Here is a 56,478-nt window from a genome sequence, read left to right on the forward strand (position 1 = left end):
TCGGCAGAGCCAGCATGGCTGCCTGCCGTCGCAGGAGCCTTGGTGATAGTCGCTGCACTGCTGATCGGAGTACTTGTGGCAGATGCACCGTCATGGTTACGCGACCTGACGGCAACAGAAACAGAGGAATCATGAAGTCCCTGATGTGCGTAGAACACGCTTTCGGAAGCAATGTCATCTTCACCAGCACGAGTATCGAGTTGCCGGAAAGAGGCGTTGTAGCCCTCCGTGGGAGCAACGGAAGCGGCAAGACGACTCTACTGAAACTACTCGGCGGCGTGATCCATTCCTCCTGCGGAACTTTCCGCGACTGGAGGAACAAGTTCACCGCGGTCTATCTCGACACGGAATACCTGACCCTCGACTACCTCACGGCGAGGGAATTACTTGGCATGATCGGGCCCCTCACAACACCTATCCCCGACAACGGCCTCATCACCGATGCGATTCTTGCTACGAGGGTCAGTGACCTTTCACTTGGCCAGCGTCAACGCCTCGTCCTAACAGCGGCATTGGCCCTCCGCAACATCGATGTTGTCTTGCTGGATGAACCCCTCAATGGGCTGGACCGTGAGGCCTCCAAAGCTGCCAGGGACGCCCTTATGGCCGCAAGCCAAGATCGTCTCATCATCCTGGCCACCCATGAAGACGACCGATGGGCGGACTACGATCTCACCATCGGCCGGGACCGCAAAGTGAATTTATCCAAAGCTGGAGTCGCAGCTTGAACGCTTCCCAACTGCCTGCGCGGACCTTGCGTTTCCGCTCTTTCTGCACTTCGATATGCGGACTTTTTCCGTCGTTTGCCAAGGATCTGATCCCGCCAGTCATAGCGGCGGTAGCGGGCGGGCTATTTGCATCGCTGTTTACGTGGAAGCCAATCACGGATGGAACCGCCCTTACGGCCTTCGAAATCTTCGCCCACAACTTTTTCTTGGCATTGGTCGCGCTCCTCCTGACTCATTACGGTGCCAGGATCATCGTGCTTGCCAACGGCTTCTACCTGGGAATGGGTTGGGTGGGCAGTGTCGCCTCAGCGGGCCTGGGACAGACCCTTGCACTCACGCTGGTCCATGTCCCTCTCGAGATCCTTGCGTGGGTGACGACAATTCAGGGTGCCCGCATATTTTGGCCCGTGATCATAACGGTCTTCAGGAAAGAACAGACCCGGAGGAAGTTCCTTCCTGAGTTGCTGAGCACCATCGCTGTCTCCACCGTGTTTTACGTTCTGGCTGCCCTGTCTGAATGGGCTGAGTACGCACTACTGAAAAGGTAATCGATGACCCCGAGCTACCCCTCCCCGTCCCACGAATCTCTCCAGGATCCTGGAGCCCGCCGTATCAACGCCGTTTGGATAGCTTGTCTGGTTCTCGCCTACACCGCTGCCGCCCAGTACGCGGCTGGTCCCAAGCTCGAACAACTGGTCAACGAGAATGCCGAGTACAACCAGTTCTCCAGTCAGGAAGTACTGCTCACCTTCATGCGGGTCGGCGTACTTCTGTGGAGCGTCGTGGCTTCTTTCCTCCAAGCCCTTGCACTGCGGCTCATTTACAAGTTCATTGTCGGTCGACAGGTGCCAACGCTTCGCACCAGTTGGTTCTGGGTGCTCCTGGGCCAGATACCCTTCATGCTGACAGTGCTCTTTGTGGGCCTGTTTCTTGAACCGGAAGCAACGCTGGTGCTTGGACAAGCTTGGCTAAGAATTCTGTTCGGGGCCATAGCCGCTGCACTCTACGCAGTACTTGCGCGGAGACTATTCGGGGCTCCAAGCGGCCGTCTCGCCGTACTCTTCGCCATCTCCGCAATCATCAATTCTGTCCTCCTCGTAGCGGGGACTTCATAGGGGCGTCCTGCAATGCAAAGAGCAATTTGAAGAAAGAGCGCTACAGGATCACACTGCCTTGGATACAGGTGGCCGATGCTCCGCCGATCCAGATATCACCATCCCTGGCCATGACGTGGATACGCCCGGCCCTGCCCAGCACGGTGCCTTGAGCGGCAACATACTCCTCGGGCGCCCTGCCCGATCCAATCAGCCACTGGGCTGCTCCGGCGTTGAAACTCCCCGTCACCGGGTCCTCCACCATGGCATCACCAGGAATGAAGGTGCGGACTTCAAAGTCGACGGCGGAACCTGACTCGTGCGGGCCAATCACCCCGACTTTGAGGTCACCCATGGCCACGAAATCCGCTTCCAAGGCCAGTACCTGGTCCGCTGACCCAAGAAGGACGCCAATCCACTGCGGGCCGTTGACCAGCCACGATGCGTCGACTATCTCAGCCTCCGAGATACCCAGGCCCGCCGCGAGTTGGGATCGTTCGGCGTCGCTCACCGGACCAAAACGCGTCAATGGCGGAGCAGCGAAAGCCAGCCGGCCGGCGTCGTGCTTCACCCGAACCAAGCCCGCACCGCACTCCTGAACCAGGACGCCCTCGGTCTTGGGCACTCCCCCGGACTGCAGCCATGTATGCGCCGATCCGAGCGTCGGGTGCCCCGCGAAGGGGAACTCCTCGCTGGCGGTGAAAATCCTCACTTTGTAGTCGGCCGCAGGGTCGGTGGGAGGGAGGAGGAACGTGGTCTCCGAAAGATTGGTCCAATTGGCGAAGTGCTGCATGGCCTCGGTGCTGAGACCTTCGGCCTCCACCACCACGGCCAAGGGGTTCCCTCGGTACGGCTGGTCGGAAAAGACGTCGACTTGGTGGAACGGGCGGAGGCGGAGGGCTTCTGGAGTCACCGGTGAAGGCTACCATCCGGTGCTGGCAGGCGAGGTGCCGGTCTGCGAGACTACGTGCATGGCAGAGAACAAGACCCAACCGACGGATGCATCTGTCCTCGGTTTCCTTAGTGCCGTGGAGCACCCTGTCCGGCGGGCCGACGGCTTGGAATTGCTGGACATGATGCGGGACGCCACCGGCCAGGAGCCTGTCATGTGGGGCCCGACCATTGTTGGCTTCGGCAGCTACCACTACAAGTACGCCAGCGGGCGCGAGGGCGATGCTGCAGCCGTCGGATTCTCGCCACGAAAGGCCAACCTGGCCCTTTACGGGCTCACTTACGGCCCCGATGCAGACCGGCTCCTCCCCGAGCTTGGCAAACACAAGACCGGGGCGGCCTGCTTGTACATCAATAAGTTGGACGACGTGGACCGGAGCGTGTTGGCGGAGATGATCCGCTCCGGCTACAACCACGTGATGTCCGAGCTCCACACCTCTTGAGCCCGCGGCGATAAAAAAGAACCCCGCCACCGGAATCCGGCAACGGGGTTCTTTGGATGCAGTCAGAGACTACTTGCGCTGCGTAACGCTCCCTAAAACCTCGCAAGCTCGGTCTCAGGGAACCCTGCGCTACTTGCTGGCAACGACCTCGAGGTCGATAACAGCAGAAACATCCTCGTGCAGGCGAACGTTGGCCTGGTACGAACCGACAGACTTGATGTGGTTCGGCAGTTCAACGTTGCGCTTGTCGATGGCGCCAAGGCCAGCGGCCTCAACAGCAGCAGCGACATCGGCCGGCTTGACGGTACCGAAGAGACGACCGGACTCGCCGGCCTTCACCTCGAGCTTGACCTTCTTGGAGGACAGAGCCTGGGCCTGTGCCTGTGCAGCTTCAACAGAAGCGTGGGCACGAGCAGCGCGGGCAGCCTTGATGGACTCAACCTGCTTCTCGCCACCCTTCGACCAGGTCAGGGCGAAGCCGCGGGGCAGCAGGAAGTTACGTGCGTAACCGTCCTTGACCTCGACAACGTCGCCAGCAGCACCGAGACCGGTTACTTCGTGGGTCAGAATGAGCTTTGCCATGTTAGTTAATCCCTTCCTTAGCCGCGGCCAGCGCCGGAGTAAGGCAGCAGAGCAACTTCGCGGGCGTTCTTGATTGCCTGGGCGATCTTGCGCTGTTCCTGAACGGTAACGCCAGTAACGCGACGAGCACGGATCTTTCCGCGGTCGGAGATGAACTTGCGCAGCAATGCTACGTCCTTGTAGTCGATGACAGTGATGTCAGCGGCCTTCAAGGGGTTGGACTTTGGTTTGGGCTTACGGAGTTCAGCCTTAGCCATCGTGGAGCTCCTTTTCTATGGAGCCCGTGGATATTGATCCACGGGATGGTGGTGTTCGACGGCGGTGATCACCAAGGTGCCTTTCGGCAGTCCCGGTGAGCGTCCGGCGTCGGACTTTTGTTAGGTGTTTAGAAGGGAGGTTCGGAATCAGGGCCGTTGCCCCAGCCGCCAGCGTTGCTGACACCGGGCGTAGCCCAAGGGTCATCCTGCTGCTGTGCGGACTGGTTGCCGCCCCAACCTCCACCGGAGTTGCCGCCGCCCTGGTTTCCACCGGGAGCGCCACCTCCAAAGCCCCCGGAGTTGCCTCCGCCGAAGCCACCCTGTCCACCGCCGGAGCGCTGGGTACGGTTGACCTTGGCGTTTGCGTAACGCAAGCTGGGGCCGATTTCGTCGACCTCAAGCTCGATAACGGTGCGCTTTTCGCCTTCTTTGGTTTCGTAGGAACGGCTCTTCAAACGGCCGGAAACGATGACGCGCATGCCCTTGGTGAGGGATTCGGCCACGTTTTCAGCTGCTTCGCGCCATACCGATGCGCGAAGGAACAGGGTTTCCCCGTCCTTCCATTCATTGGACTGGCGGTCAAAGGTCCGGGGAGTAGAAGCGATGGTGAAGTTCGCTACTGCCGAGCCAGACGGGGTGAACCGCAGCTCCGGGTCGTTGGTGAGGTTACCAATGACCGTAATAGTGGTTTCGCCTGCCATCTACTGCCTCCTTGTTCGTTCCTGCGGGGTAAAGATCTGGAAGGGGCTGATTACTCAGCAACAACCTTCTGGTCTTCGGGGCGGATGATCTTGGTGCGCATGATCGTCTCGTTCAGAGACAGCTGGCGATCAAGTTCCTTGGCGGTAGCCGGAGCAGCGGTGAAGTTCACCACGGCGTAGATACCTTCGGACTTCTTCTTGATGTCGTATGCCAGGCGGCGACGGCCCCAGATGTCAACCTTCTCGATGGTTCCACCATCGGTGGTGATGACATTAAGGAACTTCTGAAGCGACGACTCTACGGTACGCTCTTCGACCTCGGGGTCGATGATTACCATCAATTCGTAAGGACGCATATGTGAACCCACCTCCTTTGGGCTAAGCGGTTACGGTATTTCCGTAACAGGAGGTTCATTTGCGATGCTGTGCAGCGCTCCCCCGCCGAAGATTCGGAAGGAGGGCGTAACACAGACTTCAATATCTTAGTGCATCTCCTGCACTCAAAGCTATTCGAGGGGATCCCCGGCGGAAACGGGCTTGTTGCCGTATGTGGATAACCGCTTGGGCGGGCTTGGTGGCAGGGAATACTGGAGCAATGACCATCCTGAAGTCCATCGTCCTCTTCGCCCTGGCCGCAGTGGCCGAGATCGGCGGAGCTTGGCTGATCTGGCAGGCCGTCCGCGAAGGCAAGGCCTGGTGGTGGGCCGGACTTGGCGTTGTGGCCTTGGGAATCTACGGTTTCTTCGCCGCCTTCCAGCCGGAGGCGCACTTTGGCCGGGTGCTTGCTGCGTACGGCGGGGTCTTCATCGCCGGGTCGCTGGCCTGGGGAATGCTGATGGACGGCTTCCGGCCGGACCGCTGGGATGTCATCGGAGCAGCGATCTGCATCGTGGGCGTCGGCGTCATCATGTTCGCGCCGCGGACGGGAGCGTGACGCCGGTCGCCCCAGGAAACGACAGAAGCCCTGGAAGATCAACGACCTTCCAGGGCTTCCCTTGGTGCGCGGAGGGGGACTTGAACCCCCACCCCCTTTCGAGGACTAGCACCTCAAGCTAGCGCGTCTGCCATTCCGCCACCCGCGCAAGGTGATCAGGAGAAGCGCTTTCGTTTTTCTCCTTGACAGCGACAAAGACAGTAACACGAACAGGGCCGATTCGCAGATTCCTGTCCAAAGGAAGGCACCCCGTTAGAGTGGCTGGATGGACGCCACCCCGTTGAATAACCTGGTCCTGACCATTGTTTTCGCCGCGATTGCCCTCTACGCCCTGTACTTCGTGGTTCGTGCCGGGGTGCGGGATGGCATCCTCCAGGCATCGAAACTCACCGACAAGGCAGGCTCGCCCGGGAACCCCAATGACTAAGGCTGTGGAGAACACCAGGGTCCGGCGCAGCAGGCTGCGCTTTGTCGCCATGCTGGTGGCCGGCACCGCAACATTCCTCTACACCGGGATGACGGGGAGCTGGGTGGATGCCCCGGCAGTCGGATGGGCGACGGCGGCACTGATTTACGTGGCCTGGGTCTGGTTGGTGATTGCCCGGATGGATCCCGCCGAAACAGAGCAACATGCCACCTCCGAGGACCCATCGCGCGGGGTAACGGACCTCCTGATCCTTATCGCGAACCTGGCCAGTATTGCCGCAGCGGCGGCAGTGATCGTCAACTCCCACACTGAAGACAACGGGTCCCGGCTTTCGTCGGGAGCGCTGGCGCTTGTGTGCGTTGCACTGTCCTGGATGCTGGTGCAGACCCTCTTCACCCTCCGCTACGCCGAGCTCTACTACAGCCCTGCAAAAGACGCAGGAGGACAAGTGGGCGGCATCAGCTTCAACCAGGAACGACGCCCCCAGTACACGGATTTCGCCTACCTGGCCACGAGCCTTGGCATGACCTACCAGGTATCCGACACCAACCTGGAAAACCACCGGATCCGCGCCGAGGCACTGAAGCACAGCCTGCTTTCATACCTGTTCGGCACTGTCGTTCTGGCAGTCACGATCAACCTGGTGATTGGGCTGGCCCAGTAACAAGGAAGGCCAAGCGGGCCGAAATGCACAGCGGGGCAGCCGCCGTCGTACGTTGACGGCAGCTGCCCCGCAGCAGAAGAGCGCTTACGACGCCGGTCCGGAACCGATCTCCTCGCGCTCGGCTTCCGCGTTGGTCGCCACAGCAGGGCTGCCGCCATTTCGGCGATACCGGAACACTCCGATGGCAACCACAACAGCGGCCAGGGCCAGCGACAGGAAAAGCGACTCGCGCGTGGATTCAATGATGACCATGCCGATGACGAGCGCCACGATCGCCCCGATGGCGATCCACGTGAGGTACGGGAAGAACCACATTTTGAGCTCCATGTCCTTTGCGGCTGCCCCCATGCGCTTGCGAAGGATGAGCTGGGAGGTCGCGATGACAAGCCACACGAACAGGGCTATGGCACCGGAGGTGTTCACGAGGAACAGGAAGACAGTGTCCGGGGCAATGTAGTTCAAACCGACCGTAATGAACCCCACCACGGTGGAAGCAAGCACCGCTGCGGCCGGAACACCACGCTTGGAGATCTTCATCCAGGACCTGGGAGCGTCTCCGCGCTGGGAGAGCGAGAACAACATGCGGCTTGCGGTGTAAAGCCCCGAGTTGAGGCAGGAAAGCACCGAGGTAAGCACCACGATGTCCATGATGGTGCCGGCGCCCGGGATGCCATACAGCTCGATGACCGCGACGTACGGGCTCTTGGCAACCGAAGCATCGTTCCACGGCAGGAGGGTCACCACGATGGCGATGGATCCGATGTAGAAGATGAGGATGCGCCAGACAGTGGACTTCACGGCCTTCTTGACGGCATCTACCGGGTTCTCGGATTCGCCCGCGGCAATGGTGGCAATTTCAGCTCCGAAGAAGGAGAAGACCACCACGAGAATGCCCGCGAGCACGGCACCCGGGCCGTTGGGCATGAAGCCGCCCTGGTCCAGGAGGTTGGCAACTCCCGGTGCGGATACGCCCGGCATCAGCCCCAGGATCGCAACGATTCCCGCGAGGAGGAAGATGACGATCGCGGCGACTTTGATGGAGGCGAACCAGAATTCGAACTCACCGTAGGACTTCACGGATCCGAGGTTGGTCAGGGTCAAGAGCACCATGAGAACCAAGGCCCAGACCCACTGATCAACGCCGGGAACCCAGCGGTGCATGATGGCGGCTCCCGCCGTTGCCTCAATACCGAGGACGATGATCCAAAACCAGGCATAGAGCCAGCCAATACTGAACCCCGCCCAGCGGCCAAGGGCCTTATCGGCGTATGTGGAAAAAGATCCCGTTTCGGGGTTGGCAGCAGCCATCTCCCCCAACATGCGCATGACAAGGATGACTACCAAGCCTGCAGCCAAGTAAGCGAGCAGGATGCCGGGGCCGGCCTGTTGGATAGCCGCGCCGGAGCCCACGAACAGTCCGGCTCCAATGACGCCGGCAATCGCGATCATGGAGAGGTGGCGGGGCTTCAGGGATTTTGAAAGCTGTTGGTCAGCGTGCATCGAACGTCGCCGTCCTTAGTGTTCTTGGAAAGGCCCCCGTTGGATGTGCGGTGGACCACTTGGCTTACCCACAGTAGCCAGCACCCATCGTCAGCATCCTGTGCAAACTTACATTTTTCGCCACCGCAAAACGGCGCGATGCACAAAAAGTATGATTTTAGGCATCAGACGTTTACCCGGGAGCACAATCGAAACGAGCCTGAAACGACCCCTTGAGGCTTGCGGCCGTGGCTCGGATCACACAGCCGTAGCGAAGAAGCCCTCCACCACCCGCGCCAAGGAGTACGGATCCTGCACGCCACACAGCTCCCGGGCCGAGTGCATGGACAGCAGCGGGATACCCACGTCGACGGTCCGGATGCCCAGCCGCGTCGCGGTCAGCGGCCCAATGGTCGAACCACACGGGATGTCGTTGTTGGACACGAACTCCTGGTAGGCGACACCCGACTCATCGCAGAGGCGCGCCCAGAAGGCAGCGCCCGTGGCATCCGTGGCGTAGCGCTGGTTGGCGTTGATCTTCAACAAGGGTCCGCCGTTGAGCAGTGGACGGTTTGCGGGATCGTGCCGCTCTGCATAGTTCGGGTGGACTGCGTGGCCGGCGTCCGCGGAAACACAGAACGACGCCGAGAGGGCCTGCCGCCGTTGGCTCACCGAAGCGCCGAGACCGTCGGAAATCCTGGTCAGGATGTCCTCCAGAATCGGCCCGCAGGCGCCGGAACGGGAGTTCGAGCCGATCTCCTCATGATCAAAGGCGGCAAGAACAGCGATGGGACCGTCGGCGGGGGCGGAAGCAGCATGGCCCAGCAGTGCCGCCAACCCAGCGTGCGTCGACGAAAGGTTGTCCAGGCGACCCGAGGCGAAGAACTCACTGTTGGCCCCGAAAACTGCCGGTGCCTGCGTGTCTGCCACCACGACGTCGTACCCGCCAATTTCCGAAGCATCCACGGAGGCGCCTTGGACGCGCGAGGCAAGCAGGCCGAGCAGGTCTTCCCCGGCGGGGTCGCCCAAGCCAAAGATCGGGTTCATGTGCTGCTGCTTTGAAAGGGTGAGGCCGTCGTTAACCGCACGGTCCAAATGAATGGCCAACTGGGGAAAGCGCAGGAGGGGCCCGGTGGATGTGAGGTGCTGGGTTCCATCGCGCATCACCAATCGGCCGGCGAGCTGCAGTTCACGGTCCAGCCATGAATTCAGGAGAGGCCCGCCGTAAACCTCCACCCCTGCCTGGAGCCAGCCGAATTTGCCCGTGGTGGGCTTCGGCTTCAATTTGAACGACGGCGAGTCTGTGTGCGCGCCAAGGATGTTGAAAGCCGTGGTCGGACCGGCATTTTCCGGCGTCACCCAGGCAATGAGGGCGCCGTCGCGGATCACGTAGAAGCTGCCGGAACCACCTTCCCAGGCCTGTGCTTCATCAAGGCCGACAAAGCCGGCAGCGTCGAGGCGACGCGCGGCCTCGTGTACTGCGTGAAAACTCGACGGCGAGGCCGACACATACGCGGCGAGATCCTGGACATGGTCAACTGCTGCGGAAGCGTTTGAAGGCATGCTCCCGAGTCTAGCCCGACGGGTTCGCCGCCCGGCCCTGGCCGAGGTACCCGCCGTGGCAGGAGCGGGTTTCGTCCAACCCATGACCACCCCGGGAAGCCAGTGGTCTTAAGGAAACCTGCCCGTGACATGTTTCCGGATCACCCTTGACCGTTGGTCGGGCGTCGTGGCAAGGTCAGGGCATGAACAACCTGTTGGACAGCTGGACAGCTGGTCAGGGTCCCGTGGTGCGGGTTGGTGCGGCTGAAGGCGTTCTGGCCGCGCTGCGGGAGGCAATCCAAAACGGACAAATTCCAGTCGGAACCAAACTGGAGTCGGAATCGATGCTGGCCCAGCGCTTCGGAGTGTCCCGGACCATGGTCCGTGAAGCCCTGCGGTCGCTGGCTTCGCTTGGACTCACGTCAACAAAAACCGGCAAGGGCACCTTTGTGGTGTCAGACCAAGTGATCAATGACTTGCGCCTCGGCAAATACTCGGCCCGCCAGCTGCTGGAAGCCCGGCCCCATATTGAAATCCCGGCTGCGGGCCTGGCCGCACAGCGACGCACCGAAGAAGATCTGCAAGGCCTGCGGGAAATTCTGGACGCCATGGCCGTCGAGGACGAACTCCAGCAGTGGGTGGCCTTGAATTCCGAATTCCACGCCAGGATCGCCAGAGCCAGCGGCAACGGCGTGTTTGCGACCATGCAGGCGGACATCGAGGACGCGATGGCCAAGCAGTCCCAAACCCTGAACCAGGTGATAGACCGCCGCGAGGAATCCGGCGTCGAGCACGCGGCGATCCTTGCGGCCATTGAGCGCGGCTCAGCAGATGAAGCAACTCTGGCCATGATGCTGCACCTCCAGGGCGTGGAACACACCCTGGAATCAGTCACCGCCCCACAAAGCGCCCCGACCAGGGCCTGAGATATGAAAGCCAGCACCATGCCACAAAGCGGCCCGCCAGCAGAACCCGAACCTCAATCGACGGGCCCGTCTGCAGCTGTCCGCGACCGACGTACCCGCCTTCACGCCCAGATCATCAGCTACCTGGCCCGCAACGGAGCCAGCAGGTTGAAGGACATCCTGGCTGAGGTCGACGTCTGCAGGGATACCCTCATCGTCAACCTCGGGATTCTCGAAGAGTCCAGCATTATCCAGTGCGACCTTCCCAAAGGTGCGCGCTACAGGGCCACGCCCTTCTACTCACTCTGCAGGCCCACGACCCTGCGTCAAAGGCAAAAGAACCAGGTGCAGCTGACGGCACGGATCCAGGAAGCGGCCGACGGGAAAATCGTGGTGTCCATCGACGAGGTTCCAGGCTCCGTGGTTCACGTCCCTGCCTTTGACCAGATTCCCCGTGCAGCTGCCGCAGCCGCCGCATCAAGCCTGCAGGAAGACGAAGACGCTTTCGCCGTCCAAGTGGTCTACTAGTTCCGGCTGCCGCCCGCTAAACGGTGACGTTCAGGGCCGCCGTGTATCCACCCTGCACGGAGCATGAAATAGTCGCCAGCTGGTATATGCCTCCGTCGTCACCAAAGACGTTGTCGGAGGTCAGTGTGGTTTTCGGGAAACTGCGGGCGCTGTTCTCGTAGCCGTCAGTCGCATACACGGCTTTGCAGGCGCTCTCCGTCAGTGCGATCTGCGAGACGGCAAGTACCTGGCCTGCGGCGCTGGTGTTGCTCATGGACTCAAATACCTCGAAGTGAATATGGGGCCAGCGCCCCATGTACGCTCCCGGGAAGATTGTGCTGAAAGTGAGCTGTCCGTTGGCATCGGCCTCCTGCACGCCCCGGAGGTAGTTTTCGTTTTCCAGTCCGGAATCATAGAGCGAATATTTGCCGTTCTGGTCGCAATGCCAGACGTACACTGCGGCGCCCGCCAGCGGAGAGCACCCGTTCGCATTGTCCAGCAGCGTCAAAGTGACAGTCAGGGGCACACCTGCCGCCTTGGTACTGGACGTTCCGAAGCTGGATCTGATGTCGCGCCGGACAACCCCGGAAGCCTCCAGCACGTTGGGCCCGTTCGATCCGTCCCCCGGGTAGGGACCCAGCGTTTCCTCGGGGATCTCCACCCCGCATTCGGCGAACGCACGCGTTACGGTGCTGCTCGCCTGCGACGACGGTGAGGCGGCCGCCGTCGTACTTTCCGATGGGGTGACGGTAGCGCTGGAGGTGCCCGACGGCGATGCGCTGCCACCTTCCGTGCCCGGCGTGCAGGCCGCAAGTGCGGCAGCGGCTCCGCTGCCGAGAAGGACGCCCAGAGTGCGGCGACGACTCAGCAACGTGGAGAGGTCGAACTCCAATCCTTTGTCGTGGTAGGGATGGGGCTTGGTCATGCTTCCATCAAACCCGCAGCCCCTGTGCCTTGTACATGGTCAGACTGTGGCCGGGCTGTGAAAGGTCAGTAGTCCGGGTTGCTCGGAACAACCAGTCCGGTCTCGTAGGCATACACCACCACTTGCACGCGGTCCCGCAACTGCAGCTTGCTCAGGATCCGGCGGACATGCGTCTTCACGGTGGCCTCGGAAAGGAAAAACTTGTGTGCGATCTCCGCGTTGGACAGGCCCTCAGCGATGGTCGTCAGGATTTCGGTTTCCCGGGGGGTGAGTTCGTCCAGCAACGGGTCCCGATGCGGGGAGGGTGCGTTACCAGGAACGGCACCGCCGCGGACATACGTTTCCAGGAGTCGTTGGGTCACCCGCGGAGCAACGACGGCGTCACCGCTGGCCACCAGCCGTACGGCGTGCACGAGCTCCGCCGGGGCAACATCCTTGAGCAGGAAGGCAGAGGCACCGGCCTGCAGACCTGTGAAGGCGTACTCATCCAGATCGAACGTCGTAAGGATAATGACCCGCGCGTCGGAACCGGACTCGGAGATGCGGCGCGTTGCCTCGATCCCGTCCATGGAGAGCATGCGCACGTCCATGAGCACCACATCGGGCTGCAGGGCTTCGACTTGGCGGACGGCGTCAGCACCGTCGGATGCCTCGCCCACGACGTGGAAGTCTTCTTCGCCTTCCAGGATGAGCCGGAAGCCCATCCTGAGCAGCGGCTGGTCATCGACGAGCAGCACTTTAATGTCATCGGTCATGATTCCCCCTTTTCGCCGTTCCAGTGGAGATCGGCGTGCACCGCCCAACCCCCTCTTTTTCCTGGACCGGCGGTAACAATTCCAGCATAGATTCCCGCGCGTTCGTTCATCCCCGCGATGCCCAGGCCCGCGCCCAGGCTGCCTATCGATTCGCTGCCCCCATCCCGGGTTCCGCGGCCGTCGTCGAGCACGTCAATGGTGACCACATCGCCGTCGCGGGCCACCAGCACGTCCACCCGGCTGAGCGATCGGCCGTATCGCAAAACGTTCGTCAGCGACTCCTGCACGATTCTGTAGACCGTGAGCTCGAAGGCGGGATCGGCCGGCAAGGCCGGGCCGGTGTGGGCATAGTGCAGCGGGAGGCCGGCCGTGCGGAACCCCTCAAGAAGCTTCGCGAGGTTGTAGCCGGACTCAAGCGGCGTAAGTGGCGCAGGACGCCCGGAATCATCGCGCAGTACACCGAGAACGCGGCGCATGTCCGCCAAGGCGGTGCGTCCGGTGCGCGAAAGCTCGCTGAGGACTTCGCCGGCGCGTTCCGGATCCTTCTTGACCACAACTGCCGCACCGTCCGAGAGACTGATCATCACCGTCAAAGAGTGGGCCACGACGTCGTGCATTTCGCGGGCGATGCGGTTGCGCTCGGTGACTTTGCCGAGCCGTGTGGTCCGGGCAGCCCACTCCGCTATTTCCGCTTCGTGTTCGCGACGCTGTCGGACGGAGATGCCGATGCCGGTTGCCAGGAGGTTCGACAACATGATGGTCACCGCTGTGGCGATGTTGTTGATGAGGTGGAAATTCTCCGGGAGGTCCTGCAGCGTGTCAGTCTGGGCAGGACTTGTCCACATAAACAGGTAGAGAAGGCTCAAGGGCAGGCTGGCCGCCACAAAAACAACGAAAGTGATGCCACGCTTACGGAGGGACGCCACGGCGTAGAGCGCGAACCAAAGGCCCGCGGAAACATTGGACCCCCACGGGTTCAGGATGGTGGCAGAAACTTCCAAAAGCGCGACGGCGAGCACCACCTGGAGCGGGAACTGTCGCCGGAAGACCAACGCCAGGGCAATCAGAAGGAGTATGGCCACGACGAGCCACTTGCCCTCCCCGATCGAGGAAATGATGGTGGGCAACGCCAGGAGTACGTAGCAGAGCACCACTACCGCGTCCATGGCACGGGGACGCCTGAAGAAGAAGCGCCGGATCCTGCCCCTGCGGCGCTGGGCGATTTCGGCAAAGGACGCGTCGGCCACGGTGGCCGGCGCGTCCTTCACCTGTGGAGCTTCAGTCATGGATTGAGCCTAGACGGCTGGGCGTCTTAGACGTCCCGCTTCTTGATGGCGAACACCGCCGGAATCAGGAACAGCAGCACGTAGCCCAGGAAGATCAAGCCACCCTGCCACGGGTCAATGACGCCGTCTGTGTGTCCGATGGCGAGGAACCTGCCCCCTGCCTCACTGGGGATGTACTGGGGTACGTACTTCCAGAAGTCGCCCGGCACCAGTGACAGGAATCCGGAAGCAATCGACAGGACGAAGAACAGTGCCACCAGCACGGTGACGCCACCGGCGGAGTTACGCAGAAGGGTTCCCAACGACAGTCCAATGAGCGCGACGCCGGCGACATACAGGCCGCCGGTGAAGATGCTGTAGATGACGCCGTCAGTGGACCAGGTGAGATCAATGTCCAAGCCCTGGAAAACAGGCATGGCGATCAGGAAGGTGAGCACCGCCGCGATCGTGGTGATGACGTAGGAGATGACCACAAGGAGCAGTGCCTTGGCCGCAAAGGCGGGAATGCGCTTGGGCACCGCGTTCATGGTGGAGCGGATCATGCCCGTGGCGTACTCGGAAGAAATGAACAACACTGCGAGAGAGCCTAGGACCAGGGTGCCGATCTGGATGCCGGCGTTGGGCAGGTTGTAAAGGTCGAAGCCGGAACCCGGAGGGAAGGACTTGGTCAACATTTCCCCGGTGACAGGCTGGCCGGCGTCCTTGGCCTGCTTGATCATCTGGTCAAGGAACGTATAACGGATCAAAACGGCAAGAGCGCCCACCCCCACCGTGGCAATCAGTGTGACAGCAAGGAGGATCACGGTGGACGTCAACGAGCGGAGCTTGATCCATTCGGACCTGACGACTCCCCCAAAAGTAACGCCGCGAACGCCAGCCGATGCGTGGGCTGGTGCATTGGTGCGGTTTTCAGTCATGGTGCTCATTGTCCTTACTTTCCTTCCTGTGCAGCAGTGACAGGCTGACCGGACATATGGGATTGGTACTCCACTTCGTCCTTGGTGAGATTGAAGTAGGCATCCTCCAGCGAGGAAACCTGCGGCGTCAGTTCGTAGACCAGGACGTTGTTGTCCAGGGCCACTTGGGCGATCTCGCGAGGCTGCAGGCCCACCACTTCCAGGGTTTCCGTCTGGCTCTGGTCCACCCGCACGCCATCGCCGACGAGGAGGGCCGACAACTGGCTGGCGGCAGACGTGCGGACCAGGGTCTTGGCTTGCTGGGCACCGGCGATGATGTCCTTCACAGGAGCATCCGCAATGATCCGGCCACGGCCGATCACGATCAGGTGGTCGGCAGTCTGTGCCATTTCACTCATCAAGTGCGAGGACAGGAAAACCGTCTTCCCCTGGCTGGCGAGGTACTTCACCAGGTTGCGCACCCACAGAACGCCTTCAGGGTCGAGGCCGTTGACGGGCTCGTCCAGGATCAGGGTCTGCGGGTCCCCCAAAAGCGCAGCGGCGATGCCCAGCCGCTGGCCCATGCCGAGGGAGAACCCCCCGGCTTTCTTCTTCGCCACAGCACCGAGACCGGTCATTTCAATGACCTCGTGGACGCGGGCGGTGGGGATGCTGTGGGTGGCGGCCATGGCCAGCAGGTGGTTGTACGCGCTGCGGCTCGTATGCACGGCCTTGGCATCCAAGAGCGCCCCAACCTGGTGCAGGGGAGCCTTGTGCTGCGCATAGTGCAGGCCGTTGACCTTCACGTCGCCCGCCGTGGGAGAGTCCAGTCCCATGATCATGCGCATTGTGGTGGACTTACCGGCGCCGTTCGGGCCCAGGAAGCCCGTCACACGTCCAGCCTGGACAGTGAAACTGACACCGCCGACGGCCGTCTTCTCGCCGTAGACCTTGGTCAGGCCTTTTGCTTCGATCATGGAAGCGTTCCCCTCCTCGGAGCACATGAGCGTGCAGATGAGTTTTGAATGTACTCACAACGCTACTCAGGGAGGGCAGGTAAATCGCCTGTCTCAGGGATGATTCAGGGTTCAGTCAGGGTAGTCCTCCCGGATGACCCCGGAGGACAGCACTACTCAGCTACGGGCAGTGGCGAATAGACATTGAGAACCCGGGGCTGCACTGTAAAGGTCGCCTTGCGCACTCCGGGCTTGGGTTCACCGTCCACGGCCAGCACCAACGGTTGGCCAATTGCCTCCACGGTAATGTCCGTGGCCTCGGTCAGGTGGGTCACCTTCGATGCCGATACCGTGCCCGTGATGACTGCCCACAGCAAGCGTGCCCGCGCGAACGGTTCATCCGCTGTGATCATGCGGAGGTCGAACACGCCATCGTCGAGCACGGGGCGGCGCAGCGGGGCGTGGTCGCTGGGATAGAACCTTCCGCGACCCATGTAGAGGATCCACAGCTTGTGCCGCTGTCCGTTCACCAAGAGGGTGGTGGGCGAATTCACGCCAAAGGTCCGCAGGGATGCGACCACCCCTGCCAGCGGCTTGCCCATGGCGGGCTGGAGCCGCTCGCGACGACGGACAAGGTTGGGGTACACGCCCACGCTGGCGGTATTCAGCATGGCCAGTTCGGAGACTTCCGGCATGTCAGGCAGACCACGCTCCACCACCACATGCCCCAGGTCAACGGATGCGCCTTGGCCATTGCCCAAGGCATCCAGGACATCCTCGATGGAGCCGGCACCAAGATCGCGGGCGAAGTGGTTAAGGGTCCCGCCAGGCAGGACCGCCAGAGGCAGTGAATGTTCGACGGCGGCAGCCGCGGCCGTTCCTACCGTTCCGTCACCGCCCCACACACCCAGCGCGACGGTTCCCGGCCGGGTTGCTGCGGCATTGATTTCCTCAGCGACGTCTTCACCCTCTGAGATCTCCCGTATATAGGCCTTAGGGAATATCTTTCGGAGGAGTTCGCCGGTTTCGGGGGAGTAGGACCCACCCAGGACGTTGACCGCAATACTCAACCCCTCGCCGTCGTGAATTGCCGGCACCTCGGCCGGGGTACGGCGGGGAGTCGGCTCGGCTGGCCGCGCGGGCCACCACTTCCGGGTGAGGAGGGCTGCACCGGCACCCAGGGCGGAACCGAAGACAACGTCCGAAGGCCAGTGGGCGCCGGTATGCACGCGGGAGTAGGCAACCCCGGCCGCAATGGGCGCCAGGGCTACACCAATCGCAGGTGAGACTATTCCTGCCCCCGTCGCGAATGCCACTGCCGACGCTGAGTGGCCGGATGGCATGGAGGAACTGGTGGGCTGCGGGTTCACGAAACGGAACAGCGGCAAATGCTCCGGCAGCGGACGGCGCCGGGGCAGGGCACGCTTGAAAATGACATTGGTGACGCCTGACGCCACGCCCAAGGCAAGCAGTCCATGGAGGGCGGCACGGCGGGGTCGGCCGGGCATCGTCGCCAGAATCCCCGCGATACCGAACCAGAGTTTTCCCTTGGTTGCGGCGGCGGAGAGTCGGCGGAAGAAGACGTCATGATCGCCCTGGGGCTGCCGGGATACTGCCCGCACCAGGAAGTGGTCGAGTCGCTCAACACGTTTGGGGCCCTTGGCCACGAAGCCTCGCATCCCCTCACAGTATCGCCTGCCACTGTGGGAAGGCCGCCATGGCTACGATGAATTGATGATTCGCGTCCTGACCCCACGGCCGCGGCCGGACTGGCAGCTCGTTGTCCCCGGAGTACTGCTCTTGTGCGGCTTCCTGGTCCCGGCTGCCATGCTCCTGCTCGGACAAGGAGAGCCCGCCTTCAACAGCGCTGACACGTGGTGGCAGGCTTTCGCGTTCACCTTGCACACGCCTTTTTGGGATGGTGTGAACGCAGTTCTTAACCTGGTGGGCTACGTGGGAATGCTCGTGTGCCACGGGCTGCTGGCCATCGCACTGCTGATCTCGAAGCGGCCCGTAACGGCAGCATTCGTAGTGGTAACTGGTGTCACCGCCCTGGCCCTGACGCAGCTGGCCAAAGCCGTGGTGGGCAGGGCACGTCCAGAAGGCGCGAAAGTCCTCACGGACACCGGTTCATACCCGTCTGGGCATGTATCCGCCACTACCGCATTGTTGGTTGTATTGGCCCTCCTGATGGGGCGGTGGTGGATGACTGCGTTGGCGGCTTTCGGAATCCTGGCGATGATGATCAGCCGGACGTACCTGTCTGCCCACTGGTTGAGCGATGTGCTGGGCGGGGCATGTCTCGCCGCAGGTATCGCGCTCTTGATGTGGTGGCGCTTTAGGAACATATGCATTCAAGAGAATGCGTCGACTGGCAGCAGGCCTACTTGGCGGGCAAGGGCTTAGCGACGCCGGCAAGCAGGAGGGCGATCATGATAGGCACGCCAATGGCCAGCAGCGCCAGATGGATCCCGGTGTGGTCACCGAGGTAGCCCAACAACGGAGGACCCGCCAGGAACGCGACGTATCCGATGGTGGAGACCACGGAAACCCGTGCTGCAGCATGCTGGGGATCATCGGCGGCTGCTGACATGCCCATCGGGAAGGCCAGCGCCGCGCCAACACCCCACAGCGCTGCGCCAACGCCGGCGAGGATTACGTTGCCGGCGAAGACGAACAGTGCCAGGCCCACTGCCGCTGCGGCCATGCTGGCGCGAAGAACCGCCACCCGGCCAAACTTGTCGATCGCCTTGCCGCCGAGGAAGCGCATGACGGTCATCGCGAGGACAAAGAGGGCGAAAAGCAACGCACCAGTGGATTCCGAGGAACCCAATCCATCCACCGCCGCCTTGGCAATCCAGTCATTGCCCGCACCCTCGGTGAGGGTCGCGCCCAAAACGACGACGCCGATGAGCAGCGTCCTGCCGTCCCGCCACGCCGCCGTGCCCTTGGGAGCCGGGGCGCCGCCGTCGTGAATTTCCGCTGCCTCGTGCGGGAGGAAGAACCTGGGGACAGTCAGCGCGAGGGTGACGGCGATGGCGGCGATAACCAGCAAGTGCTCGGGAAGGCCCACTCCCAGTTGGGAGAGCCCAGCGCCAATGAGCGCGCCCACGAAGGCACCACCACTGAAAGCGGCGTGGAATTGCGGCATGATGGTCCGCTCAAGCCGGTGTTCAACGTCCGCGCCTTCGATGTTCTGGGCGACGTCCCACAGGCCAATGCCTATGCCGAAGAAGAACAGTGCGATCGCCGTCGCAGGTACCGACGCGGCAATGAGCGAGAAAGCTATCGCCACACCGGCGGCGCCGGCCACGATCCCGGCAACACGGACAGTGTTCGCAGTGCCGATCCTTCCAACCACCCAGCCCGCCGACGGCAGCGCCAACAGCGATCCGATCGCCGTGCACAGCAGAAGTGTGCCCATCTGTCCGGATGTCAGGCTGAGTGCCTCGGTGACTGCGGGGATGCGGGCGGCCCAACTGGCGAAGACCAAGCCGTTCATGCCGAAGATAAGGAACGTCGCCACGGCTGCGGCGTTGACGTTGGTGCTTCTGGTGTTGGTGGTCATGCAATCACAACTTCCACAGAGAGTTTGTTGAGTCGGGCAAAGTCTTCGGGGGATGGTTCGCGGTCTGTCACGATGACGTCCACGAACTCCATGGCGGCAACCAAGGCCCTCGCATTGCCACCCCATTTGCTGCCGGAGGCCGCCACGACCACCCGCGCGGCGGACTCGAGACCGGCGCGCTTAATTGCGGCGTCATCGAGGTCGTGGGCGAGGATTCCGTCCTTCAGGTTGAGCGCACAGGGGGTCACGACGGCGGTGTCGAACCTCAGTGAGCGAACGTTGGCTTCCGCCATGGGTCCCCTGAATGACTGCTCACCTGCGGTGAGCGTGCCGCCGGGGAGGATGAGTTCCGGGGCACGGCCGTCCTTGTTTTGTGTCAGCGCCTCGACGCTGTGGAGGGACATGGGCATCAGGGTCAGCTCCCGGTTGCTGAGCCGGCGTGCGATCTCCGTTGCTGTTGACCCGCTGTCCAGCCAGACGTGTTCGCGGTCCTGGATCAGCCTGTCGATAGCTGCGGCGATGCGCTTCTTGGCCTCGTGGTCTTCTAGCTCGCGTTGCCCATACCCCGGGTTCTCGCCGCGGGCCAGGAGACTGCGGGCGCCTCCGTGCACGCGCTTGAGCACTCCATTGGCCGCGAGGATCTCAAGGTCCCGGCGGATAGTGGCGCCTGAAGCCCCGGTCGCGGAGACCAGTTGGTCAACAGTTACTTCTTCTTGCCCGCGCAGCAGCTCGCCGATCAGCCGGTGGCGGTCAGTAGTTCCCATGGTTCTACCGTAGCAGGGCGGTGATCAGTTAATCATTGTGTGTGATCAAATGCGCACTCACCCTCTCTCACATCCCCCTGCCTTCCCGCGAACGCTCCTGCAGCGCACCCGGGGATGTGAGCGAGGGTCCGGCGCAAGCGTGGGGGATGTGAGCGAGCGTCGGGTTACCGGGCGCGCTCCACCCGCTTCTCGTCCCACACCGGCTCTTCGGATTCGTAGACCTTGCCGTCGGAACCAAAGATCAGGAAGCGGTCGAAGGACTTGGCAAACCAGCGGTCGTGCGTGACTGCCAAGACCGTGCCCTCGAACGCATCAATGGCCCGCTCCAAGGCCTCGCCCGAATGGAGGTCCAGGTTGTCCGTCGGCTCGTCGAGCAGCAGGAGCGTGGCGCCTGAAAGCTGAAGCAGCAGGATCTGGAACCGGGCCTGCTGGCCACCGGACAAGGACTCGTATTTCTGCTCCGACTGACCAGCCAAACCATAGGAATCGAGAGCTCCGGCAGCCGCTTCCCGCGGAAGACCCGAGCGGTGTTCGTCGCCGCGGTGCAGGATCTCCAACAGGGTGCGGCCCAGGAGGTCGGGACGGACGTGGGTCTGCGCAAAGAATCCGGGGCGGATACGGGCGCCAAGCTTTACCGTCCCCTCGTGCGGAACCTCAGCAATAACGACGTCGGACACCGGCAGGTGCTCGCGCTCCGGGTCGGTGCCGCCGGTGGCGAGCAGACGCAGGAAGTGGCTCTTGCCGGAACCGTTGGAGCCCAGCACGCCCACACGGTCGCCGAACCAGATCTCGGTGGAGAAAGGCTTCATGAGACCCGTAAGTTCCAGCTTTTCAGCCACCACGGCACGCTTGGCAGTCCTGCCACCCTTGAGGCGCATCTTCACGTTCTGCTCGATCGGCAGCGCCTCGGGAGGGCCAGCCTCCAGGAACTTGGCCAGTCGGGTCTGGGCTGCCTGGTAGCGGTTGGCCATGTCGGAACGGAAGGCGGCCTTGTTCTTGTACATGTTGACGAGTTCTTTGAGCTTGATGTGCTCCTCGTCCCAGCGTTTGCGCAGTTCTTCAAACCGCGCGTTCCGGTCGGCCCGGGCTTCCACGTAGGAGCCGAAACCGCCACCGTGGATCCAGGCACCTGCACCGTTGATTCCGGGCTCAAGTGTCACGATGCGACCGGCCGCGTTGTTGAGCAGCTCCCGGTCGTGGCTGATGAACAGCACTGTTTTCTTGGACTCGTTGAGCTTGGATTCGAGCCAGCGCTTGCCGGGGACATCGAGGTAGTTATCCGGTTCGTCCAGGAGCAGCAGCTCATCCGGACCGGCGAAGAGCGCTTCCAGCACCAGGCGCTTCTGCTCGCCACCAGACAGCGTCGAAGCACGGCGGAACTGCGCCTTGTCGAAGGAAATCCCGAGCGCGGCCATGCAGACCTCGTCCCATACGGTCTCGACGTCGTATCCACCGGCGTCACCCCAGTCCACGATCGCCTGGGCGTACTTCATCTGCGTGGGCTCGTCGTCGTGCTCCATCATGGCCAGTTCGGCTTCTTCCACCGCCTTGGCGGCCGCCGCAAGTCCGGCCTGCGCCGTGGAGACGAGGAGGTCGCGGACGGTCGATTCGTCTCGGACCTGCCCGACGAACTGCCGCATGATGCCCATGTTCCCGGAGCGGCCCACGGCCCCTTCATCGGGGGTGAGGTCCCCGGCGATGATCTTGAACAGGGTGGTCTTGCCGGTACCGTTGGGCCCGATCAGCGCCGTCTTGGTGCCGTCGGGGACCTTGAAGGTCACACCGTTGAGCAGCTGGGTGCCGTCGGAGAGGAAGTAGTCGATGCCGGAAACGTCAATATGGGCCACGTTTCAATCCTCCCACGGGCGGGCCCGCCGGGCAGAGCCGGTGTCAGCCTGCTGCGGTGAGGAACGATTTCAACAGCGGCCCGCTGGTGGTGGCGCCCAATCCGCCGTCCTCAACGAACACAGCGACCGCAAGATCACCGTGGGTGGCAACAATCCAGGCGTGGGTCTTGGGCGGGTTGTCGTTGCCGAATTCAGCCGTTCCAGTCTTCGCACCGACCGGGGCGCCCGGCACCGAGGCCAGGAATCCGGCATGTCCGGACGTCACTACAGCCCGCATCATGTCGGCCAGCGAAGCAGCCTCCGCCTTGGTGATCGGCTTGGTTGAGGCCGGCGAAGCGGGGAGCGCACTGGCCGTGGAAGAGTCCGACGACGGCGTGGCGGAGCCACTGTCGGTGGGCGTTGCACTGGTGGTTGCGCCGCCGGATGCCGTAGCCGGCACTGCGTCCGCGTTGAGGACAAGCTGGGGCGAAACAGGGGCACCGTTGGCAACAGACGCTGCCATGACGGCGGCCGAAAGCGGGGAGAAGAGCACTTTGCCCTGGCCAATCATGGAGGCGGCGTGTTCCGTGCCCTCGGCAGCACCGGGGACGGAGCCAAGGAAGGCATCTGCACCCAGTTTGGGAGCCTCGACGGCTACACCGAGGGCTTGGGCTGCCGACTCCAACTGGTCCTGGCTTACGGTGTCGCGGGCATTGATGAATGCGGTGTTGCAGGAGTGCGCAAAGGCATCCCGCAGGGCCACGGATCCCAGCGAGCTCTCGGGGTAGCCCTCGGCGTTCTTGAAGGTACGTCCGTCAACCGTTACCGTGGGTGGGCACTCGACCTTCATGTCGGGAGTGGCCCCGTTCCGGAACATTGCCAGGGAATCGACCATTTTGAAGGTGGAACCCGGAGCGTACTGTCCCAGCATCGCCGTGTTGTAGCCGTTGCTGCCGGGTCCGGACGCGGCGGCAAGCACAGCACCCGTGGAGGGCCTCACTGCGACGATGGCCGATGCCGGGCCCACACCGGCAAGTGTCTCCTCGGCCAGCTGCTGCAGTTTCAGGTCGAGAGTTGTCTTGAGCGTGGTGCCAGGTGCGGGAAGGGATGAGAAGAACACCTTGGTCCCCGGGGTCTCACCTTCCGTCTTGGCCTTGGCGCTGGCAATGACCTCTACACCGTCTTTGCCACGCAGGAGGTTGTCGTACTTCTGCTGCAAACCGCCCGTTCCAGTGGTGTCACCGGCGCGGAGTGCACCGTTGGATTTCTCGATCTGCTCGGCACTGGCCTGCCCGACGCTTCCGAGGAGTGCCCGCGCAAAGGTCCGTGTTGGTGCGAGGGCCATGGAGTCCAGGATGCTCGAACCGCCTGGGATGGCCTCAATCTTTGCTTCGGTAATCTCCGGTGTATAGGCGCGGAGAACCAGGCCTTCCACGAATGCCTGCGGGCCGGAAGCGGCTACCTGCTTGGCATATTCTTCGACGTCCAGTCCCAGCAGGGCGGCCATGGCGCGCGCGGAGGCGTCAGCCTGTTCTGCAGGAACCTTGGTCTTGTCGATGCCCACCCGGAACACCGGGCGGTCCTCGACTATCGGGGCATCGCCGGCGCCGAGGATCTGGCCGCGCTGGGCGGGAACGGTTTTGACGGAGAGCGTCTCACCGTCGGAAAGTTCAGGGGCGAGCAAAGCCGGGCTCCACTGCACCGCCCACTTATCGCCGGACTTCTTCAAGGTGGCCTGCGAGCTGTACTCCCACTTGGCCGACCCGATGTTCCAGCTGTACTTAAGGGGAAAAGTGGCGGTGCCGCCGTCGAGCTTCACCTCACCGGATTCAACCGAGGGCTTGGCGTCGAGGCCTTCGAACACGGCTTTCAGTTCATCGTTGGCCGCGGCAGCGTCCTTGCCGTCAACGGCGAGCTGACCGACGTCGAGCGCTGCCAGGGAGGATGCGAGCTGCTTGGCCGCACCTTCCGCGCCGGAACGGCCGTCGTCGCAGGCGGCCAGTGAGCCTGCCATGACGATAGCGGCCAGGCCAATAATAAAAGTACGTGTTTTCCCCATTTGCCACATTATGCCCCCTTCCCCTGACAGTTTCTTGTTGTGCCCGGGAAGCGGACGGCCACCGCCTGCCACCCCTGAAGGATGCGGCAAGCGGCGGCCGTCGTCACTATCGCTCTAGGGCGCGCAGGTGAACTTCGCATCACCCCAGACACCGTGTGCGCCATTGATGGAGCCGGACGGATCCACCACCAACTCCACATATGCCGCACCGGTCAAGTCAATGGACATGGACTCCGGAGCGAATCCCGGCGTGTACGTCCGCGACTGGTACTTGTTCACGCCGTCGGCGTTGACCTTGAAGATGATGTTGCCGCCAAAGCCGCTCTCCAGGCCCACTTGTGAGGTGAACGAGGTGCACTTGCCGCCCAGGTAGTACGTGATTTTGGAGGCAGCGTGGACACCGAGACCCTTGGTGAAAACTGGCTGCTGGCCGGTCGCAGGATCGGTGTAGTTGATGGCCAGCGGCTTGTCCGGGGAGGAAGCCGAGTCCTTGTTGGCCACGTTCTTGCCAATCACCCCGTAACCGTTCAAAGCCTGGACCCACGGTGTTTCCGAGGCATAAACGTTCCCGTGCGGAACGTCCGGCAACGGCTGCGAGGTGACTTTCCAATCGAAGAACTTCACCCGGGTGTCAGTGGGCAGCGTGACCGATACAAGCTCCTTGGTGGGGTTCAGCCGGACCGTGTTCGAAAACGCCTGATACTTGTATTGCGTGTATTCCGGGGACGGTCCGTTGGCGTTGTTGCGACCCTGTTCGGACACCGCGAGCGTGGCGCCGTTCAGCACCGAGGGCTGCAACCAGTTGGGAAAGAAAATGGACTGCTTGTCTATGCTTCCATCGGAATATGTCAGCGTCAGCACTGCGCTTGTGCCGTTGCCAACGGCAGCCGAGCCCAAGACAGCCAGGTGCGTGCCCTTACCCTTTACTGCGATGGTCTGCGCGGACAGTGCCACGGAATTGGGGACATCCGGTCCCACCGCCGGCCACGTGTAATCGACCTGCGTTGGCTTGCCGGCGTCGACGGTCACTGTGCTGCCCGGCCTGACGCCACCCGCCGGTACCGTAGCGGCAGCCAACTGCTCGGCAGCGAAGGTAGCACCTCCACCATCGAAGTTTCCGAGCGCCTTGCCCGCGACCGTGGTGACCGAAACGGTGTTGTACGCCGCGGCCAAGGAGCCGTAGGCGACATAGATCTGGTTGCCACCGGTCACCGTTTGGTTCGAGCCGGACGCACTGTACGACGCCGACACCCGCACAGTCTGCTGGCCCGCCTTCGCGCTGGAGCCGGGTTTGATGACGAAAGTGGCACTGGTTGTGGCTCCGCCTTCCACCTTGGCCGCCGTTGCACCGGAGGACGAGACGACCGTCCAGCCCTCGGGAAGAACCGGTGTGAGGACTACATTGCTCTTGGCTTTGATTCCTGTGTTCACGAATGCCGTGGTGACCGTTGTTTCCTGATCCTGGAAGACCTGCTGACCGGTGGTGACGCGTACTTCCGCCGCGGTGTCTTCCTGGCTCTTGCCGCCCAGCGGACCCGCCTGCTGGAGTTGGACTGTTGCGGACTGGTTGGACGCGATTGAGCCGGTCTTCACCCAAATGGTGCCGTTGTTGGCCTCATCGAAGAACCAGCCGGTGGTTGCAGCGGCGTATTCAGCCTGGGTGGCGTGCTGGGCGAGTTTGGTACCGCCAATCTTCACGTCCTTGGGTGCGGCGCCGGCGTGCACCTTCAGCTCGTAGGGGCGGGCTGCGGCCTTGCCCGTGTACTCGCCCTTCCTTTCACCGATGGACACCTTGACGCTGCTGTTGCCCGTACCGGGAGCGTCCACGGAGAAGAGCTGGCTTGAGGATTTGCCGTCCTTAAACTCGCGGGTGACCTTGTCATCCTCGTAAAGGGTGAAGGTGTCCTGGCCCTTGGCGTAGACGTCCAAGGTGATCATGGAATCTGCCGGGACCAGGGACGCATTCCGGGCCACGATGCCTTGCGGGATCACCGCTCCGGCGCGAACGAACACCGGCAGCTTGTCCAGGGGTGCGTTGTAGCCGTTGAGGATCTGGCCGCCCTGGTAGAGCTTGCCGGTCCAGTAATCCACCCACTGCTGACCGGCTGGGAGGAAGATGCCGTTGCGGACGTCGGTCTGGGTAAAGACGGGAGCCACCAGGAAGTCCGAGCCGAGCATGAACTGGTTGTTGGCTTCGGCGCCGTAAGACCATTTCTGGTCGGGGAACTCGAGGGCCATGGAGCGCATCATCGAAACGCCCGTCGTGGAGGATTCCTGCGCCAGCGTATAGATGAAGGGCATAAGCTGCTGGCGCAGTTGCAGGTAGTGGCGGTTGATGGCCGTAGCTTCGTCACCGTAGAGCCATGGACGCTTGTCCGTAGCAGCCCAGCCGGACATGGAGTAGAGGGCCGGAGCGAAGGCCTTCCACTGGAGATCGCGGACGTAGGACTCAGGGGACCCTCCAAAGATCCCGTCGACATCGCCCGTGGTGAACACCAGACCCGAGTTGCCGGCGCCGGTGAGGGCCGAAACCTGCCAGCGAACGGCGTCGAGATTTCCTGAATGGTCGCCCGTCCACTGCATGCCGCACCGCTGGGAGCCAGCCCAGCCTTCCACCATCAGCGAGGTGCCGCGGGCATTCGAGTACTGCTCGATGCCGCCGTGCGCCGCTTCGCAACCTGTGAGTGCCTGACGGTAGCCTTGGCCGACCCACGCGACGTCCAGCTTGCGGAGCCTGACGCCGGCCTCACCCACTTCGTATTCCTGGTTGGTCAGGGAACGCTGCGTCCAGAGGCCAACTTTGAGGTCGGTTTCATCCTCAATGTTGCTCACGGTTTCCGGGAGTTGTTGGTACTCACAGCCATAGCCGTCGTTGACCAGCATCCAACCGGCTGGCATGTCGTTCTCCACGAACTTCCGGGCGGTTTTGATCGCGTCCGGGGTGCGCTGCTTGGCCCCATCCGGATCTCCGAAGCCGGAGGATGAGTAGCCCGGGTTTGAGCGGTTGTAGCAGTCCGCATCACCGTATTCCAGGGCGTACACCGGGGGCATCATCGGTTTGCCGGTCAGCGTGGTGTACGCCCCCAAGGACTGCTTGTAGTCACCCACGAAGTAGTAGGCGTCAAAGCGCTTTTCTTCATGCGTAGTAGTTGGCTGGTCCTTGAAGTCGTAGGAACCGCGGGCGAACGTGTTGCGCAGCACGCCATAGCCCAGGGAGGACATGTAGTACGGCACGGCGTTGGGGTACCCGTCGTCGTCCCAGTCGAAGTTCCTGGCGATGTTGATCAGGGCGCCGGTGTGGACGGAACGGCCGTTCTGCATGCCGCCACCGATGAATTGCTCGCCGTCGTGCTGCTTGAGGTGTTGCGTGGCAGAGTTCGCGCCAAAGGTGATGGGAGCTGACTCCTCCAGAACCACGGAGCCGTCAGCCCGGGCGACGCGGAACTGGGTGGTGGCCTTGTTGATCTGCAGGCTGATCTTCGCGGTTTTCAGCGTGAGGGTTTCGCCGTCTGTGACTGTGGGCGCCGTGCCGGGGAACTTGTCCTTGCCCACAACGATGTTGGCCGTCCTGGCCGGGTCGCCTTGATCCGTGTTGGCCGGGTCCGTGAATTTTCCGCTGGGATCGGCTTCCACCCGGAAGTTGGAGTCGTCCAGGAACGTCACGCGGATGGCGCCTTTTTCGGTAGCGAGGTCGACGGCGTTGCCGGACTGGGTGAAACCCGTCACCGCCCCGAGGGGTACTCCAGCTGCGTCGACGGGGACTTCCGGGGTGACGGGTTTGATCGCGGCCGGGTCGCCGGGGGCGGCGTTCGCACCGGCGGCAAACGTGAGGGCGGGGATGGTTCCTGCGAGGAGCAGCGAGGCTAGGCCTAGTGAGGCGGCCTTCGTGCTGAGCGAGCCTTTTCTGGCGCGTCCGGAGCTGTTGGGCGCAGCTCCGGGCAGACCCGTGGAGGGTGCGGACATGTGAGCCAACTTTCGAAGAGTGACAATTTGTGATCTAACTCATAGCGAAACGTGCACTAATCGTCACTGCTTGGAGGCCAAAGGTCAACCGTTTCACCAAAATTGGCACCCAACTAGGGGACAGCAAACGCTCTAATAGGGGCTCATTGGGACGTTTACTGTCCCCTACTTGGGTGAGCAGGGGTGCGGCTAATCAGTGCCCGCGGATGATCCGGCGCTGGGTTGCTGCAGCGATAGCCGCAGTACGGTTGTCCACCCCGAGCTTCGAATAAATGTGGACCAAATGTGTCTTTACGGTGGCTTCGGAAATGAAGAGCTGCTTGGCCATGGCCCGATTGCTCATCCCTGTGGCAAGCAACTCCAAGAGCTGGACTTCTCTGGCGCTGAGAACCGGCGAAGGGTTCCTGATCCGCCCCATCAATCTGGCCGCGACTTCGGGCGCCAAGGCTGTCTGGCCCGCAGCGGCGGACAGGACGGCCTGCCGGATCTGTTCCGGGGGCGCATCCTTGAGCATGTACCCACTGGCCCCGGCCTCCACAGCGGCGAGGATGTCGGCGTCGGTATCGTACGTGGTCAGAATCAGGACCGGCGGCGGGGGAGTTCCGGCCTCCCCGGCCTTGATCTTTTCCGTGGCTGTCACTCCGTCCATTCCACTGCCCATCTGCAGATCCATCAGCACCAGATCCACGGGCTCCCCAAGCGTATGGAGCCTGCTCAACTCGGCCAGCGCAGCGTCACCGTCTGCAGCCTCAGCCACCACGAGTACGCCTGGAAAATCGCTCAACATGGCACGCAGCCCAGCCCTGACCACCGGATGATCGTCAACCAGCAGAACCCGGATGTCGCTCATTCCGCCTCCTCCCCGCTCGGCAGCGGCAGGCGGATGGCCACCACTGTCCCCTCACCTGGCGCCGACTCGAGGTCCAGTGTGCCATCCAGTGCGGCCAGCCGTTCGCGCAGGCTCAGAAGCCCGACGCCGGTGCCGTCGCCGCGTGCTGTACCGTCCGCCGTCGTCGGTTCAAAGCCGACGCCGTCGTCGAAAACATCCAGTGTCACCTCACTGCCAAGGAACGACAGGGTCACGACGGCGGCACGCGCCTTGGCGTGCGCCCACACGTTCGCGAGGGAAGCTTGGGCAGCCCGGAGCAGGGTGGTTTGGTAAGTGTTCGGGAGTTCCACAGGGGTGCCCACCACCTCAAACCGGCATCGCAACGCCGTTCCACGGGCGGCCGCCTCGGTTTCGGTCTTCTCACAGAGCCGCCGCAGCGTATCCACCAGGCCGGACTGTTCAAGATCGGGCGACCGCAGCCCTCGTACGAAACTGCGGGCCTCGGACAGGTTGGCCGATGCCGTGTCCTGCACAATCCTGAGCCGCTCCTTCGCGGTCTCCACATCGCCGCTGTCAAGGGCTTTCTCGGCGGAGCGGCCCATGAGGACGATGCTGGAAAAGCCTTGCGCCAAGGTGTCGTGGATTTCGCGGGCGAGCCGTTCGCGCTCGGCGAGCATGCCGGCGTCGTGCTGTGTTTTGGCGAGTTCGTCGCGCGTACGGCGCAGTTCCTCGGCGACCAGACGCTGGTTCTCGGCTTCCAGGAACAGGGCCCGGTAAGCGAGTCCGGTGACCACCGCGAATGCCGCCCCGAACACGGGTCCCAGCACCATCGCGAGCTGCAGGCCGCCGTCGGCAGTTCCCCTGCTGTGGAACCACAGGGCACCCACCAACAAGGCGGTGCTCACCGCGATGGCCGGCAATGCCAGGCGCCGCGGAAGCAGATGCAGCTGCAGGAAGAACAGAGGGAAGGCCACCCAGGCGAAGTCACCACTGACCAGGAGCAGTAGCAGCCAGAGCGCCATGACCGCAACCAGCCACCAGAGCGCGTAGGGCCCTGGGTTGAACCTGGAGGGATCGCTTGCGTGCCGCTTCTCCAGCACGGTTCCTGCGAGGTACACCAAGGCCAGCAATGCGGAAAGGCCCAAACCGGCGCTCACGGCAACCGGGGAAGGCGCTCCTGTGGGGCCGGCGCCGGCCAGCAACCGGACGATCGCCACCAGCAACAGCACCGCGAATCCGACGTGCAGGCTCACGCGGAGGACGCGGAGGATCGTGGCGGAACCGGTGGGGGACTGCATGCCTTCCAGCGTATCCCCGGCCCTCCGCCCAAAGGCCCGAAGTCCCTGCTCCAAGGCCCGAATCAACCATTCGGTTGATTCCCCTTTCAACCGCTCGATGCCTGTGAATCCATCCGCCTCCCGATGTCCGGAGGGCGCTTGGCCGGAAGAGTTGAAAGCACGGGACCAAGCCCGTATCCAACAGAAGGAATCCGATGTTTCTCGCCATTCGCGACATCCGCTTCGCCAAGGGCCGATTCGCCCTCATGGGAAGCGTGGTCGCACTCATCACGTTGCTGCTCGTCATGCTTTCCGGGCTGACGGCGGGATTGGGGAACCAGTCCACCTCGGCCATTGCTGCCCTTCCCGTACACCAGATCGCCTTTGGAGCGCCCGCAGGTGGTGAAGCGAAAGCGTCGTACACGGAATCGGAAGTCTCCGCGGCCCAGCTTCAGACCTGGCGCGAGCAGGCAGGCGTGAGCTCGGTGGAGGCTCTCGGCATCAGCCAATCCCGTGTCCAGTCCCTGGCCGACAACGGCACCCCGAACGGCACCGCCAACGTCGCGGTCTTCGGTGGAGCCAACGGTCCAGTGGCTGTGGAGGACGGGACCGTCGTCGTAGGCGGAACCCTGGCCAAGGACCTCGGCCTGACGAAGGGCAGCCGGCTCCGCCTGGGCGGTACTGACCTGACGGTCTCAGATGTTGTGGAGGACCAGTGGTACTCGCACACGGGCGTTGTATGGACCACCCTGGACACGTGGCGTTCAGTCGCCCACGCCGCACCGGGTACGGCCACCGTCCTCGCCATAACTTACGACGGCGGAACCTCCGTGGACGTCGACGCCGCCAACGCTGCGGCCGGCACGGTCAGCACGGACCGGACCGGATCGTTCCAAGCGTTGGCCTCATACAAGAGCGAGAACGGCTCCCTACTCCTGATGCAGGCCTTCCTCTATGGAATCTCGGCCTTGGTGATCGTGGCCTTCCTGACGGTGTGGACGGTTCAGCGAACCCGCGACATCGCCGTTCTCAAAGCCTTGGGCGCGTCCTCCGGTTACGTCCTGCGCGATGCCTTGGCCCAGGCAGCACTCGTGTTGCTCGCGGGCGCGGCGCTGGGGGGACTCGTGGGGCTGGCCGGGGGAGTCCTTGCGGCCAAAGCGGCACCGTTCCTGGTCACGCCGCTGACCACCCTGCTGCCCGTGGCGGGGATCGTCATCCTTGGCCTGGCCGGAGCAGTACTGGCGGTCCGCAAGGTTGCCACGGTTGATCCACTGCTGGCTCTCGGCGGCAACTAAAACATTCCTCGAAAGGCATATCCCATGAACACTGCACTTGGTCTTATCAACGTTTCCCTCGAATACGCCGATGGCGGCTCCACGCTCAAGGCGCTGGACTCCGTGGATCTGAGCGTTGCCCGCGGAGAATTCCTCTCGCTGGTTGGCCCCTCCGGCTCCGGCAAATCTTCGCTGCTTGCCGTGGCCGCCACCCTCATCAAGCCCACGGCCGGGCTCGTCATCATTGATAGACAGGATGTCGCTGCCCTCAAGGAGGCTGAACGCACGGCCCTGCGCCGTGACAAGGTGGGCATCATCTTCCAGCAACCGAACCTCCTGCCGTCACTGACCGCCGTCGAACAGTTGATGGTCCGCGAACATCTGCGCGGCAACCGGGCGAAGGAGGCCCGGCGCGAGGCGGAGCAGCTGCTCGACGTCGTGGGCCTTTCCGCGGCCCTCCACAAGAGGCCGCACCAATTGTCCGGTGGGCAGCGCCAACGCGTGAACATCGCCCGGGCCCTCATGGGCAAGCCGACGGTACTGCTGGTGGATGAACCCACGGCCGCGCTGGATCACGAACGGAGCGAGTCGATCGTCCGGCTCCTTCGCCAGGTGACAGACGAGTTCCAGACAGCGACGGTCATGGTCACGCACGACACGGAGTTCCTGCCCCTCACCGACGCAGTCACGACCATGCGGGACGGACGGATCAGCCGCGCGTCAGTCCCGTCCCCCCTGCCCAACTAGGGGACAGCAAACGTCGCTACGGAGCCTCATTGGAGCAGGAGCTGTTCCTAGTTGGGGGTGGCGAGGAGGGCTTGGTCCTGTGCATCGTCGTAGGCATCCCGGGCCTCCATGATGGTGGGGACGTGGCTCTCGGCCCATTCACGCAGCAGGGAAAGAGGTTGCAGCAGCGACTCACCCATGGGCGTGAGCTGGTAGTCCACTCGGGGCGGCACCTGTGCGAAGACTGTCCTTGTGATGAGACCGTCCCGCTCCAAAGTACGCAGCGTTTGGGTCAGGACCTTGGGAGTCACCACATTGACCATTTTGCGCAGCTCGGAGAAACGGACCGGCCCGTCGCCAAGCACCTGAATCACCAGGGAGGCCCACTTGTCACCGATGCGCTGGAAGATCACGCGCGACGGGCAGTTGGGGTCCAGGATGTTGGCGGGGAGGTCTTTAGTATCCATGAGGTAACTGAGTTCCTTTGAAGCTATCGGTATCCAATAGATACCTTTGTTGCATTGCAAGGATAGCAACCCCAAGGAGAGCAATGAAAATCGCAGTCTACGGCGCTACTGGCATGGTCGGTAGCCAGATCGTCAACGAGTCCATCAACCGGGGCCACGAGGTCACCGCCATCTCCCGCAAGGGTGCCGAGGTTCCCGGCGCCGCCGCCCAGGCAGCGGACCAGGCTGACGCCCAGACCTTCGCTTCCGTCGCAAAAGGCCACGACGTCGTCGTGCTGGCTACGGGTCCCAGCCGCACCGGCGGGGACCACTCAGAATGGCTCGACGCCATGGCTACCGCTTTCAGCAACGCCGAAGGCACGCGCCTGATGATCGTGGGCGGCGCCGGAACCCTGGAAATCGACGGCGTCCGACTCCTCGACTCCCCGGACTTCCCCGAGGCCTACAAAGCCGAGGCCACCACTGCAGCCAAGGCGCTCGAAGCCGTGAAGCAGACCCCCGAATCCCTCGACTGGACCGTTCTGGCGCCTGCACCCGTCATCCAGCCCGGCGAACGTACCGGTGCATACAACGTTGCCAAGGACTCACCGGCAGGCAGCACCATCTCCACGCAGGACTACGCGGTAGCCATGCTGGACGAGATCGAAAGCCCGGCCCACCGCCGCGCCCGTTTCACTGCGGCAAACTAGCACCGGCCGGACGCAAAGTAAGACTGGCCAACGCTAAAGCCCCAGGCCAAGCCCGGGTACCGTCGTCTTGAATATGTCCTTGAGGGCATGTTTCGCGGCATGGTACCCGGGCATTCCTGTAACGCCGGGTCCGGGCGGCGTTGACGACGAACACAGGTAGACGCCGGGCATGGGAGTCCTCCACGGGACATTGGAAACCACGGGCCGCTGTACCAAGCCTCGGAGGTCCAACATTCCCGCACTGAAGTCCCCACCCACGTAGTTTTCGTTATAGGCGGACAGTTCCGCCGCCGTCGTGGTTTTTGACGCCACCACGACGTCGCGGAAGCCGGGTGCATACCGTTCAATCCGGGCAGTGACAGCCTCGGCCATGTCAACAGTGGAATTCTTCGGAACGTGGCAGTACGTCCAAAGGACATGCCGCGCTTGAGGGGCACGGGACTCGTCCAGCATTGACGGCTGGGAAACCAGGACGTAAGGCTCAGACGGATATCTGCCCATGTCCACAAGGTTCTCTGCCTCGGCCATGGCCCTCCGCGAACCGCCCACATGCACTGTCCCGGCCTTGGCCAAGCCGGCGTCCTGCCAGGGCACCGGACCGGAAAGAATGAAATCGACCTTGCAAGCTGCATTCCCGAAACGGAATGTTTCCAGGGAATGCCTGTACTTGTCCGGGATTTCGGCCCCGCCGAGGCGGGCCAAGGTAGGCGGAGCCACGTCGAGCAGGATGGCCTTCGCTGGACGGACCTGGTCCAGCGAATCAACCCGCTCACCCACTTGGATGCTTCCACCGTGCGCGCTCAGATCATCCGCCATGGCCCTCGCAATGGAGATCGAACCGCCAACGGGCACGGGCCAACCGCCCGCGTGGGCAAGGACGCTGAGCAACAATCCGGCGCCCGTGGAACTGAGCGAAGGTTGCGAGCCCAGCGCATGCGACATCACACCGGTCAGAAGAGCCGGAGCGGCATCCTCGCGGAACCGGCGGCCCCAAAGAGGCGTGCCCTGGTCAAGGGTGGCCAACCCGAACAGGACGGCCGCCAGCGGGTCCCTGGGCAGGCGCAACAGTTGGTTCGAGGTGAACTCCACAACACCGTCCACCCGAGCCAGAAGGGGACCCAGCAACCGTCCATAGGCGGGACCGTCCACTCCCAATTCCTCAACGGTCCGCTCCAAGGACTGGTAGGCCAAAGCAGCTCCGCCGCTGTCCAGGGGAGTGCCGTGCTGGACCTCGGGGACGCGAAGCTCCACGCGGCGGGACAGTTCGAACGCCCGGAAGAACGGTGAGGCCAAGGCCATCGGATGCACCGCCGAGCATACGTCGTACAGGTACCCGGGCTCCAGCAATTCGCTGGTCCTCGATCCGCCGCCAATATCCGAGGCGGCCTCGTAGACCTTCACCTCCAGTCCGGCACGGGCCATGACCACTGCCGCTGCGAGCCCGTTCGGACCGGCTCCGACGACGGCGACATCAACCATCGCTCTTCACCTCCGATCGCTGGCCTTCTGCAGATCCGGCGGCTGCGGCGGCAGGCTTGGATGCCCATGGGAATACGGAACGCGAAGGACGGAAAAGATCTATACGCAGCCAATCCCGGGCACCGTCAAAGGGGCCGCCATGGGGGTCGTCCTGACCTGCCAGCCGGAGGGGGTCCTGGGCAGGATCCCAGATGTCCATAACGATGCGGGCCATCAAATATGCCGTGACCACCATGTGCAGTCCCACGGCCAGAACGTAGTAGGACATATCGATGTTGTGCTGGACGGATCCGCCGCTGGTGGCCTGGCCCAGGTACATCCAGATAGCGGCCCAATGGAGGCCCTCGGCGGCCTGCCAGATGAGGAAGTCCCGCCAGCGGGGCCGCGCAAGAGCCAGGAGCGGGATCAGCCAGATGACGAACTGGGGGGAGTAGACCTTGTTGGTGAGGATGAAGGCGGCCACAATCAGGAAGGCCAGCTGGGCTATTCGCGGCCGGCGCGGCGCGCTGACAGCGAGGACTCCAATGAGCGCGCAGGCAGCAATGAAGAGGTAGAGCGCCAGCGTGTTGATGGTTGCCGCGTTCATCTGTGTCCAGTGGAGCCTGTCCGCCACCAGGTTGTAGGCAAACCAGGGCGAGCTGTATCCGGCGGGACGTGATTGCGTAAATTCGAAGAAGTAGCGCCACCCCGAAGGATTCAACGCCGCGAGGGGCAGGTTCACAGCCAACCACGAAGCCAAAGCCGCTCCGGCCGTGACGAAGAAGACCCGCAGCTTTCCACTCCGCAGGGCAAGGACCAGGACTGCGCCGAGGATCAAAATAGGGTACAGCTTGGTGGCGGTTCCAAGGCCAATGCACACACCGGCAAGGATCAACTTGTCGCGGGAGAAGAAGTACATGCCCAGGGCCAGCAAACCTACAGCCCACATGTCCCAGTTGATGAAGCCGGCCAGAATGATCCCCGGGGCAACAGCCACCATGGCGGCATCCCACGGCCGCCGTTTGTTGATCCGGGCTGTCAGCAGGACAGTGACGATCCAGACAGCCACGATCAGGGTGGCGTTGACGTCGAAGTAGCCGAGAATCCGTTCGTTTCCCACACCAGTGCCGGGAACCATCAGCGCAGTCACCCCGGCGATGATCCCCATGAGGACCGGGTACTCAAACAGGCTGCCCGGAGTGAAGAACGGAAACACGCCGTCGCCCAGACCGCGGTTCTTGAACAGCTCAGGGAAGTCGGAATAGCAGGTGGCATAGAACTGGCCGGGGGTTTCCCAACCGTTGACGCGGCAGTAGTCCTTTGCCAGCACAGCCAAGAGCGCAGCTATGACGGTAAGGATGATGAGCACCCGCTCAACCGTGAACGGGTGGGGGGAAACTTCCCCGGGAGACGAATGCTTGCCTAACGGGCCACCCACCAGCTCCGTGAAGTTGCGAAGCAAAGAGTCATTGCGGCTGGGAACAACAAAGCGGCCACGTTTCAGTTGCCGGTGCGGCATTGTCTCCTGCATGAACCGAGCTTACAGTCAGGCGCATATACCACCCAGTTAAAAGGGGGAGCCCACGCGTAGCCGCGTGGGCTCCATGAGGTTCAGCATGAATGTGTGGCATCTGAACTCCTTCGTGGCCGGCTCAGGGAATCAACGGATGAGTCCCATCTGGTGCAGGACAACGTAAACATCTTCACGACGCTGGTCGAGCAGCTGTCCGTTGAACAGTGTGCGGTCCTTGGGAGCGTTGCCGCTCTTGTAGAAGCGCATCTCTTCGGGGCGTTTTCGCATGGTTCACCTCCTTTCACAGGTTTCCACCGATATTTGGGCACAACAATTAGAGGCCTTTGAGTTCAGCAAAAAACCCGTAGCCAAAAAAGGCACAAATAACCGAGGGTAAATAAAGGGATTAAGCGGACCGAATCAGGAAATACCATGAATCGCGTGCACTATTGCGCGTGCTTCCAGCAGTTCACCCAACAAGAAGCTGGTTCCGAACTATGGGGAAACTGCGCACCCGCGGCATGCTGCGTGGGTCCGCGCCTGCAACTGACTACTCAGCCATCCAAGAGAAGGAAGGCCGTCAAGAACACCGCCGGCAATAGGCCGGTCCGGTGAATCAGGAGTGGGTCAGAGAGTTAAAATGGCGTCGATCATCAGCAGAGGCCGGGGTAGCAGTGACGGTCAACTTCCGTCCGCTAGTCAAAGTAATCATTTTTCCCAACCTCCTTCCGGCCTTTACAGCCTGCTGTGGCATTCTCCCGGCTGACTAACCGGTGAATGCACGCCTCGTTCCCGGCGGGTCGCTCTGGGAACAAGATATAAGCTACCCCATCAAGCGGGGATTTGACCAGCACATTCGGCTAATTAGCGAAAAGTTTTTATAAATTAGCGATTTACAGGCCCCAACGGACAATTGCAGGCGTCCGTTTGTCCCAACCCAGAGTGCACACCTTCGCGGTCCCCAGGATGAAGTGCCGGCCCTCGCGTGCGTCCATTTCCAACCAGCGTGCCGTGAGAATCCGGGAGAAATGTCCGTGCGCCACTACCAGCACATTGTCCATGCCGGATTCCAGCACCCGGCCAATGATCTTGTCCGCACGGGCAGCCACCTCATCCAGTGTTTCCCCGTTGGGTACCCCATCAGTCCAGATGAGGTAGTCCGGGTTGTCCTTGCGGATCAGGTCGGAGCTGATGCCTTCGTAGTCGCCGTAGTTCCATTCCACGGCCAGCGGCTCATGGACAGCGTCCGGGTAGCCAGCCAGTTCCGCGGTCCTGCGGGCACGCCTCAGCGGGGAGGTCAGCACCAGGTCGAAGTCAATGCCTTCCAGGATCTTGCGGGCCTCCACGGCCTGTTGCTCGCCTTCGACGGTGAGGGGAAGGTCCGTGAGGCCCGTGTATTGGCCGCTCTTGGACCACTCCGTCTCCCCATGGCGCAGGATCCAAAGTTGCGGACGCGGGGAAGTCACAGCGTTCATGCGGGCTCCTCAGTTTCGGTCGAAGACTCGACGACGGCGGACTCGGGTTGCGTTTCCCACCAGGCCATCAGCTTCTGCTCAGCTTCCTCCGGTGACAGCGGGCCATGTTCCATCCGCTCTTCGAGGAGGAACTTGTAGGCGCGGCCGACGACGGGTCCGGGCTTCAATCCCAGCAGGGCCATGATCTGCGCTCCGTCGAGGTCGGGCCGGACAGCTGCCAGCGATTCCTGTTCCAGCAGCGCCGCAATGCGGTGCTCAAGGTCATCGTAGGCGAAGGAGAGGCGGTCGGCCTTGCGCTGGTTGCGCGTTGTGACGTCCGAACGGGTAAGCCGGTGCAGGCGTTCCAGCAGGGGACCGGCGTCGGTCACGTAACGGCGCACGGCCGAATCAGTCCAGCCGGCGTCGCCGTAGCCGTAAAACCTCATGTGCAGTTCGACCAGCCGGGATACGGCCTTGATGGAGTCGTTGTCGAATCGCAACGCCTTCATGCGCTTGGCCGTGAGCTTCGCACCTACGACGTCGTGGTGGCGGAAGCTGACCGCGCCGCCCGGTTCAAAACGACGCGTAGCCGGCTTGCCGACGTCGTGCATCAAGGCAGCGAACCTCAGCACGAAGTCGGGGCCGGGAACCGGGCCGTCGGGACCGGTTTCCAGCGCTGCCGCTTGCTCGAGGACCTGAAGGGAGTGCTGGTACACGTCCTTGTGCCGGTGGTGTTCATCCGATTCCAGCCGAAGGGCCGACACCTCCGGAAGCACAAACTCCGCGAGGCCCGTGTCGACCAGCAGGTCGATACCAACGCGAGGATGGGCTCCGTTAATAAGCTTGACCAGTTCGTCGCGGACACGTTCGGCGGAGATGATCTTGATGCGGTCAGCCATCTGGGACATGGCGAGCCGAACGTCGTCGTGGACCGACACGCCCAGCTGGGACGCGAAACGTGCTGCCCGCATCATCCGCAGTGGATCGTCGGAGAAGGAAGCCTCCGGGGCCCCGGGAGTCGCGAGTTCGGACGCATGGAGATCCCGCACGCCACCGAAGGGATCCACCAGTTCCAGGCTTGGCAGGCGCAATGCCATGGCGTTGATGGTGAAGTCCCGCCGCAGCAGGTCATCGGTCAGGGAGCTGCCGAAAGCCACCACGGGTTTGCGCGAGTCGGGATCGTAGGCCTCGGCCCGGTACGTGGTGATTTCGATTTGGAAGCCGTCTTTGCGCATCCCGATGGTGCCGAACGCCCGGCCGATTTCCCAGAAGTTGTCCGCCCATTTCTTGATGACGGAGATGGTCTGGTCCGGCGTGGCATCGGTGGTGAAATCAAGGTCCGGGGAGGTCCGCCCCAGAAAGAGGTCGCGCACCGGTCCACCCACCAAGGACAGCTCGAATCCGGCGTCGACAAAGCGCTGCCCGAGGTCGAGCACCACCGGATCGATGGTGAAGTTAACAGAAGAGCTGTCCAATACGTGCGCCATAGTTCCTTAAGCTTGGCAGATTTTTGCGCTGCATTGGGCCACTGTTCCATGCGAAATCAGGCATGCGTCGGCCGGGCATCTCCTGCAGTCCACCTTGTGGCCATGTCCCGGTCATCACTCCGGGGCAAGAGTCGTTAGAGTGGACCACATGGCCAACCCAGTACCGAGCGCTCCAGGCAGGAGGACAAACGCACCATTGCCGTCGGCAATCGGTGCTCACGTCGCGCCTGCCCCGCAGCACCCGGCGCAGGCGTCGCTTCCCACTGTGGAGGAAGTGTCAGCGGGCGGCGTTGTGGTTGACACGTCCGACGGCGAACTCCGGGTTGCGATCATCGCCCGCCTTAACAGGGGTGGCCGGCTTGAGTGGTGCCTGCCCAAGGGCCATCCGGAGGGCCGGGAGAACAATGAGGAAGCTGCTGTACGTGAGATCGCCGAGGAGACCGGCATCGAGGGCAGCATCCTGGCGCCCCTGGGCAGCATCGACTACTGGTTTACCGTGAGCGGCCACCGGGTGCACAAAACAGTGCATCACTTCCTGCTCAGGGCAACGGGTGGCGAGCTGACCATCGAGAATGATCCGGACCAGGAAGCCGTGGACGCCGCGTGGGTTCCCATCCAGGAATTGGCCCGAAAGTTGTCCTTCCCGAATGAACGCCGCATCGCCGATCTGGCACGGGAAGTGCTGCCGGAACATCTCTGACCCGGGTACATGGGACGATAAAGGCGATGTCTGAAGCCAAAACAACCCAGTCCGTTCAATCCGGTGAAGCCCGTTCCAGCGCCATCATGGCTGCCGGAACGCTGGTTTCCCGGTTCCTTGGCTTCGCCAAAACCTGGATGCTCGGTGCCGCGCTCGGCCTGGGCTCCACGGTGAATGACACATTCATCAACGCGAACAACCTGCCGAACCTGATCTTCCTGCTGGTGGCCGGCGGCGTGTTCAACGCCGTCCTGGTTCCGCAGATCATCAAGGCCAGCAAGGCTCCCGACCGCGGCGCCGACTACCTCAGCAGGCTGCTGACGTTGGCTGTGCTGGTGCTCCTCGCACTGACGGCCCTGGTGACCCTGGCGGCTCCGCTCGTCATCGATCTGACCACCCAGGGCTACTCCGAGCAACAGAAGGCGCTGGCAGTCACCTTTGCGCTGTGGTGCCTCCCGCAAATCTTCTTCTACGGGCTCTATGCGCTGCTCACCCAGGTCCTGAATGCCCACGGCGCGTTCGGCCCTGCCATGTGGGCACCCATCCTCAACAACCTTGTGGCCATCGCCGGTCTGGGTATGTTCATCTGGATCCTTGGCGACAACATCCACAACCCGCACACCCTGGACAACTGGGGACCGACCCAGACATTCCTTATTGCCGGCTTCTCCACGTTCGGTGTGGTGGCACAAACGGCCATCCTGCTCATTCCCGTGTTCCGGCTGCGCCTGGGCCTGCGTCCGCGCTTCGGATGGCGCGGAGTCGGTTTGGGCCAGGCCGCCAAGCTGAGCGTTTGGACGCTGGCGACTGCCGCCGTCGGGCAGTTGGCGTTCCTGTACATCATGAGGATCGCGACGATCCCGGGCGCCGAGCGCCTCCGTCTGGACAATGCCGGAGACAGGGCAGCTGCGGCTGTGCTACCCGGCAACGCTGTGCTGGAAGTTGCCAGCCAGCTGTACCTGCTGCCGCACTCCATCATCGCCCTGTCCTTGGCCACCGTCCTCTTTAACCGCATGACGCGCGCATCGCAGGACGGCAACAAAGCCGAGCTTCGCGACGCCCTCTCGCACGGCCTCCGGACCATGGCCGTCGCTACCGTTTTCGGGGCCTTGGCCCTGTTCGCCCTGGCCGGACCGCTGGGCATGTTCTTCTCCGGTGGCGAGCCGCAGGACGGTGTCATGTTGGCCCAAACGCTCACCATCCTGGCTCTCAGCACGCCGTTCCTGAGCGCCAACTTCATGATGTCCCGCGTGTTCTACGCCAACGAGGACGCCCGCACGCCTCTGTATGTGCAGTTGTGGCTCGCTGTGATTTATGTCGTGGGCGCCTTCTTCATCCAGTTCCTGCCCGTGGGCCAGATCATCTACGCCATTGCCATCCTCTACACGTTGGGCAACATCCTGTCCGTGGTGATCAGCGTTGTATTCCTGCGGCGCCTGCTGGGTCACCTCGACGGTCCACGCATCGCCAATTCGTACATCCGCATGGGTTACGCAGGCCTCGGATCCGCCGTAGCCGGTGCCATCGCGTTGTGGCTGCTCGGCAGCTACCGTGCCGACGGTTTCGCGTGGAGCAGCCGCCCAGCCGCCCTGGTGACCGTAATCGTCGTCGGGCCCGTGATGTTGCTCGCCTACCTTGTCCTGCTCCGCGTTTTCCACGTCACGGAACTTCGCGACCTCCTGCGCCCGCTGATGAGCCGTCTGGGTCGCGGTGGCCCCGCGCCGGTGTCCGGCGAGGTGGAACCCACGACGGCGGCACGCGCCACGGTCTCGGACGATACCGGTTTGATCCCGCGCATCTCAGGCGAGTTCGATGCAGCGTCGTACCGTGCGGGACCCGCGGTGGCCCCACAGCGTTCCACGCAGCCTTCAACAAACGAACCGGACGCGCCCAAGACCTATCTGCCGGAGGAAGACGAACCCAGCACAGCACAGGGCGGCAGGTTCCGTCCAGCGGTCCCGCTGCCGGGCAGGCGGACCTATCAGGGCGACGCTGGACGCAATCCATACTTCCCTGCTCCGCGGAACCGCCGGAAGTGAGCCGGTGCCGCCAACGTGGGCGCCGGGCCTCAATCCGCTAGGCTAGAAACGAATATAGGTAGTTGCAGAAGCGGTTGAACCGGCCCGTCCGGCCATCCGTGTGCAGGACCCGCAGCTCCCGGACAGCCTAGGAGGAACACGTGTCCCACCCGATCGACGTCGGATCAGTACTTGGCGGCCGCTACAAGGTCACGGCCAATGTGTTGACTTCGCATGACCAAGATCAGGTGCTCGACGGCGTGGACCAGGTCCTCAACCGTCCCGTGAGCATCCTTGTTGCCGGTCCCGGAAACGCCGAGCAGGTCGCACAAAGCGCCCGCGAGGTGGCCACGGGGGAGCGCCCCGGGCACGTCCAGATCCTGGACCTTGGCATCAGCGACAACACCACCTACCTGATCACCAACCACAGCACCGCTCCGGACCTGCTGGACCTCGTGGTGGCCACCAACCCGCCGTACATCGAACCGTTCTTCACGGAGACCCTCGGCAGCGAGATCTTCGGCCAGGCACGCACCTATGAGCCCGAAACCTACGACGGACTCTACGAGGATGACGAGCACGAGGCCGAGTACATCCAGTACGACGAAAACGGCTACGCCATCGCTCCCGAGCCACAGGACGAGCCGGAGTCCGCTGCTCCCACCCGCAGCGCACCGCATGTACCGCCCATGCCGGCGGCAAATCCTTCGTCTGCCAAGAGCGGCATCGCAGGCAAGCTGGCCGCTGCGGCGGCCGGGGCAGGCGCCGCTGGTGCAGCCGCCGCTTCCGCACTGAGGAACGCCGGGTCCAAGAACAACGACGCCGGTGCTGCCGCTACATCCGCTTCGGCCTCTGAGCCGCCGACACAGGCCGTGTCTTCGCAGTCCGTTCAGCCCTCCGAGCCGCGCACGCAAGCCGTGTCTTCACAGGCAGCTCCTTCGCAGGATGCGCCCGCGCGTGAGCAGGCTTCGGAGCCCAAGGTTTCCCTTTGGTCCGAGGAGGACTACGGGTACTCGGAGAGTGGTGCCGCGGCTGGTGGTGCCTCCGCAGCGGGTGCTGCGGCCTCCAACCGTGGAAGAACATCCGGTGACGAGCGCGCGGCAAGCAGCTTCCCGGCGTCGTCCGCTGTCACTGAGGACTACTCCGACGAAGACGACGTCTACGAGGAAGAAGCCCCCGAAAAGGAACCCCGCTCGCTGCGTTGGCTCGTGGGAGGCCTTCTGGCAGCGGTCCTGATCGTGGGATTGGTCCTGGCCGTCACCAACCTGGGAAGTCTACTGCCCAGCAGCAAGCCTGCCGCTACCCAGACCACGCCGGCGCCCCAGCCTTCTGAAACTGCCAGCGAGCAGCCGCAGCCCACGGAGACTGCTCCGCCCGCGGCTCCGCCGGCCATTCAGGAAATCACCCGCTTGGGCAACTTCCCCTTCGCGGCCACGTTCGACAAGGACCTCGGCAAAGCCTTCGATGGCAACGCTGCCAGCTACTGGTCCGACATGGAATTCGCAACGGCCAACTGGGGCGGACTGTCCGAAGAAGTTCCGCTCATGATCAAGCTGAAGGAACCGGCGGACGTGAAGTCCGTTGTCCTTAACCAGCTCGGTGGCTCCGGTGGAAATATCAGCGTCTTCACCAATGACCGTCCCGCCATGGACGGCGCCAAGCTCGTGGGTACCAACAGCTTCACGTCACCCGAACTGACCATTCCGTTGGCTGCGCCCACCAAGGCCCAGTACGTGATTGTCGTCATCAAGGCGCTGCCCAAGCTGGCCGCACCCAAGACGCAGTATGGTTTCGGCCTTCGCCTCGCTGAGGTCGCCGTCCAGTAGGCGTATCAAAGATGTGACCGCAAGGGCCGTTCTGATTCGTCAGGGCGGCCCTTACTGCTGCCCGCGCCAACGTCACCGCTTAGATATGACCGGGGCCCAGACGGTAACCTGAATGCTGGTGGCTTTTAGGGTCCCCAACTCCAACGGAATATTTGGAACGCATCAGGGGTTGAGTCAGGTGGCTGCCCCGAAAGCCGCAGCATCGACTAAGGAAGAGGTTCACGCCACGTGAGCATTGCAGAAAACAGCGCATCGCAGGTGCGTGACGTCATCATCGTAGGTTCAGGCCCTGCCGGCTACACAGCCGCTGTATACACCGCCCGCGCCAACATGAAACCTCTGCTCATTGCTGGTTCCGTCACTGCCGGCGGCGAACTGATGAACACCACGGACGTTGAGAACTACCCTGGATTCCCGGATGGCATCATGGGCCCGGATCTCATGGAGAACTTCGAAAAGCAGGCCGCACGTTTCGGTACCGAGATCCTCTTCGAGGACGTCACAGAACTCGACCTCGACGGCGACATCAAGACCGTGACGATCGGTACGGGGGAGACCTTCCAGGCGAAGGCCATCATCCTGTCCACCGGCTCGGCATATCGTGAGCTGGGTCTGACGAATGAGAAGAGGCTCTCAGGCCACGGCGTTAGCTGGTGTGCAACCTGTGACGGTTTCTTCTTCAAGGACCAGGACATCGCAGTGATTGGTGGTGGCGACTCCGCGATGGAGGAAGCACTCTTCCTCACCAAGTTCGCCAAGTCCGTCACCGTGGTACACCGCCGCGACACCCTCAAGGCCTCCAAGATCATGGGGGACCGCGCCCAGGCCCACGAGAAGATCAACTTCGTCTGGAACACGGCTGTTGAAGATGTTCTCGGCGGGGACAAGGTCACCGGGCTGAAGCTGAAGAACCTCGTGGATGGAACCGAGTCCGAGCTCGCTGTCTCCGGCGTCTTCGTCGCCATCGGAAACGATCCGCGCACGGACCTGGTGAAGGGCAAAGTCGAGCTGACTCCTGAAGGCACCATCGCCGTCGAGGGCCGCAGCTCCCGTACCAACATCAAGGGTGTTTTTGCCGCGGGCGACGTCATCGACCCCACGTACCGCCAGGCCATTACGGCTTCCGGTTCCGGTTGTGTCGCGGCCCTCGACGTCGAGCACTACCTCGCAGACCTGCACTCCTAAGCTGCATCCAGCAACCATACGAAGGGAAAAGTTATGAGCAACGCAAAAGACGTAACTGACGCAAGCTTCAGCACGGATGTCCTGGCTTCCGACAAGCCGGTCATCGTGGACTTCTGGGCAGAGTGGTGCGGCCCCTGCCGCAAGCTCGGACCCATCCTCGACGAGATCTCCGTTGAATACAGCGAGAAGGTCGACGTCGTAAAGCTGAACGTCGACGACAACCCGGCAATCGCTGCCGAGTACGGCATCACCTCCATTCCTGCTGTTTACCTGTTCAGCGGCGGAGAAGTGAAGAGCACCGTGATCGGCGCCAAGCCGAAGCAGTTCTTCGAGAAGGAATTCGCGGACGTCCTGTCCTAAGGGTCTTCTCGGATCTTTCAAAAAGCCGGTCGTTCTGCTCCCGAGGGAGCGGGGCGGCCGGCTTTTTCTGTTCTTGGCGGGAAATAAACATCAGTGGGTAGCTTTTTGATGTTTGGATGCACAGGAGGCGCTGAGCTTGCCGGAACTGTTGCTCCGCAGTTCCCCTTAGCTGGGGTAGGGCTGAGTCTGGGTTTCGAAGGAATCCAGAGTGGCTTCGATGGGCTGGGGACGGCCTTTTGTGGGAGTCGGCTGAGTGGGGCCTCCGACGTGACGCAGTGCCGGAAGTTTGCTTCGCCCTCTCTTAGCTTTCCCAGCATCTCTGAGGCCAGCAGACCGCTTGAGACTTTCCAGAGGTTCCCGATTCCGTTGCGGAACGACATCCTCGTTCGTAGGGGACGCAAGACTTCCAGCTACCATTCTGGGATACCCATAAAGTTACGGAAGTGAAGGCTCCTCCCGTTATCAATAGGTCAGCGGTACCGAAGCAGCTCCTGGACTCCCTGCCAGTGGCGTCACCAAGATGGGTCCGCCGTAGGAGCTTGTCCTAGACTCCTCGTGGTCTTTACAGTTCCTCGATCGGTTCTCTGCGTTGTCTACTTTTCAGAAGGAAGCGGGAACGAGTGGCGCCGCTAAGTGCGCGTCCGTTTCACGTGAAACACGCCAGAATGGCTCGGGAATGGCTGTTTGTTCAGGGGATCCTCCGTTGGTTTCACGTGAAACAGCCTATGGCGGAGCAGACGGCGCAGGTCATGCACCCTAGGGCAGCTACGGATAGCACCCAGCTTGAATTGGCAGTAAGGGGAGTAGCTATCCGCCAAGGTATCCGGAGTGCTGATGCTGGGTGCCCGGGCTCAGCGACGCCAGCGTCACACTCCTCCCGTGCTGAAACTTCTAGGGCCAGCAACAGAGGCACCGCCAGGCCTGCCGGCTGTATTGCAGCTCTCATAGGAGCCCCACCAGCCGACAATCGTTCTGCATCGGAGCCTGCCCAGCTCCCGCCGCGAGCACCCCCGGGCACACCGTCTGCATTCCACTCTCGCAGGAGCGGCAGCAGCGATGCCGACAGGCTCTCCAGAGGGCCTCTGACGCCTCATTGGGCCCTCAGGAGCGATAGGCCCTTTTGTTGCCTATCAGCGCTTATATGCCCCCCAGAAGCCTCTTCTCGCGCGTAAAAGCCACGCGTCCGGAACAGCGGAGGAAGCGACGCTTACTGGCGCATTGGGCCGAATAGGACGATATACATCGACGGATGACCCAAGAAACCGGAAGTGGGACCACAGAAGGAGCCAATCCAACTTCCATTCCAGCGCCGCTGCAGGCAGAGATCGCAGTTGCTACCACCCATCCCGCCCCGGAATCGAAAAATCCAGCCACCCAACAGTGCCCGGCCGCCGCTGACAAACCTCTTGCCCTTATTGTCAGCTGCGGATGCTCTTTCGGCTGACTCTCTTGCAGGTCTATTCGTAAATGACGGCGGGAGGGGCTCGCCGATGGTTCAGGGCTCCCGTCTAAGGCCTGCTTTGGGATGAGAACCTCGCCGTAGCCGTTTCACGTGAAACATGGTGGCTCATGACGGGGCACATCTACTGCCGGAACAGCCAGAATCTGCTTAGTCGGCACCTACATGAGAGTACGAGAGCAACAAACCGCCTACGTAAGCTCGAGTCAGGTACTTCCGTTCGATCACAGCCCGGATACCGGACGTTCACTCAAGCCACGCTCCACGCACGTGGTTTTGAAGGAAGCAACCACCTCCGCCTAGAAACGGACGGAGACCCCGCGCTAATGGTCGGTACAAGAGGGTTTCTCACGAACACGGCCAGCCGGCAGGCAGCGTTGGACCTCCGCCGGATCGCATACTCGACCAACCGCCTCTCCTCATGGCCAGCCGTTCCCTCCGTGCGCATGACGATCCACTTCCAAGGACAAGTCCGCAACAAATACTGGGATGTACACAGGCACTCCGTGCGCCAGCCAGACCTTCACTCGTTTCCCACCGCAGGCAAGCTGCTGACTAATGGCCGTCAATCGCCCGCTTGCCCCACGCACGTTTCCCTACCTCGTCCAGGCCGCTTCTCGTGTCGTTGCTGACGGACTGTGTATAGCCGCCTGCCCTTCGGCTATTGCATCAACATGGCACGCAGGCATCAACTTTTGATGGATCGGCCGGAGCTGCATCCGGTTTGATTCGACATAGATGATCCCGCTTCCGAGATCCATCCCGGACTGTTGCCCCCAGTCCCTCGCGATCGTTCCCTGCAGACCTACGCGGAATAGTCCATCGCGTAGACACTGATCCTCAGTCTGCTCAATAGAGTATCGAGGCTTCGCCTTGGTTCGCTCTCGCGCCTGCTGCGAACCCAAGCTTGGCCACCCCCGTCGGCCCATGAGGTTTCACGTGAAACAGCATGTTAGCTGCGAGCCCCGACGATGGATCGTCGACGGTGAATGCATTCATCGCTTCAAGCCACTGCGGAGGGACCAAATCAGAAGTTTCGGGTGCCTGCCATTAGGGGAGCGATGATGTACCAGACTCAACACCACCCATCTCGTCGTAATGGAGAGGATCGAACTCGGGGCCCCCGATACATCAGATGAATGGAAGCGGCGAGAGTTTGGACAGCGACGGACTGCATCCAGGCAGGCAAGTACAACAGACCTTGCCTACCTTGCTGAGCATCACCACTCCATGACGTTCATAGTCAGGCTGCGCATTGACCCAAAGTGAGCAGTCGTCCCCATAGCTCGATTCGGGCGCCGGCCGAGCGACCAGACTCGTTCAACGGGCGATCCCAGGAGGAACTTAGTCACAGGCTCCTCTCTCCTTATCCACAAAGTTATCCACAGGGTTATGCACCGACAATGATGTTGCCCACACACCACTACTTACGAACACTCTGCTCGCCCTGGAGTTTGCTTGCGGACCACGCTGCTGGTGTACCGTGGTGGAGATGTGTGTTCCCTACAATTGCGGGCCGTTCATCATAGTCAATCAGCGCAAAACCGCTGTAAAACCGCCGAATTGCCAGTTCAACGACGAAACTTCCGTCAGCCATAGGGGGAGCAGGTTCTGCGGTTCGTCTGCTGCCCCTTTCCGTTCAAGCCTACGCTCCCTAGGGGCGTTGAGCTGAGCGGGTGAGCCTCACCAAAGCCGATGGTTATCCCCAAAGTTATCCACAGACTTATCCACCGTTGAATCCACAGCCGCGTATGGCTCCCGAGAGCTCGCACTCGCGGCTCGGCTGGCACCGTTTCACGTGAAACGGAGGCGTAGCCTGTAGAGGCGGTGCCTCATTGGGGTGGTCTACGTCGCGGGGAGTAGGCACTCCCACTCATAGCGCCGACAATGCGCACACCATCCACCACGCCATGCCATGTGGCTCACGTCGCGGCACGGCGTGTGAGTGCCTTGCAAATACAGAGTTACATCGGACGTATGGCTCTCAGCGGGAAGCTGTGGGGGATCAGGCAACTCTTTTACAGCCCGCCTCACTCGACATTGCGGACGAGGAAACGCTACGAGGCCGAGCGGACCCATAGCAGCCGTCAGATCCCGCACAGAACCTGGAGATGCCGCGGTGCAGAGTGATGATCTCGGCGGAAGAGGATACGGGCGCAACGTCTCGTACGCGCAGCCAAGCTAGGGGCGGCGCTTGTCAGAACGAATGGCCTTTCGCGGGCACCTCCGCACCACGGCGCCAGCCTTCTCATGTCCAGAAAGCGCTCCTTACCTGCACCAGGACAGAGCCCTCCCTGCTCGACTTGCCCAGATCAAAGTCATCTGATGCCCGCGCGGCAGGAATTGTCAGCGAGCTACGCGATCACTGTTCTGAACGGACATCACATAATTAAATGATCCTGCCAGGTGGGTAGACTACGGATGCTTCACCCGGCGGCAACTGTGATTCGCGGAGCGCCATCGATAGCCAAGGCACACCAAGTCCTACGTTGTCGACCCTGGTGCGGACACGAGAAGGAGTGGCCTGTCTAAGAGCCAGCAGATGCAGCTATACCTAGGCCCATGGTCAGCTGGATGAGTGGACCAGCTCTGTCAGGCGACTTGTCCCTCTCGGAAGACCCTCGTTCTCCGATCCGCCGTCGACCATGCAATAACTCCTGGGCCTTCGTCTGCGCCTCCTTATGGCGGGGCCACCCAGCAACAATACGACTCGCACACGCCGCCGCCGAACTATCCCTCCTGAGGGACGAGCTAGGAGGCGTAGCTGGTGGTTATGCACGCTTGGGCTGCCGCGCCTAGGGGTTGGAAGGTCGCCGAGAGTCTCACAGAGCTACTCTGGGACTTCTGTGGCTATGAGCTTGCAAGGGGAGTGGCAGGACATTGAGCTTCAAGGTCTCCTCCTCTTGATACAGGGACAGGGCTCCGGATGGAACCTCAACGATTCTCTCCCGTACATCGCTATAAGTCGGATAAGCATTGAATTGCCTCATTTGGCGCAGCAAAGTTTCACGTGAAACTAGAGTGCAAGAGGGGCAGCCGTGCAGACTTCTGCCTTTACGTCGTCAAAGGCAGTCGCTGGGCTAAGCCAGTTGCAGGGCTGGCACTAGCCCTGCGGGCTGAAACGAACTCGCTGCCAAGAAGGTATGCCCGTCGTATCGCAGGGATCAGGCCGACTCAGCTTGGGCAGCGTTTCACGTGAAACGTTCACGGCGTTATGCATGCCCTACTGTTCGCGACCTTCCCCGCGGCACAGACCCAAGCGTCACCGGAGATACGTCCACTTTCCGTTCGAAGTGCAATCTGCAGTCCAGATGGTCATATCGCTACTCTGCCTGTCTCATCGTCCGACAAGCCTACTATCCTGGCTCGGATTTGCAGATGACATCAGTACCGCGTCAGAGTCAGCGAGCCCTGAACGCAGAATGCCAGGACGGAGGCCACTGACACCAACGTCCGATTCCGTGCGAGACTTTGGTTCGGCGCAAGAATCCAGCACCGTTTCACGTGAAACCTCCGCGCCAACTTTCAAGCCGATTGCAAAGCGGAGATGCGGTCGCATCGGCTGCACAACTCCGCGTCTTACCGCCCCGGAGCAACTCCAATAGGCGTCGGGAACGCGAGTTGCCGTCACAGTTTGCCTGCCACGATGCCAATAGACGACAAACCGAAGCAAACGCCGGGTTGAGTCGCGCTGTGAAAGCACACCGTCAGCCCACCTCATAACGAAGTCGAAGATTGGAGCTATGCATTGTGCGACCCCAGCTCGCGGCGTCGGATTACCGCGTCCAACCCGTTCCAGTGCATAGCCTCTAATCGATGGTGGTCCCAGACTGGCCGCTTTCTGTGCACAGTTTCACGTGAAACCACGACATCAGAAATCAATGCGAACGAAGAACTCAGTCACCGCGAGCCCTAAACGAAATGAAAAAGGGATCCGCCCCTGCGGGCGGATCCCTTGATAGATCAAAAACAGACTCAGTCCTCAGCGCCAGGGCCAAGAACGTTCATGATGCGGTTCAAGTCTTCGACGCTGGCGAACTCAATGCTTACCCGCCCCTTACGGGCCCCCAAGGTGATTTTCACGTTGGTGTCCAAACGGTCGGAGAGCGACGAAGCAAGATAGTCGAGTCGTTCGTGACGGGCGTTCGGCTTAGGAATACTGTTCTTCGCAGGAGTGGTGGGGTCCTGGTACAGCGTCACGGCTTCTTCCGTAGCGCGTACTGACATACCCTCGGCAACGATACGCTGAGCCAAGCGTTCCATTGCCGCAGCATCCGGGAGCGCCAGGAGCGCCCGGGCATGGCCCGCTGAGAGAACGCCAGCGGCAACCCTACGCTGAACCAACGGGGGAAGCTTGAGCAAGCGCAGCGTGTTGGAGACCTGGGGACGTGAACGGCCAATGCGGTCCGCCAACTGCTCGTGCGTTGTTCCGAAGTCTTCCAAGAGCTGTTGGTACGCAGCAGCCTCTTCCAATGGATTCAGCTGGCTGCGGTGCAGGTTTTCCAGCAACGCGTCACGAAGAAGGTCGTCGTCAGTGGTATCGCGGACGATTGCAGGGATGGTTTCCAACCCGGCAGCCTGTACCGCCCGCCAGCGACGCTCGCCCATTACGAGCTCGTACGGTTCTCCACCTTTTTCGGTTGAAGTTCGCACGACGATTGGCTGGAGAACGCCTATTTCGCGAACGCTGTGAACCAGCTCCGCCATATCGTCCTCATCGAATACCGAGCGCGGCTGCTTGCGGTTCGGATGGATATCGCCAACCGGAATTTCCGCAAAGCGGGCGCCCGGTACCTCTACCAACTCAACGTCACTGGACTGGGCAGCGGCAGGAGTCCTGGCTACGGCCGGCGACTCCTGAGCATCAGCAACCTCTGCGGGCTTCGGCTGATCAGCCGCTGGCGACTTGGTAGCAGCAGAACGGGCAGTGCTCGATTTGGTGGCCGGAGCCTTTGCGGCTGGAGCCTTGGCAGATGCCCTCCCCGCAGGGGCCTTTTTGGGGGCTGCAGTGGAGTTCCCGGACTCGGAGGCAGTATCGGGCGCCGTTGTGGCCTCGGGAACAGTATCAACCGTAGGTTCAGCAGTCTTCCGTGCTTCCGGGAAAAACAGATCCACGGGACGTGACGGCGCGGCGCCGTTTCCCTGGGCTGCGGCCGAGCTAGGAATGAGAGCCCCAAGACCCCTGCCGAGGCCCCTTCGCTTTTCGCTCATTGATTCATCCCTCCATGGAAGAGCCGAGCACGGTCTGGCCCTGGCTGTTGCTGTGTTTCAAGAATTCTAACGTTCAGCGATTTCGGCTGCGGCTTCCATGTAGGACAGCGCGCCGCTCGATGAAGGATCGTAGGTCATGACCGTCTGCTGGTAGCTTGGCGCCTCAGAGATACGCACCGAACGAGGAACCACGGCACTCAGCACCTGCTGGGGGAAGTGCTGGCGGACTTCCGATGCGACCTGCGCGGCAAGGTTTGTCCTGCCGTCATACATGGTCAGGAGAATCGTCGAGACCACGAGGTCGGCATTGAGGTGCTTCTGGATCATCTCAATGTTCTTGAGGAGCTGGCTCAAACCTTCAAGAGCGTAGTACTCGCACTGGATGGGGATGAGAACTTCGCTGGCTGCACAGAAGGCGTTGACCGTGAGCAGGCCGAGGCTGGGCGGGCAATCGATGAAGATGAAGTCCAGACGACCTTCACCGTTCTTTTCCCGTTCCTTGGCATAGACGTCGATGGCACGCCGGAGCCTCTGCTCACGGGCCACAAGGGAAACAAGCTCGATCTCCGCACCGGCCAGGTGAATGGTTGCAGGCGCGCAGATCAGGTTGGGGATGTCGGGGCAAGGTGCCACGACCTCCTTCAGAGGGAGGTCGTTGATGAGGACGTCGTAGATGCTGTCTACATCAGCGTGGTGCTCGATGCCCAGCGCGGTGGACGCGTTGCCTTGGGGATCGATATCGATCACGAGGACATTCAGGCCGGCGGACGCCAAGGCAGCAGCGATATTCACTGTCGTGGTCGTCTTGCCAACGCCACCCTTTTGGTTTGAAACAGTGAAGATACGGGTTGCTTCAGGCTTCGGGAGCTCGCGGCCTATGAGGCGTTCACGACGGCGGGTCTCGTTGGCGAGCTGCCGTGCGATCGGACTGGAATCATCGATGGAATCCATCACGTTCTGCACTCCATCCGAGGCGGTTTCACGTGAAACTGCAGCATTTACAACCGGATCAGTGCGCACAATAGGGGACTGCAGAGACGAAGAGGGGGTAGCCATGGCCCGCGCGGACCCCAAAGACATAAACGGGGGGATTCGTTGCGTGGAGGTTTCACTACCCACTGGTCACACTCTCACTCTCATTCGGCGCTTGCTGCCGTTCTCTAGCCTAACCGCTCAGTCGCCGACACGCTGGAAACCAAACGGGATCTACGCCGTCTTTCCGGCCTTGTTGACGATTATCCTCACCACAGTGGTGGGTTCCTCCAACAGCTCTTGTCCACACACAACAACAGAAGTTTCCACACCGCCGAGCTTCCGGATGACCTTGGCGGCCTTCTCGATCTCTTCACCGGCGCTACGGCCCTTGATGGCCACTACTTCGCCGCTGCCGTTGAGGAGGGGAATCGTCAACCCGGCGAGGTTGGTCAGGGCTGACACAGCCCGGGCCGTAACCACATCCGCATCAACCATTCCCACAGCCAGTTCTGCACGGGTCCGCATAACTGTCACGTTGTCCAGACCGAGGTCGTCCACTACTTCCTGTAGCCAGATGACCCGCCGTTCCAGGGGTTCGATTAACGTCAGTTCAAGATCCGGACGGGCAATGGCAAGGCAAAGGCCGGGAAGTCCGGCACCGGAACCGACGTCGGCAACATGGCTGTTCCTGGCGATCGCGGATTCGATGACCGCACAGTTCAGGACGTGCCTGCTCCAGAGCCGCGGGATCTCCCGCGGGCCAATCAAACCACGTTCGGTGCCTGAGGTCGCCAAGTGTTCAACGTAGCGCGTGGCCAGATCCAGGCGCTCACCAAAGATCTTCTCTGCCGCTGTCAGTTCAGCTGCGGTGATTTCGACCATGGGCTCTAGTCAGCAGAAACGACGATGTGGCGGCCGGCGCCTTCGCCTTCAGATTCGGAAACAAAGCCAAGGTCGGCAACCGCGTCGTGAACGATCTTGCGCTCGTAAGCGCTCATCGGCTCCAGAGCGACAGTCCCGCCGTCGGCCTTGACCTTTGCCACAGCGTCTTCGGCGATCTGCTGCAGGACGCCGGCACGCTCCTTGCGGTAGCCGTTGATGTCAAGAACCAGGCGCGAGCGGTTTTCGGTTGCCGAGAGAACCGACAGGCGGGCCAGTTCCTGGAGGGCTTCGAGGACTTCACCGTCGCGGCCAACCAAGCTGTCCAGGGCCGCCGACTCTTCATCGGTACCAATGGAGATGTAGGTACGGCCGTTGCGGACCTCGATGTCAATGTCACCGTCGATGTCGGCAATATCAAGAAGCTCTTCGAGGTAGTCGGCTGCGATGTCGCCTTCCTCTTCCAAGCGGCTGGCCGTCTTGGATTGCGTCTCTTCCTGGGAGTCTTCCTGCTCTTCAGTCACGGCGGCAATAACTTCTTCAGTGCTCTCGGCAGACATTACTTCTTCTTCCTGTTCTTACGTTGCGGCTGGACGCGCTGCGCCCGGATCTCTGCGGCTGCAGCGGCAGCAGCTTCGGCTTCAGCGGCGGCCTCCGCGGCCTTCTTGCCACCCAACAGCGGGGGCAGACCCTTGGCTGCGCGACGCTCTTCAAGAGCCTTCGCGGCGGGGGATCCCGGAGTCGGCATGCGGCGGATCACAAAGAACTGCTGGCCCATGGTCCAGAGGTTGGTGGTGGTCCAGTAAATGAGGACACCGATCGGGAAGTTGATGCCACCAATACCGAAGACGAGCGGCAGGATGTAGAGCATCATCTTCTGCTGGCGCATGAACGGGCTGGCCATGGCCTCTTCCGACATGTTCTTGGCCATGATCTGCTTCTGGGTGATGAACTGCGAAGCCGTCATGGCGAGAATCATGATGATGCTGAGAACCCAGACCGCAACGGCGCTGTTGCCGCCGCTCGGGTCCCCGTGCAACAGCGAAGCGGACAGAGGTGCGCCGAAGATGCTCGACTGATCGAACTGCACTACCTGCTCATGGCTCATGGCACCAATGCCCTGGCCCGCCTTGGCGTTGTTGGAAATGCCCGACAACACCTGGAACAGTGCGAAGAAGAACGGCATCTGGATCAGCATCGGCAAACAGGCCGAGAACGGGTTGGTTCCGTGCTTCTTGTACAGCGCCATCTGCTCCTGCGCCATCGCCTGGCGTGAGAGCTGGTCGGTCTTGCCCTTGTACTTGGTCTGCAGCTTCTTCAGGTCCGGCTGCAGGAGCTGCATACCGCGCTGCGCCTTGATCTGCTTGACGAACACGGGAATCAGGGCGGCACGGATCACCAGCACCAGGCCAATGATGGACAGAGTCCAGGTCCAGCCGTTAGCGGCGGGCAGGCCAATGAAGCTCAGTCCCTCGTGGAAGCCGACCATGATGATCGACACCAGCCACTTGAACGGAAACATGATTGTTTCAAAGAAGTCCATACGATATCCCTATTCGTCAGGCCGCCGAGCGGCCTTCTTCATCAGCCTGAGCAGCCAGGAACTGGTCCGGATTGTTCAGTACAACAATTGTGGGCGTCCGGCCTTCGGGCCAATGACGATGACCAGCGGGGACGTGGTCCACTCCACCGGCGTTCCAAGGGTGGCATTTGGCGAGCCTCTTGGCTGCAAGCCAGCTGCCCTTCACGGCGCCATGCACCGTCACTGCTTCCAGGGCGTATGCCGAGCAGGAGGGAAAGAAACGGCAAACCTGGCCGTACAGGGGCGAAATCACCTTGCGGTAGCTCTTCAGCAAGAGGATGAGGATGTTTCGCGGCAACTCCCAGAGGAAGGTACCTGTCGCAGCCCAGATGCTACGCCGGCGAAATTTCCCGGAAGGGTCACTCAAGGAAGGAACGACGGCGGTGCTCATGTCATGCACGCGGTGTCCCTTCCGTTGTGGTGCCGTTGTGTTCAGACGAAGCCTTGGGTGGAACCGAACCACCCAATCGCTTCGTCGTCACTGTCAGTGCGGCGTTGTAGTCCGAGAGCAGCTGCTCCCAGCTCGCATGTGCGGCTGCGGGCAGGGCCCGGACCACCACCGCCAAACCTGTTCCGTGCGTGTGCAGGGAAAGTGCGCCTGCTTCTCTCAGTCTCCTCTTAACGAGGTTCCTGGTCACGGCGTTCCCGACGGCTTTGGAGACAATGAAACCGATTCGACTCGGCTCCCCGGCCCCGATAGGAGCCGTATATAACACTAAGTTCCGGCGTCCATTGCGGACGCCGGAACGTACAGTTGTTGAAAAGTCGGTAGACGTCCGCAGACGGTTAGGGGTGGCTAGCACCGTCGAACCTGCAAAGAGACACTGACCGACAAGTCAGTTATTTAGGCCGACAGTTCGACGCGGCCCTTGCCGCGACGGGCAGCCAGGATGGCGC

53 protein-coding genes and 1 tRNA gene (2 of these 54 cut by a window edge) are annotated in these 56,478 nt (G+C 62.0%); 19 read left to right on the forward strand and 35 right to left on the reverse strand.

Features of this window, described 5'->3' with window-relative positions:
- The 4 genes in view from PQ627_RS04170 to PQ627_RS04185 are tightly spaced (at most 3 nt apart) and all read left to right on the forward strand, a layout consistent with a single transcriptional unit that may run on beyond the window.
- Positions 1-135 carry the final stretch of a hypothetical protein gene (locus PQ627_RS04170; RefSeq protein ID WP_274258654.1) on the forward strand. Its footprint begins 1,215 nt before the window's first position, so only the last 135 of its 1,350 coding nucleotides appear in the window; its start codon lies off the left edge, out of view; its stop codon occupies positions 133-135.
- The gene (locus tag PQ627_RS04175) at positions 132-728 is read left to right on the forward strand and encodes an ABC transporter ATP-binding protein (protein WP_274258656.1); all 597 of its coding nucleotides are present in this window, start codon (positions 132-134) and stop codon (positions 726-728) included. Before PQ627_RS04170 ends, PQ627_RS04175 begins: the two co-directional genes overlap by 4 nt.
- Positions 656-1,276, forward strand: a complete 621-nt coding sequence (locus tag PQ627_RS04180) for a stage II sporulation protein M (RefSeq protein WP_274258658.1) — start codon at positions 656-658, stop codon at positions 1,274-1,276. The genes PQ627_RS04175 and PQ627_RS04180 overlap by 73 nt, the downstream gene beginning before the upstream one ends.
- Before the next feature lie 3 nt (positions 1,277-1,279).
- Positions 1,280-1,843, forward strand: coding sequence for a hypothetical protein (locus PQ627_RS04185; protein ID WP_274258660.1), 564 nt, complete (start codon positions 1,280-1,282; stop codon positions 1,841-1,843).
- Between the two features lie 40 nt (positions 1,844-1,883).
- Here the strand turns inward: PQ627_RS04185 and PQ627_RS04190 are convergent, their stop codons facing one another.
- Complete coding sequence (locus PQ627_RS04190; protein WP_274258662.1) at positions 1,884-2,735, reverse strand: PhzF family phenazine biosynthesis protein; 852 nt, start codon at positions 2,733-2,735, stop codon at positions 1,884-1,886.
- A 58-nt stretch (positions 2,736-2,793) separates the two neighbouring features.
- On the opposite strand from PQ627_RS04190, the gene PQ627_RS04195 reads away from it, so the two are divergent.
- Positions 2,794-3,216: a DUF1801 domain-containing protein gene (locus PQ627_RS04195; protein WP_274258664.1), complete on the forward strand. Its 423-nt coding sequence runs from the start codon at positions 2,794-2,796 to the stop codon at positions 3,214-3,216.
- A gap of 129 nt (positions 3,217-3,345) precedes the next feature.
- Here PQ627_RS04195 and rplI read toward each other — a convergent pair whose 3' ends face one another.
- The 4 genes from rplI to rpsF form a co-directional block, all read right to left on the reverse strand.
- The gene (gene rplI / locus PQ627_RS04200; protein ID WP_018778531.1) at positions 3,346-3,798 is read right to left on the reverse strand and encodes a 50S ribosomal protein L9; all 453 of its coding nucleotides are present in this window, start codon (positions 3,796-3,798) and stop codon (positions 3,346-3,348) included.
- Between the two features lie 17 nt (positions 3,799-3,815).
- A complete protein-coding gene (gene rpsR / locus PQ627_RS04205) occupies positions 3,816-4,055 on the reverse strand; it encodes a 30S ribosomal protein S18 (RefSeq protein ID WP_003800144.1) in 240 nt (79 codons plus the stop codon).
- A 128-nt stretch (positions 4,056-4,183) separates the two neighbouring features.
- Entirely contained in the window at positions 4,184-4,756 is a 573-nt protein-coding gene (locus tag PQ627_RS04210) for a single-stranded DNA-binding protein (protein ID WP_144660350.1), read from the reverse strand.
- 50 nt (positions 4,757-4,806) lie between these two features.
- A complete protein-coding gene (rpsF, locus tag PQ627_RS04215) occupies positions 4,807-5,112 on the reverse strand; it encodes a 30S ribosomal protein S6 (protein WP_011776755.1) in 306 nt (101 codons plus the stop codon).
- A gap of 239 nt (positions 5,113-5,351) precedes the next feature.
- Here rpsF and PQ627_RS04220 point away from each other — a divergent pair, with 239 nt between their 5' ends.
- On the forward strand, positions 5,352-5,690 hold the full coding sequence (locus PQ627_RS04220; RefSeq protein WP_144660347.1) for a YnfA family protein: 339 nt from the start codon (positions 5,352-5,354) through the stop codon (positions 5,688-5,690).
- Positions 5,691-5,752: 62 nt separating this feature from the next.
- Here PQ627_RS04220 and PQ627_RS04225 read toward each other — a convergent pair.
- A tRNA-Leu gene (locus PQ627_RS04225) sits at positions 5,753-5,838 on the reverse strand.
- A 117-nt stretch (positions 5,839-5,955) separates the two neighbouring features.
- Between PQ627_RS04225 and PQ627_RS04230 the strand changes: the two genes are divergently transcribed.
- Together PQ627_RS04230 and PQ627_RS04235 are read left to right on the forward strand one after the other, a co-directional pair.
- Positions 5,956-6,117, forward strand: a complete 162-nt coding sequence (locus PQ627_RS04230; RefSeq protein WP_186313554.1) for a hypothetical protein — start codon at positions 5,956-5,958, stop codon at positions 6,115-6,117.
- Positions 6,110-6,781 carry a DUF1345 domain-containing protein gene (locus tag PQ627_RS04235; RefSeq protein ID WP_274258698.1) on the forward strand — a complete coding sequence of 224 codons (672 nt, stop codon included), beginning with the start codon at positions 6,110-6,112 and terminating at the stop codon, positions 6,779-6,781. Before PQ627_RS04230 ends, PQ627_RS04235 begins: the two co-directional genes overlap by 8 nt.
- An 84-nt stretch (positions 6,782-6,865) precedes the next feature.
- Here the strand turns inward: PQ627_RS04235 and PQ627_RS04240 are convergent, their stop codons facing one another.
- Together PQ627_RS04240 and PQ627_RS04245 are read right to left on the reverse strand one after the other, a co-directional pair.
- Complete coding sequence (locus tag PQ627_RS04240; protein ID WP_274258700.1) at positions 6,866-8,281, reverse strand: amino acid permease; 1,416 nt, start codon at positions 8,279-8,281, stop codon at positions 6,866-6,868.
- Between the two features lie 237 nt (positions 8,282-8,518).
- Positions 8,519-9,823 (reverse strand): M18 family aminopeptidase, encoded by a 1,305-nt coding sequence (locus PQ627_RS04245; RefSeq protein ID WP_274258702.1) that lies wholly within the window; start codon positions 9,821-9,823, stop codon positions 8,519-8,521.
- A 182-nt stretch (positions 9,824-10,005) separates the two neighbouring features.
- Here PQ627_RS04245 and PQ627_RS04250 point away from each other — a divergent pair, with 182 nt between their 5' ends.
- Together PQ627_RS04250 and PQ627_RS04255 are read left to right on the forward strand one after the other, a co-directional pair.
- Positions 10,006-10,728 carry a FadR/GntR family transcriptional regulator gene (locus tag PQ627_RS04250; protein ID WP_274258704.1) on the forward strand — a complete coding sequence of 241 codons (723 nt, stop codon included), beginning with the start codon at positions 10,006-10,008 and terminating at the stop codon, positions 10,726-10,728.
- A 3-nt stretch (positions 10,729-10,731) separates the two neighbouring features.
- A complete protein-coding gene (locus PQ627_RS04255; RefSeq protein WP_274258706.1) occupies positions 10,732-11,235 on the forward strand; it encodes a hypothetical protein in 504 nt (167 codons plus the stop codon).
- A gap of 16 nt (positions 11,236-11,251) precedes the next feature.
- Here PQ627_RS04255 and PQ627_RS04260 read toward each other — a convergent pair whose 3' ends face one another.
- The 6 genes from PQ627_RS04260 to PQ627_RS04285 all read right to left on the reverse strand — a co-directional run bounded on the left by PQ627_RS04260 (position 11,252) and on the right by PQ627_RS04285 (position 17,711).
- Entirely contained in the window at positions 11,252-12,139 is an 888-nt protein-coding gene (locus tag PQ627_RS04260) for an intradiol ring-cleavage dioxygenase (RefSeq protein ID WP_274258708.1), read from the reverse strand.
- A gap of 65 nt (positions 12,140-12,204) precedes the next feature.
- Positions 12,205-12,894 carry a response regulator gene (locus PQ627_RS04265; protein WP_274258710.1) on the reverse strand — a complete coding sequence of 230 codons (690 nt, stop codon included), beginning with the start codon at positions 12,892-12,894 and terminating at the stop codon, positions 12,205-12,207.
- Entirely contained in the window at positions 12,891-14,180 is a 1,290-nt protein-coding gene (locus tag PQ627_RS04270; protein ID WP_144660331.1) for a sensor histidine kinase, read from the reverse strand. The genes PQ627_RS04265 and PQ627_RS04270 overlap by 4 nt, the downstream gene beginning before the upstream one ends.
- Before the next feature lie 26 nt (positions 14,181-14,206).
- Positions 14,207-15,106 carry an ABC transporter permease gene (locus PQ627_RS04275; RefSeq protein ID WP_144660328.1) on the reverse strand — a complete coding sequence of 300 codons (900 nt, stop codon included), beginning with the start codon at positions 15,104-15,106 and terminating at the stop codon, positions 14,207-14,209.
- Positions 15,107-15,111: 5 nt separating this feature from the next.
- Positions 15,112-16,053: an ABC transporter ATP-binding protein gene (locus PQ627_RS04280; RefSeq protein WP_144660326.1), complete on the reverse strand. Its 942-nt coding sequence runs from the start codon at positions 16,051-16,053 to the stop codon at positions 15,112-15,114.
- Positions 16,054-16,205: 152 nt separating this feature from the next.
- On the reverse strand, positions 16,206-17,711 hold the full coding sequence (locus PQ627_RS04285) for a bifunctional phosphatase PAP2/diacylglycerol kinase family protein (RefSeq protein WP_274258715.1): 1,506 nt from the start codon (positions 17,709-17,711) through the stop codon (positions 16,206-16,208).
- A 55-nt stretch (positions 17,712-17,766) separates the two neighbouring features.
- Between PQ627_RS04285 and PQ627_RS04290 the strand changes: the two genes are divergently transcribed.
- On the forward strand, positions 17,767-18,438 hold the full coding sequence (locus PQ627_RS04290) for a phosphatase PAP2 family protein (protein WP_274258717.1): 672 nt from the start codon (positions 17,767-17,769) through the stop codon (positions 18,436-18,438).
- Here the strand turns inward: PQ627_RS04290 and PQ627_RS04295 are convergent.
- From PQ627_RS04295 to PQ627_RS04325, 7 genes are all read right to left on the reverse strand, one after another.
- Entirely contained in the window at positions 18,416-19,600 is a 1,185-nt protein-coding gene (locus tag PQ627_RS04295; RefSeq protein WP_274258719.1) for an MFS transporter, read from the reverse strand. The two genes, PQ627_RS04290 and PQ627_RS04295, sit on opposite strands and share 23 nt — an antisense overlap.
- Positions 19,597-20,364 (reverse strand): DeoR/GlpR family DNA-binding transcription regulator, encoded by a 768-nt coding sequence (locus PQ627_RS04300; RefSeq protein WP_274258720.1) that lies wholly within the window; start codon positions 20,362-20,364, stop codon positions 19,597-19,599. Before PQ627_RS04300 ends, PQ627_RS04295 begins: the two co-directional genes overlap by 4 nt.
- 164 nt (positions 20,365-20,528) lie before the next feature.
- Positions 20,529-22,211: an ABC-F family ATP-binding cassette domain-containing protein gene (locus tag PQ627_RS04305; RefSeq protein WP_274258723.1), complete on the reverse strand. Its 1,683-nt coding sequence runs from the start codon at positions 22,209-22,211 to the stop codon at positions 20,529-20,531.
- 43 nt (positions 22,212-22,254) lie between these two features.
- Positions 22,255-24,249 (reverse strand): penicillin-binding transpeptidase domain-containing protein, encoded by a 1,995-nt coding sequence (locus tag PQ627_RS04310; protein ID WP_274258725.1) that lies wholly within the window; start codon positions 24,247-24,249, stop codon positions 22,255-22,257.
- Positions 24,250-24,363: 114 nt separating this feature from the next.
- Positions 24,364-28,212 (reverse strand): NPCBM/NEW2 domain-containing protein, encoded by a 3,849-nt coding sequence (locus PQ627_RS04315; protein ID WP_274258726.1) that lies wholly within the window; start codon positions 28,210-28,212, stop codon positions 24,364-24,366.
- A 193-nt stretch (positions 28,213-28,405) separates the two neighbouring features.
- Positions 28,406-29,062, reverse strand: a complete 657-nt coding sequence (locus PQ627_RS04320; RefSeq protein ID WP_144660306.1) for a response regulator — start codon at positions 29,060-29,062, stop codon at positions 28,406-28,408.
- The gene (locus PQ627_RS04325; RefSeq protein ID WP_274258729.1) at positions 29,059-30,339 is read right to left on the reverse strand and encodes a sensor histidine kinase; all 1,281 of its coding nucleotides are present in this window, start codon (positions 30,337-30,339) and stop codon (positions 29,059-29,061) included. The genes PQ627_RS04320 and PQ627_RS04325 overlap by 4 nt, the downstream gene beginning before the upstream one ends.
- Positions 30,340-30,533: 194 nt before the next feature.
- Between PQ627_RS04325 and PQ627_RS04330 the strand changes: the two genes are divergently transcribed.
- Both PQ627_RS04330 and PQ627_RS04335 read left to right on the forward strand, forming a co-directional pair.
- Positions 30,534-31,613 (forward strand): ABC transporter permease, encoded by a 1,080-nt coding sequence (locus PQ627_RS04330; protein WP_274258731.1) that lies wholly within the window; start codon positions 30,534-30,536, stop codon positions 31,611-31,613.
- A 24-nt stretch (positions 31,614-31,637) separates the two neighbouring features.
- Positions 31,638-32,339: an ABC transporter ATP-binding protein gene (locus PQ627_RS04335; RefSeq protein WP_274258733.1), complete on the forward strand. Its 702-nt coding sequence runs from the start codon at positions 31,638-31,640 to the stop codon at positions 32,337-32,339.
- A gap of 47 nt (positions 32,340-32,386) precedes the next feature.
- Here the strand turns inward: PQ627_RS04335 and PQ627_RS04340 are convergent, their stop codons facing one another.
- Positions 32,387-32,785, reverse strand: coding sequence for a winged helix-turn-helix transcriptional regulator (locus PQ627_RS04340; RefSeq protein ID WP_274258735.1), 399 nt, complete (start codon positions 32,783-32,785; stop codon positions 32,387-32,389).
- Positions 32,786-32,868: 83 nt separating this feature from the next.
- On the opposite strand from PQ627_RS04340, the gene PQ627_RS04345 reads away from it, so the two are divergent.
- Positions 32,869-33,474 carry an NAD(P)-dependent oxidoreductase gene (locus tag PQ627_RS04345; protein WP_274258737.1) on the forward strand — a complete coding sequence of 202 codons (606 nt, stop codon included), beginning with the start codon at positions 32,869-32,871 and terminating at the stop codon, positions 33,472-33,474.
- Between the two features lie 33 nt (positions 33,475-33,507).
- Here PQ627_RS04345 and PQ627_RS04350 read toward each other — a convergent pair whose 3' ends face one another.
- The 5 genes from PQ627_RS04350 to PQ627_RS04370 form a co-directional block, all read right to left on the reverse strand.
- Positions 33,508-34,953, reverse strand: a complete 1,446-nt coding sequence (locus PQ627_RS04350; protein WP_274258739.1) for a phytoene desaturase family protein — start codon at positions 34,951-34,953, stop codon at positions 33,508-33,510.
- Positions 34,946-36,463: a glycosyltransferase family 87 protein gene (locus PQ627_RS04355; RefSeq protein WP_274258741.1), complete on the reverse strand. Its 1,518-nt coding sequence runs from the start codon at positions 36,461-36,463 to the stop codon at positions 34,946-34,948. The genes PQ627_RS04350 and PQ627_RS04355 overlap by 8 nt, the downstream gene beginning before the upstream one ends.
- Before the next feature lie 129 nt (positions 36,464-36,592).
- The gene (locus tag PQ627_RS04360; protein WP_186313551.1) at positions 36,593-36,733 is read right to left on the reverse strand and encodes a hypothetical protein; all 141 of its coding nucleotides are present in this window, start codon (positions 36,731-36,733) and stop codon (positions 36,593-36,595) included.
- A 605-nt stretch (positions 36,734-37,338) separates the two neighbouring features.
- The gene (locus PQ627_RS04365; protein WP_144660287.1) at positions 37,339-37,920 is read right to left on the reverse strand and encodes a histidine phosphatase family protein; all 582 of its coding nucleotides are present in this window, start codon (positions 37,918-37,920) and stop codon (positions 37,339-37,341) included.
- Positions 37,917-39,386: a CCA tRNA nucleotidyltransferase gene (locus PQ627_RS04370; RefSeq protein ID WP_144660283.1), complete on the reverse strand. Its 1,470-nt coding sequence runs from the start codon at positions 39,384-39,386 to the stop codon at positions 37,917-37,919. Before PQ627_RS04370 ends, PQ627_RS04365 begins: the two co-directional genes overlap by 4 nt.
- Before the next feature lie 196 nt (positions 39,387-39,582).
- Here PQ627_RS04370 and PQ627_RS04375 point away from each other — a divergent pair, with 196 nt between their 5' ends.
- The 5 genes from PQ627_RS04375 to trxA all read left to right on the forward strand — a co-directional run bounded on the left by PQ627_RS04375 (position 39,583) and on the right by trxA (position 45,475).
- Positions 39,583-40,086, forward strand: a complete 504-nt coding sequence (locus tag PQ627_RS04375) for an NUDIX hydrolase (RefSeq protein ID WP_274258994.1) — start codon at positions 39,583-39,585, stop codon at positions 40,084-40,086.
- 26 nt (positions 40,087-40,112) lie between these two features.
- Positions 40,113-42,125, forward strand: a complete 2,013-nt coding sequence (gene murJ, locus PQ627_RS04380; RefSeq protein ID WP_144660281.1) for a murein biosynthesis integral membrane protein MurJ — start codon at positions 40,113-40,115, stop codon at positions 42,123-42,125.
- Between the two features lie 140 nt (positions 42,126-42,265).
- Positions 42,266-43,930, forward strand: a complete 1,665-nt coding sequence (locus tag PQ627_RS04385; RefSeq protein WP_274258748.1) for an ABC transporter substrate-binding protein — start codon at positions 42,266-42,268, stop codon at positions 43,928-43,930.
- A gap of 228 nt (positions 43,931-44,158) precedes the next feature.
- Entirely contained in the window at positions 44,159-45,115 is a 957-nt protein-coding gene (gene trxB, locus PQ627_RS04390) for a thioredoxin-disulfide reductase (RefSeq protein ID WP_274258750.1), read from the forward strand.
- A 33-nt stretch (positions 45,116-45,148) separates the two neighbouring features.
- Positions 45,149-45,475, forward strand: coding sequence for a thioredoxin (trxA, locus tag PQ627_RS04395; RefSeq protein WP_144660274.1), 327 nt, complete (start codon positions 45,149-45,151; stop codon positions 45,473-45,475).
- A 5,434-nt stretch (positions 45,476-50,909) separates the two neighbouring features.
- Here the strand turns inward: trxA and PQ627_RS04400 are convergent.
- The 8 genes from PQ627_RS04400 to rpmH all read right to left on the reverse strand — a co-directional run.
- On the reverse strand, positions 50,910-52,145 hold the full coding sequence (locus tag PQ627_RS04400) for a ParB/RepB/Spo0J family partition protein (protein ID WP_274258752.1): 1,236 nt from the start codon (positions 52,143-52,145) through the stop codon (positions 50,910-50,912).
- A 66-nt stretch (positions 52,146-52,211) separates the two neighbouring features.
- Entirely contained in the window at positions 52,212-53,225 is a 1,014-nt protein-coding gene (locus PQ627_RS04405; RefSeq protein ID WP_274258754.1) for a ParA family protein, read from the reverse strand.
- A gap of 126 nt (positions 53,226-53,351) precedes the next feature.
- Positions 53,352-54,002, reverse strand: coding sequence for a 16S rRNA (guanine(527)-N(7))-methyltransferase RsmG (gene rsmG / locus PQ627_RS04410; RefSeq protein WP_274258755.1), 651 nt, complete (start codon positions 54,000-54,002; stop codon positions 53,352-53,354).
- A 5-nt stretch (positions 54,003-54,007) separates the two neighbouring features.
- Complete coding sequence (locus tag PQ627_RS04415; RefSeq protein WP_144660266.1) at positions 54,008-54,559, reverse strand: Jag family protein; 552 nt, start codon at positions 54,557-54,559, stop codon at positions 54,008-54,010.
- Positions 54,559-55,542, reverse strand: coding sequence for a membrane protein insertase YidC (gene yidC, locus PQ627_RS04420; protein WP_274258758.1), 984 nt, complete (start codon positions 55,540-55,542; stop codon positions 54,559-54,561). Before yidC ends, PQ627_RS04415 begins: the two co-directional genes overlap by 1 nt.
- Positions 55,543-55,558: 16 nt before the next feature.
- Complete coding sequence (gene yidD, locus PQ627_RS04425) at positions 55,559-55,972, reverse strand: membrane protein insertion efficiency factor YidD (protein WP_274258996.1); 414 nt, start codon at positions 55,970-55,972, stop codon at positions 55,559-55,561.
- Between the two features lies 1 nt (position 55,973).
- Positions 55,974-56,384, reverse strand: a complete 411-nt coding sequence (gene rnpA, locus PQ627_RS04430) for a ribonuclease P protein component (protein ID WP_274258760.1) — start codon at positions 56,382-56,384, stop codon at positions 55,974-55,976.
- 41 nt (positions 56,385-56,425) lie between these two features.
- Positions 56,426-56,478 carry the 3' portion of a 50S ribosomal protein L34 gene (gene rpmH, locus PQ627_RS04435; RefSeq protein ID WP_011776797.1) on the reverse strand. It continues 85 nt past the right edge of the window, so only the last 53 of its 138 coding nucleotides appear in the window; its start codon lies off the right edge, out of view; the stop codon is at positions 56,426-56,428.

This window comes from Paenarthrobacter sp. AB444, from assembly GCF_028736865.1.
Lineage (GTDB): Bacteria > Actinomycetota > Actinomycetes > Actinomycetales > Micrococcaceae > Arthrobacter > Arthrobacter nicotinovorans_B.

Excerpts from the sequence above, each read along its gene's own strand:
- PQ627_RS04260 (WP_274258708.1), bottom strand. The coding sequence starts at position 12,139 with ATGACCAAGCCCCATCCCTACCACGACAAAGGATTGGAGTTCGACCTC.
- PQ627_RS04345 (WP_274258737.1), top strand. The coding sequence starts at position 32,869 with ATGAAAATCGCAGTCTACGGCGCTACTGGCATGGTCGGTAGCCAGATC.
- PQ627_RS04235 (WP_274258698.1), top strand. The coding sequence starts at position 6,110 with ATGACTAAGGCTGTGGAGAACACCAGGGTCCGGCGCAGCAGGCTGCGC.
- PQ627_RS04245 (WP_274258702.1), bottom strand. The coding sequence starts at position 9,823 with ATGCCTTCAAACGCTTCCGCAGCAGTTGACCATGTCCAGGATCTCGCC.
- PQ627_RS04195 (WP_274258664.1), top strand. The coding sequence starts at position 2,794 with ATGGCAGAGAACAAGACCCAACCGACGGATGCATCTGTCCTCGGTTTC.
- PQ627_RS04175 (WP_274258656.1), top strand. The coding sequence starts at position 132 with ATGAAGTCCCTGATGTGCGTAGAACACGCTTTCGGAAGCAATGTCATC.
- PQ627_RS04315 (WP_274258726.1), bottom strand. The coding sequence starts at position 28,212 with ATGTCCGCACCCTCCACGGGTCTGCCCGGAGCTGCGCCCAACAGCTCC.
- PQ627_RS04265 (WP_274258710.1), bottom strand. The coding sequence starts at position 12,894 with ATGACCGATGACATTAAAGTGCTGCTCGTCGATGACCAGCCGCTGCTC.
- PQ627_RS04360 (WP_186313551.1), bottom strand. The coding sequence starts at position 36,733 with ATGCGAAAACGCCCCGAAGAGATGCGCTTCTACAAGAGCGGCAACGCT.
- PQ627_RS04405 (WP_274258754.1), bottom strand. The coding sequence starts at position 53,225 with ATGTCTTTGGGGTCCGCGCGGGCCATGGCTACCCCCTCTTCGTCTCTG.
- PQ627_RS04220 (WP_144660347.1), top strand. The coding sequence starts at position 5,352 with ATGACCATCCTGAAGTCCATCGTCCTCTTCGCCCTGGCCGCAGTGGCC.
- PQ627_RS04240 (WP_274258700.1), bottom strand. The coding sequence starts at position 8,281 with ATGCACGCTGACCAACAGCTTTCAAAATCCCTGAAGCCCCGCCACCTC.
- yidD (WP_274258996.1), bottom strand. The coding sequence starts at position 55,972 with ATGAGCACCGCCGTCGTTCCTTCCTTGAGTGACCCTTCCGGGAAATTT.
- rsmG (WP_274258755.1), bottom strand. The coding sequence starts at position 54,002 with ATGGTCGAAATCACCGCAGCTGAACTGACAGCGGCAGAGAAGATCTTT.
- PQ627_RS04300 (WP_274258720.1), bottom strand. The coding sequence starts at position 20,364 with ATGGGAACTACTGACCGCCACCGGCTGATCGGCGAGCTGCTGCGCGGG.
- PQ627_RS04185 (WP_274258660.1), top strand. The coding sequence starts at position 1,280 with ATGACCCCGAGCTACCCCTCCCCGTCCCACGAATCTCTCCAGGATCCT.
- PQ627_RS04270 (WP_144660331.1), bottom strand. The coding sequence starts at position 14,180 with ATGACTGAAGCTCCACAGGTGAAGGACGCGCCGGCCACCGTGGCCGAC.
- PQ627_RS04320 (WP_144660306.1), bottom strand. The coding sequence starts at position 29,062 with ATGAGCGACATCCGGGTTCTGCTGGTTGACGATCATCCGGTGGTCAGG.
- PQ627_RS04350 (WP_274258739.1), bottom strand. The coding sequence starts at position 34,953 with ATGGTTGATGTCGCCGTCGTCGGAGCCGGTCCGAACGGGCTCGCAGCG.
- PQ627_RS04250 (WP_274258704.1), top strand. The coding sequence starts at position 10,006 with ATGAACAACCTGTTGGACAGCTGGACAGCTGGTCAGGGTCCCGTGGTG.
- PQ627_RS04415 (WP_144660266.1), bottom strand. The coding sequence starts at position 54,559 with ATGTCTGCCGAGAGCACTGAAGAAGTTATTGCCGCCGTGACTGAAGAG.
- rpsF (WP_011776755.1), bottom strand. The coding sequence starts at position 5,112 with ATGCGTCCTTACGAATTGATGGTAATCATCGACCCCGAGGTCGAAGAG.
- PQ627_RS04310 (WP_274258725.1), bottom strand. The coding sequence starts at position 24,249 with ATGGGGAAAACACGTACTTTTATTATTGGCCTGGCCGCTATCGTCATG.
- PQ627_RS04340 (WP_274258735.1), bottom strand. The coding sequence starts at position 32,785 with ATGGATACTAAAGACCTCCCCGCCAACATCCTGGACCCCAACTGCCCG.
- rpsR (WP_003800144.1), bottom strand. The coding sequence starts at position 4,055 with ATGGCTAAGGCTGAACTCCGTAAGCCCAAACCAAAGTCCAACCCCTTG.
- PQ627_RS04280 (WP_144660326.1), bottom strand. The coding sequence starts at position 16,053 with ATGATCGAAGCAAAAGGCCTGACCAAGGTCTACGGCGAGAAGACGGCC.
- PQ627_RS04210 (WP_144660350.1), bottom strand. The coding sequence starts at position 4,756 with ATGGCAGGCGAAACCACTATTACGGTCATTGGTAACCTCACCAACGAC.
- rplI (WP_018778531.1), bottom strand. The coding sequence starts at position 3,798 with ATGGCAAAGCTCATTCTGACCCACGAAGTAACCGGTCTCGGTGCTGCT.
- trxA (WP_144660274.1), top strand. The coding sequence starts at position 45,149 with ATGAGCAACGCAAAAGACGTAACTGACGCAAGCTTCAGCACGGATGTC.
- PQ627_RS04255 (WP_274258706.1), top strand. The coding sequence starts at position 10,732 with ATGAAAGCCAGCACCATGCCACAAAGCGGCCCGCCAGCAGAACCCGAA.
- PQ627_RS04355 (WP_274258741.1), bottom strand. The coding sequence starts at position 36,463 with ATGCAGGAGACAATGCCGCACCGGCAACTGAAACGTGGCCGCTTTGTT.
- PQ627_RS04370 (WP_144660283.1), bottom strand. The coding sequence starts at position 39,386 with ATGGCGCACGTATTGGACAGCTCTTCTGTTAACTTCACCATCGATCCG.
- PQ627_RS04330 (WP_274258731.1), top strand. The coding sequence starts at position 30,534 with ATGTTTCTCGCCATTCGCGACATCCGCTTCGCCAAGGGCCGATTCGCC.
- PQ627_RS04275 (WP_144660328.1), bottom strand. The coding sequence starts at position 15,106 with ATGAGCACCATGACTGAAAACCGCACCAATGCACCAGCCCACGCATCG.
- PQ627_RS04295 (WP_274258719.1), bottom strand. The coding sequence starts at position 19,600 with ATGACCACCAACACCAGAAGCACCAACGTCAACGCCGCAGCCGTGGCG.
- PQ627_RS04290 (WP_274258717.1), top strand. The coding sequence starts at position 17,767 with ATGATTCGCGTCCTGACCCCACGGCCGCGGCCGGACTGGCAGCTCGTT.
- PQ627_RS04365 (WP_144660287.1), bottom strand. The coding sequence starts at position 37,920 with ATGAACGCTGTGACTTCCCCGCGTCCGCAACTTTGGATCCTGCGCCAT.
- PQ627_RS04400 (WP_274258752.1), bottom strand. The coding sequence starts at position 52,145 with ATGAGCGAAAAGCGAAGGGGCCTCGGCAGGGGTCTTGGGGCTCTCATT.
- murJ (WP_144660281.1), top strand. The coding sequence starts at position 40,113 with ATGTCTGAAGCCAAAACAACCCAGTCCGTTCAATCCGGTGAAGCCCGT.
- PQ627_RS04335 (WP_274258733.1), top strand. The coding sequence starts at position 31,638 with ATGAACACTGCACTTGGTCTTATCAACGTTTCCCTCGAATACGCCGAT.
- PQ627_RS04230 (WP_186313554.1), top strand. The coding sequence starts at position 5,956 with ATGGACGCCACCCCGTTGAATAACCTGGTCCTGACCATTGTTTTCGCC.
- PQ627_RS04285 (WP_274258715.1), bottom strand. The coding sequence starts at position 17,711 with ATGCGAGGCTTCGTGGCCAAGGGCCCCAAACGTGTTGAGCGACTCGAC.
- PQ627_RS04180 (WP_274258658.1), top strand. The coding sequence starts at position 656 with ATGGGCGGACTACGATCTCACCATCGGCCGGGACCGCAAAGTGAATTT.
- PQ627_RS04325 (WP_274258729.1), bottom strand. The coding sequence starts at position 30,339 with ATGCAGTCCCCCACCGGTTCCGCCACGATCCTCCGCGTCCTCCGCGTG.
- yidC (WP_274258758.1), bottom strand. The coding sequence starts at position 55,542 with ATGGACTTCTTTGAAACAATCATGTTTCCGTTCAAGTGGCTGGTGTCG.